Below are 52,641 nucleotides of genomic sequence, written 5' to 3'. Positions count from 1 at the left end.
GAATACGCTGAAGACTGGTCCGTTTCCAGAGCATATTTGAATCCCAAATCGATTCAGACACTTCTGCTAAGCGCAGCTTAATTCATTTCGTGGAGTCCCCAAATTGCGAACTTCTCTTGACATAGCCTTAATTTGCGAAACTTATTGTACCTTATCCTGAAGTTGAACAGGCAGTAGCTGAATATGTGCAATTTTACAATTATGAGCGTATTAACATGAAAAACGGCCTCACTCCGTCCGAAATACGGAGCAAGACCGCCTAAATCTGAGCTATTCTGCGACAGGGCTTTTATTTCTTTGTCTGTTCAATCGGGAACAGTCCATCAGTACCGGGGGAGTAACTATTTGTTTTATGTCAGTTAGAATTTTTCAATGATTGGTTCTTCAGTAAAAGATGAAATAGTCGATGTAGCGTCTTTTAAGTACCAGACTTCTGTATTGCCATCTCCCGCCTTGTACATTCCTTGAAGTGACGGATACGCGTCTAACATACTCTTTTGAGCCTCAGTTCGCGGGTCTTCTACCACAGTAGCGGATACCCGAATCCACTTTCTGTCCATAAATGCGCATATTTCAACCTTTGGGTTGATATGCATTTGCTTTGATACGTCTTTTACTTTGCCGGTTTGAATATAGAGTTTTCCATCAAAAAGATGTATCGTGCCGAAAGGACGTACTCTTGGCTGATCACCATCCATGGTTGCCAGATAGTAAGTACCGCTTTTCTTTAAGAATTCGTACGTTTTATCCATGAGAACTTCCTCCTAATAAATAATTTATTTATACGGTTTATGTACCGCACAATCGGCGTTTGTATCCGAATTGGCTAAACTGCCTCGAACTGGAAGTTCAGCCCATTTGAGCTTAGTTGTAATTTATAATTGTACTCTGATGTTTTTTGGATTTTATATGTTGCCTTAACATGAGGAAAGTTGCCACCCACAAAATCACACACGAACCAATAAATACATAGCGTAGCTCGTAAATAAAGAAATCCGGCTGGTCATTCGGGAAACTTTTCATCGGGTAGCCTGCCTTATAAGACATCAAGGCATAAAGGATACAAGTAGAAAGCGTCAGCCCAATTAACACGCCTAGATAACGCAGCGACCCGAGACTTCGGCAGGTTAATCAGGAAGATGACTTGTCAACTGAAATAATTTAAATAACACCACCCACAATCGGCCCGACCAACGTTCCCAGACCACTGCCGAGAAAACGCCGCTGAGCGCTTTTGTTCGATTCTCGGTAGGATAAGTCTCACTAATAATGCCAAGATTGCAACTCGGATAGGTTGCACAGCATGGATCCAACGGTAAAGATGACCGTTTCTGCCTGAAAAATTCTCGTTTTCCGATGATATCAGATATTTTTCCAAAAATAAGTGCAAACGTACACATACTTATCATTTAGGCAGTGCATGTCCAGTCAATCAGGCTGGTCGGCACGTTCAGGGCTTTTGCCAATTTCGGCAGGGCGACATTAAAAATGCTGCTGTCTACCGTCATCATAAAAGTCATAATCAATCCAGAAATCAAGATCATCCTTAATCTTGTGCTGCTCATCGTAATATTCTCTGTATTTTCCAGTTCCTTAATTTCTGCATATTTTGTTTTACTGTTCATATTGTATCCCAAGCTTTCAATTTTTGCAATTTAATACTAAATTTGTATTTTTTTCACACTATTTAACACCAAAATAAAAATGCAGCAGAGTTTGAGAATGAAGTTGAGCAATTTCTATTTTCAAAAAACTCCAGTATTTCTCGGACTGTAAAGCTATTTGCGATGGAGGCCAGCTCGGTTCAACGGGAACATTGTCGATTGGAACTCGCTCCGGGGTCAGCATACACAGATGGGCATTTCCAATGAAATATTTGCAAAGGGTTTCGGAAGCGGATCGCCAAGGGAAACAGCGAAAGCCGCCCATGATTTCGGCCGGTCTGCCAATTCATGAATTTGTGACAAAAATATACGCCAACCCTGACGGAAGCTTTTCCGTAGAAGTTGGCGTACATATTGATGGTGCCGGTGGTGGGACTCGAACCCACACACCCTTGCGGATAACAGATTTTGAGTCTGTCTCGTCTGCCAATTCCGACACACCGGCGTGAACAACGAATAATATTATATAATAAATCGACGGAAAAATCAATACATACTTTTAATTTAATCGAAAACAAGCGGAGCACCCCGAAGGGGAGGCTCCGTCTGCTTTATATACTTATCAATCTGCATTAAAGAGGGTAATGCAATGCCTTGGGCAAGCGCCCACACATTCGCCGCATCCCGTGCATTTTTGCGGGTCAACTTCCGCAATGGAATTTTTTACATGGATAGCGTCATGCGGACATGTTTTTTCACACTTCTTACAACCGATGCAACCGATTTTACAAACTTTGTTCGTCTGGGTGCCTTTGTCACAGTTCTTGCAGCGGACAACCGCCTGCTTTTTGGCGGGAATAAAGGAAATCAGATGCCTCGGGCAGGCTTTTATGCACATGGAACAGGCCTTGCAGCGTGTTGGATCGATTCTGGCCACGCCATTGCAGACGCTGATGGCATTATATTGACAGGCCCTTACACAGTCTCCGAAACCTAAACATCCGAATTGGCAGCTTGTGGGGCCGCCGGCAACACTTAACGCACCCGCACAGGTTTCAATTCCTTCGTATTCAACCCTGTTACTGGTATTATCGTAACTGCCAAGGCAATGAACGGTTGCGACTTTTTCCTCCATCTCGTCGGATTCGCAGCCAAGGTATTCCGAAATGCTTTTTGCAACAGCGGTTCCACCGACCGGACACAACCCCGGCTTCACTTCTCCGGCCGCCAACGCCTGCGCGTAGCCGTCGCAACCAGAAAAACCGCAGGCGCCGCAGTTTGCGCCGGGAAGCAAATCGCGGATGGCTTCCGCTTTTTCATCTTTAGGAACAGCCATCACAATGGAGGCAAACGCCAGAATCAGCCCGCATAGCAGCCCGATTCCCCCAACGATCAAAATTGGAATCAGTATTTCATTCATTTACAGCATCTCCTAACCCAGCATCTTGTCGACAAGTCCCTGAAAGCCAAGGAACGATACGGCTGTCAGCGAAGCGGCGACCAGTGTAATCGGCAGGCCCTGTAGGCATTTGGGAATGTCGTTATTCTCGATTCTCTCGCGGATACCCGCAAAAAGCACCATGGCGACCAAAAAGCCGATGCCGGAACCGAATGCGTTCACTAGTGACTGCACAAATCCAAAGCTGGGGTCGGCCTGTCCTTTTTCAATTACCAGCATGGTTACACCGAGAACCGCACAGTTGGTGGTGATCAGGGGCAGGTAAATGCCAAGCGCGTTGTAAAGGGAGGGGACATATTTTTTCAAAACGGTTTCAATGAACTGGACGAGTGCGGCAATAATCAGAATAAACACTATGGTTTTCAGGTAAGCAAGGTTTAACGGAACCAAAACATAGGTATAGATCGGCCAGGTAACCGCGGTGGAAATTACCATGACAACGGTTACGGCGACGCTCATGCCGGTGGCGGTATCCAGTTTTTTGGAAACGCCAAGGAAGGGGCAGATGCCAAGGAATTTATTAAGAATATAGTTTTCCGTTAAAATAGCGGCCAGAAAGATAGCAAGTAGGCTTTTTATCATTTCTTAGCACCCTCCTTTTCTTTTTCTGCCAGTTTGGAGCAGCTTTCGCAAAGCGGGCAGCTTTGGCAGCCGAGTTCCGCCGGCGCTTCCCCCTTGCCGGCAGCAAGTTTGTTTGCAAGGGCAATCAGCATGCCGAAAACGAAGAATCCGCCCGGAGGGAGCAGGAAGATAATAATCGGGGAAATGAAGCCCCTTGTAATCGGAAATCCGAAGACGGTTCCCGCGCCGAGGAGTTCCCGGATAATACCCATAACCAGCAGGGTCGCGGTAAATCCTACGCCCATGCCAAGAGCGTCGAGAATGGACGGGAGCACATTGTTTTTATTCGCAAACATTTCCGCCCTGCCAAGAATAATGCAGTTTACAACAATCAGGGGGAGGAAAATGCCGAGCGCTGCTTTCAGGCTGGGCGAATAGGCTTCCACCAGCATCTGAACAATGGTAACGAATCCGGCGATCAGCGTGATGTAACAGGGAATGCGCACCTTGTCGGGAATTACCTTGCGAAGCAGGGAAATAACCGTGTTTGAGCAAACCAGCACAAAAGTCGTTGCAAGGCCCATGCCGATCGCGTTGCTTGCGGAGGTGCTCAGCGCAAGCGTTGCGCAGGTACCAAGGACAAGGCGCAGCACCGGGTTTTCTTTAATGATGCCTTTGCTGAATTCCTGCCACGGAGTTTTCGCCATTTTATTTGCCCTCCTTTATCTTTTGATACTGCGCAACGGCTTCGTTTACACATTCTGTAACCGCCTTGCTTGTGATCGTCGCGCCGGTCATAGCGTTAATCTGGCCTTTTCCGGCGTTTCCATTTTTCACAAGCTTGAATCCCTTTTCTGGGGCTTCTTGCAGGTACTGGTTACGGAAGCTTTCATCTTGCGCGTTCAGGCCAAGTCCGGGCGTATCGTTGATGGTCAGCAGCACAACGCCGGTCACTTTTCCGTTTTTATCAATGCCGGTCATCACCTTCAAATCGCCGCCGTAGCTTTTCGTCTTTGTTGTAAACACATAGCCCAAGACGTCATTGCCGTTTTTGCCGACAGCGTAGGTTCCATTTTTGGAATCCACAAACTGCTTCGCCCCGGGAAGGACAAGCGCGCGGGAAGCAGCGGTTGTTTCCTCGTTGATTTGTTTGATTTTATCCTGCGTCATCCAATTGGTGACGGAAAGCAAAGCCGCGATGACAATACAGATTGCGCATAGTACAGCGGCCGGTTTGAGAATCTTTTTTACGTCAACCTTCATTTACCACACGCTCCTTCCCGAAAGCACGCGGGCGTGTTAAACGCTCAATGTGCGGAACCATGATGTTCATTAAAATAATGGAGAAGGATACACCTTCCGGAAGCTGGCCGAATATCCGGATCAGCATAGTGATTATCCCGGCGCCAACCGCGTAAACAATCTTTCCCTTGAAGGTAATAGGGGAGGTGGCATAGTCGGTGGCCATGAAGATCGCACCGAGAAGAAGGCCGCCCGCTAGAATGTCAAACGCAACATTCCGGCCGGAGATTAAGGAGAGAACGGCAACGGTGCCAATGTAGCACATCGGAATCATGGGGCTTATGATTTTGCGGCAGACAAGATAAATGCCGCCTAAAATCAAAGCAACCGCACAGGTTTCGCCCAGGCAGCCTGCACGAACCCCGACGAACATATTCAGCAGGGTCGGCATGGTGCCGTTTGTACCTTCTTTCAGGATACCGAGCGGGGAAGCGGTCGTTATCGCGTCCGCCGTCGTCTGCATATAGTAAAATGGTTTGTTCCATGTGCTCATTTCGGATGGAAACGAGGACATTAGGATAATTCTTGCTGTAAGAGCCGGGTTCACGAAATTCTGTCCGATACCGCCGAACATCTGCTTTACAACGACAATGGCGACCACGCCCCCGAACAGGACGATAAACGGGCTTACGCCCACCGGTACGTTGAAGGCAAGCAGAAGACCGGTCACGACTGCACTTAAATCATCAATGGTATTTTCCCGTTTCATAACCTTACGGGATATATATTCGCTCAGTACGCAGGACGCTACCGAAACGGCAATCAGAAGGAGCGCCTTCGGTCCGAACAGAATGACGGATGCGATTGCCGCCGGAATTAGCGCAATGATCACGTCAAGCATGATTTTTCGAGTTGTAATACCGCTTTTGATATGGGGAGATGAGGATACGATCATTTTTTCCGCCATTAATGTTTCCCTCCTGCTTTTACCAATGCTTTGCCCAGCCGGATTGCCTGTACAAGCGGTCGATTGGCCGGGCAGTTAAATGCGCAGCAACCGCATTCAATACAATCCATTACGTCGTACTCCTGGAGTTTCTCAATATCCTTTGCATTCGAATACCGTTCAAGCTGGGTAGGAATCAAGCGCATTGGGCAGCCGTTCACACAGCGGCCGCAGCGTATGCAGGAGGTAGGCTTATTCATCCGCGCTTCCCGCTCGTCAAACGCAAGGATTCCGTTATTTTGTTTCAAAATAGGAAACGAGTCATCCGGAAGGGAAAGCCCCATCATGGGGCCGCCCATCAGCAGTTTTTTTGGTTCGGCCCGGTAACCGCCGCAGAATTGGATGACATCCCCAATTTTGGTGCCGATGGGGACAATCACGTTTTGTGGCTTCTGAATTGCGGAACCGTCAATCGTAACGCGCTTTTTGATCAGCGGCATGCCTGTCTTTATGTAATCTGCCAGAAAAGCCACGGATGTGACGTTCATAACCAAGCAGCCAACGTCCGCGGGAAGTTTGCCCATGGGGATTTCCCGGTCCGTACAGGCTTTTACCAGAACCTTTTCCGCTCCCTGCGGGTATCGCGAAGGCAGCGTCAAGATGTGGACGCTGCCTTCCGCATTTTTTTCGCTGTCTGCAAGCTCCTTTAACTTTTGAATGCCATTCGGTTTATTATCTTCGATGGCAAGGATTACCCGGTCGATTTTCAGCATATGCCGCACAACGGAAATCCCGTCAAATATGGATTGGGTGTTCTCAAGAACTTCCCGGTTGTCCGCCGTTATGTAAGGCTCGCACTCGGCGGCGTTAATAATCAAGGTGTCCAGCTTTTTATCCTTAGGGACGTTCAGCTTCACATGCGTAGGAAACCCGGCGCCGCCAAGCCCCACCAATCCGGACTCCCGCGCTGCTTTTACAAGATCTTCCGGCGATTTAATAACCGGAGGCTGTACCTCCGGAGAAACCTTCATCTCGCCGTCGGAATCGATGACCACCGCTTCGGAATATTGTCCGCCGGGTAACATGAGCTTTTTAATCGCCGATACCTTTCCGGAAATGCTTGCGTGGATCGGCGCACCGATAAAGGCATCGCTGTCCGCAATTTTTTGCCCGACCAGAACTTCGTCGCCGATTTTCACCAAGGGTTTGCAGGGGGCGCCTGCATGCTGCTGCATTGGAAGAATAACCTGTCCCGGTGGCGGAAGGATGGATGACTCCATCTGCGCGGTACTTTTCCGATGAGGAACATCTGCACCGCGATGTTTCGAAGAAAATTCCATGTTTCTTACCTCCAAACAAAATCAATCTATCGTAAATTTATTTAGTAACGGCATCATCACGCGAAGGACAAGCCCGGTTACAATTCCGGACAATACGCCGAAAAGAATCAGCCAGGGTAAGTAATAAAGAACGGCTGGTGTGGTTAAAAGAAAAGCGACGAAAAGCTGCGCGGCATTGTGGGAAAGCGCACCGGCTACCCCCAGCCCGATCAGCCCGAAGGGGCTGCCATTCACACGGAGCAACAGCCACATAACAAGCGTGCTGAGCAAGCCTCCGGAAAGGCTCATGAGCATAGCGGTGAACCCGCGGGTTACACCGGCAAACAGCCCTTTTATCAGGGCAATACAAAGGGCGGGACCCAGTCCAACCGCTCCCGTCGCGTACATGGTTACTATATTGGAAAGCCCCAGCTTTGCACCCGGAGGCAGAAGCGGCAGAGGGGGAAGCGTCAGCTCGATTGCTGATAAAACAAGAGCCAGCGCCGTTAGAAGGCCGTTAAAGGCAATGCTCCGCGTGCGTGGGGATAGATTCAGATTTGTCGTATGATTCATTTTTTATTACCCTGTAAATGCGTCAATTGTTTTTTGACCTTCTGTAATTCGGACGGAAATTTTTGCCGGAAGGCAAACTGCGGCTTGCCCCGGCTTTGAAAGCTTGCCTGTCCGCACACAGATCTGGTCGTGGCAGTCGGAATGCTGGAACGAAATCGCACCGGGTTCCACTAGGAGTTTGACGTGGTATTCGCCGCCCAAGTCGATAACCTGCGTGCCTTTTTGTTTTCCTAAATCAAAGCGGTAAAGTTCCGTACCGTTTCTTTCAACCACAGCAATTCCTGTCCCGGCATTTTTGTTAAAGCAAAGAAGCAGGACAGCTGCAAGGCAAAGAAAGAATGCGATTAAAAACAGATCCTTCTTTTTTAATATCATAATGGTGTGTTATACCCCGCTTTTAACGAGGGAATATTTCCGATCGGATAGGGTGAAGGTATTTTCCATGTTTTTGGTCAAATAAATCTTATCATCCGTGGTAATAAAAATCCCCCCGGCGTTATATTTCTTCAAAAGTTCCGCTCCCTTTTCGCGTCCAAGCACAAAGCAGGCGGTTGAGAGCGCGTCGCTCAGCGCGCCGTTGTCGCATACGACCGTAACGGATACCAGACTGTTGTTTTCCGGGTATCCGGTTTTCGGGTTCAGCAGATGGTGGTAGGTAACGCCATTCTTTGTAAAGTACTTTTCGTATGTGCCGGAGGTTGAGACATAGCCGGAACGAAGATCAATCGCTCCCAGAGAAGCGCTCTGCGTTTCGGAGCTGTGTGGATCACGTACGGCGATATTCCAAGGTGTTCCGTCCTTTTTTGTGCCGAATACGCCTATACTGCCTCCAACCGCAATAATTCCACTATCCGCGCCCGCCTGTTCGTAGGCGGCAACCGCTTCGTCGCATGCTGCGCCTTTTCCAACCGCACCAAGGTCAACGGCCATATAGTGCCTTTTCAGCGAGGCGGTGGATTCCTGCGTATTCACGCGAAGCTCTTTGTAATTTACATATTTTAAATATTTTTGAATTTCTTTTTTGGAGGGGAGATGCTGATTTTCACCGCCGAAATCCCAGAGAGAGGAAACCGGGAGGATGGTGGGGTCAAATGCTCCATACGATTTATCGGCAACATCAAGGCTTTTTTGAAGGATTGCCGCCGTTTTTGGATCGATCGAAACCCAGTCGGAGCCGGATGCCTGGTTCAGCTTCGTGATGTCGGAATCACTACGCCTCCATGAGATCAAATTTTCCAGTTCGCCGATTTTTTGCGCTGCTGCTTTGGCGGCCTGTTGGCTGTTTTTGCCGTAAACGGTTTGCTGCACATAGGTTCCCATCGCGTAATTTGTGCATTCGTAGCTGACCGGTTTTTGATTGGATTTTATGAGGATGCAGGCCAGTACGGCGATAACTACAATCAAGACGGCAAAAAGCAGATAAGCCAGCTTTTTTTCTTTATACATTTTTAACCTCCAGTAGGTAGATTATACCACGAATTTATGGAAAGTCCAGCAATAACAAAGCACTTGTTAGCCTCCGAAAAGTAGTGCCAGATATAACAAAGTCATCTGCCTGCATTATGTTGGCGGATGACTTCGTACCTTTATTATAATTGTAAGGACGCGAGCTGTCTACGGTATATTTTTCTTCCCATGTTCCGGGCAGGTTTCAGAAGAATCCGCTCTGTCGTGAAAAAGAACGAAGCGGTTTCGGCCGCTGCGCTTTGCTTCGTACAGGGCCATATCGGCTTTTTGATAAAGCTCGGCATAACTTTTTCCGTCCTTCGGGAAAAGGGCAACGCCTACGCTTCCGGAAATCGAGTAACAGGTGTTGAATGTTTGTTGCAGGCATTGGGTGATCGCCATTGCTTTTTCTACAATCAGAGCATGGTCATCGACATTTTTCAGAAGCACCATAAATTCGTCCCCGCCGATCCGGCCTAGAATGTCCGTTGTGCGGAACAGCTTTTTCAGTTTGCTGCCGATATCCGCAAGCACGGCATCCCCGAACATATGGCCCAGATTATCATTGACCTCTTTAAAATGGTCCACATCAATCATGTAAAGGGCGCAGGGTTCATTGTCATTGAGCGCCTGCTCAATCAGATTCTGCGTTGCGATTTTATTGAGCAGTTCCGTCAATCCGTCCCGCTGCGCTTTGAACAAAAGCTTTTGCGTCGCTTCTTTTTGGCAGGTGATGTCACTGATTCTGCCGATTGCCCGTATGGCTTTGCCTTCCTTGCTGAAAATTGTAGTGATTTTAATATTGTACCATAGATAATCGCCGTTTTCCGATTTCATCCGGCATTCGCTTTCGGCGCTGGGTTCGCCGTTTTTCACGCTTTCAAACATTTGGCGGAAAGCTTCGGCATCGTCCGGATGGACTACGTCGGTATTCAGAAAGCTTTCGGGAAAATTTTTAATGGCGTAGCCGCCGCCCGAAATTTGCCGCCCGCCCGTACTGTTCAGAACGGTCTTGTTTAGAATGTCGTAATCAAAAATCATGCTGTCGGACTGGTCCATAACAATCTGATAGCGTTCATTGCTGATTTCCAGCTCCTGCATGATTACCCTTTGCTCGGTAATATCAATTAAAAGGCTGTACAGCTCGGGTTCTTTCCCGCTTTCCACCATGAGCTGGCCCCGCTCCAAAATCCATACCAAAGTCCCGTCTTTTTTCTGGATGCGGTACTGTATGTCGATTACGCTGCCGGCATGAAGCTGTTCGTCGATGCTGTGCTTTACCGCTTCCCGATCACGCGGGTAAATCATTTTCAAAAATTGTTGATTGAAAAGCCTGGTGACCTCCTCACGGCTATATCCCGTTAAGTAATAAAATCCGTCGCTGCAATAGATGATGGTTAAGTTCCCGTCGTATTTACAGCGCTGCACGCAGCCTGGAATATTGGATGTTAAAACACTCAGTTCCCGGATGCTTTTCTCAATAGCGTTGTTCTTTTTCCGAAGGAGAAGGACTGCGTAAAAACCAAGAAGGATAAAAGCGAACGCGGTGCTGAACGCCAGCAGGGCCGAAATGCGGATCATATAATTTGACTGCGGTAGAATTACATTGGACGGAACAATGGTGATCAGGTACCAGTTCCCCGCGCCAAGCGGTTGATAATATATAAAGCTGTCCAAACCGTCGACGTTGAATTCTGCCGTTCCGCTGCTGTTCCGGCCGATCTGCTCCTTCAACGCCTCAACGCTCATTTTATCCGGTTCTACACACTTGAGAGAAGAATAAAAATTTTGCACGGCGCTGTCGGCTGCCTTTTTGGAATACAGCACGACGGTGCCGTCATGGCGAATCAGAAGGCGCGTGCCCTTTCCTTCATACAGGGGGTTATCCAGTTGCTCTGCAATGGGGTCGGCGGATGCTGTTCCGTTTAATACGCCGATTATTTTTTGCTTTGAATAGATCGGAACGGAATAAAGGAACGCTTTTTTCGCATTCGGGAAGGATTCAGAGCCGGTTATGGTGGCCTTTCCCTTTACCGCCTGTTGAAACGATTCGCTTGCGGCGATATTCCGTTTCAAGCCGTCGTTTGTTATACTGTCTCCGTGCAGGTCGGCAACAGATATCTGAAGGAACGGATGGCTGTTTAATACCGCTTGCGTGGCGTCCGCAGCCGCTTTGTCATATAGATTCCCGTGTTCGCCGAGATATGTGGCCAGGGTACGTAAAACAGATGAACTTTCGTCCATCTTTGCCGTTATAGCTGCAGCGCTTTGCGCAGCGTTTTCAATCATATTTCTCGAAACGGAGGACTGTAGGTCACGGTTCATCTTGCTTACGAAAGCTGTAAATGACAACGGCAGAAAGGATAAAGAGACAAGAAGAACGCACGCAGCCGCTAGTTTTGGCTTTAACGTCACAAGCTCGCATCCTTTCCATTATGTGTTTTAATTTAAGGAAAATTGTTCAATATAGATAAAATATACACTATTTTTTTCCTTAACGCAATTCCTTTTTCCTTAAAAAACAGGATATTTTTCCCAATTGCGACAGAATAAAGCTATACGGGAAATTAACAGAAATTTCCTGAAAAATTGGAAAGGGAAAATGGAAGCGGCGTACGGAGAGGGTAATAATTTTTATTCAAATCCTGGATGCTTTATGCTTTTTGTCGGCCCAAATACAACCGGAAAAAAACCAAAGTTTTTTATTTTTTGCGTATGCATTTGATGGAGCCACTTCGGAATCCATACAAATCTGTTACAGAAAACCAAAATAAAGGTTTCTTGGATTTGTATTTTATTACAAAAATTAAGGAAAGTACTTTTCACCAACAACCAGTATGCTATACTAAAGTTTAAGAATCATTTCGGAGGATGACATGTCGGTACAAAAAGTACGAGAATATCTTAAAAAATACGGAATGGAAAACCGTTTAAGGGAATTTCCGGTTTCTAGTGCAACCGTTGCGCTTGCGGCACAGGCGCTGCAAGTGGAAGAGGCGCGCATTGCAAAAACGATTTCTTTTTACGCCGAAGGCGGATGCATTTTAATCGTTACCGCGGGGGATGCAAAAATTGATAATGCAAAGTTTAAGGCGGAATTCGGGATAAAAGCAAAAATGCTCGCTTCCGAGGATGTGGAGCGGCTGACCGGTTACCGGATCGGCGGAGTATGCCCGTTTGGGAACCCGTCGGAAGCAAAGGTTTACTGCGACCTGTCCCTGAAGCGCTTTACCACGGTCTACCCCGCTGGGGGCAGCTCCAATTCCTGTGTAGAATTGGATTGTGAGGAGCTTTTCCGGGCGTCGGGAAGCAGAAAGTGGCTGGACGTCTGTAAAAATTGGCAGGAAACCGGGGGACAGAGTAAGTAGTATGAGAATGCGTAATAAACCATGGGCTGCGCCGGAACTGGACGCCTGCGAATTTTTTGTCCGTAGCCCGTCGGAACAGATTGGGAAATGGCATTCATTTTTCCCGCGCAGACAGCCGATCCATCTGGAGCTTGGCTGCGGGAAAGGATTTTTTATCGCGGGAATGGCTCCAAAGCATCCGGAAATTAATTATATCGGGATCGATTTGAAAGATGCGGTTCTAGGCCCTGCAAAGCGCAATATCGAAAAGGCGTTTCAGGAGCAAAACAAAAAGCCGGACAATGTTGTATTGATGGCGCAGGATATTGAGCGGCTTTTAACGGTTATGAATGAAAACGATACCGTCGAGAGAATTTATATTCTTTTCTGCAATCCATGGCCAAAGGCGAAGCACAATAAACGGCGTCTTACTTATCCGCGAATGTTGGAAAGCTACAAACAGATTTTAGCAAAGGGCGGCGAAATCCATTTTAAAACGGACGACGACCCGCTTTTCAGTAATTCGGTGGCTTATTTTAAACAAAGCGGGTTTGAAATTACCAGAATAACCTATGATCTGCACGCGGATAACTGGCCGGAGGAAAATGTGCTTACGGAGCATGAGAAAATGTTCCTAGAAAAGGGAATCAAAATCAAAGCACTAATTGCAAAACTTCCTGTTCGTTAATTTATAAATATTCATTGACAAACGCATGAGGATACATTATAAGTCCTATTAATTTAGTAATATATTTGGAGGGTGCTGGGCATGGGCGAGGCCATTATTGAAATACGGGCGCTTAGCAAATCTTTCCGCACAAAAGATGGGGAAGTAACCGTCCTGAGGGATATTAATCTGACGATTGAAAAGGATGAAATCTTCGGAATTATCGGCATGAGCGGCGCCGGTAAGAGCACGCTTGTGCGCTGTATCAATATGCTTGAAAAGCCAACGCATGGTACGGTTCTGTTTGACGGCCGTGACATGGCGAAGCTGTCTGAACGGGAGTTGCGGGAAGTGCGTCGTTCCATGGGAATGATCTTTCAGCAGTTCAATCTTTTAATGCAGCGCACGGCGGAGGGCAACGTCTGTTTCCCGTTGGAGCTTGCCGGTATGGATGAGGCTTCCGCAAGGAAGCGGGCGAAAGATCTTCTGGAGCTTGTCGGGCTTGCGGATAAAGCCAAGGCGTATCCCGCTCAGCTTTCCGGCGGGCAAAAGCAACGTGTTGCAATTGCGCGTGCGCTTGCCACGGATCCGAAAGTGCTTCTTTGCGACGAAGCCACCAGCGCCCTTGACCCTACGACAACGACTTCCATTTTGGCCCTTTTAAAGGATATCAATCAACGGCTGGGCATTACGATTGTCATGATTACGCATCAAATGAGTGTTATTGAGGAAATCTGCAACCGCGTTGCGATTATTGACGAAAGCCACATCGCGGAGTCCGGTAAGGTGGAAGATATTTTTTATAAGCCGAAAACCGAAATTGCGCAAAAGCTGGTTTATCCTTCCGGAAAACCTACGCAGCAATTTATCAGCAAGCGCTGCATGCGAATTGTTTTTGACGGGAATTCTTCGTTTGAGCCGGTTATTGCCAACATGGTGCTGGAATGTAAGGCTCCCGTGAACATTATGTATGCGGATACAAAGAATATAGACGGCAAAGCGTTTGGCCAAATGGTGGTCCAACTGCCGGAGGACGAAGTTCTGGCGCAGAAGATGTTTCATTATGTTCGTGCAAGAGGATTATCTGCGGAGGAGGTGAATGGTTATGTGGGATGAGACAACGCTGAATCTGCTGATACAGGGTGTTGGTGAATCCCTGTATATGACGCTTGTTTCCACTTTCTTTGCTTATATCATCGGGTTGCCGCTTGGCATCCTGCTTGTTACAAGCGCAAAGGAAGGGATCCGCCCCCGTCCATGGCTATTTAAAACCTTGGACGTCATTGTGAACCTGACCCGTTCCATTCCGTTCCTGATCCTCCTTGTAGCCATTATCCCTTTTACGCGGCTTGTTACCGGGACGATGATCGGTCCCACTGCGACGATTGTTCCGCTGACTTTGTCGGCGGCGCCGTTTGTTGCCCGTCTGGTCGAGTCTTCCATCAAGGAAGTGGATGTCGGCGTTATTGAGGCCGCTCAGTCCATGGGCGCCTCCAATATGCAGATCATCTGGAAAGTCATGCTGCCGGAAGCGAAACCGTCCCTGATTGTCGGGTGCGCTATCGCAACCACAACGATCCTTGGCTATTCGGCAATGGCCGGATTTACAGGCGGCGGCGGGCTTGGCACGATCGCAACGAATTTCGGTTTCTACCGTTATCAGTACGACGTTATGCTTGTGACGGTGGTTCTGTTGGTTCTCATTGTACAGGTGCTTCAGGGGATCTTGATGAAATTGGCGGGGCTCAGCAATAAGAAATAACGATTTTCAAATATTGGAGGGGAATTTATGAAAAAAATCATATCGATTATATTGATCGCAGCTCTATCCCTGGCAGCGCTTGCCGGCTGCGCAAAATCCGGCACAGCGGCTTCCGCGGGAAGCAAAAAGATTGTGGTGGGCGCTTCTCCCACACCCCATGCGATTATTTTAAAGGAAGCTGCAAAATTACTGAAGCAAAAGGGCTATGACCTTGAAGTAAAGGAATTTAACGATTACGTTTTGCCCAATACCGCGCTGGTAAGCAAGGAACTGGACGCAAACTACTTCCAGCATGTGACTTATCTGGATGATTACAATAAGAAAAACGGTACGGATATTGTTTCCGCCGGATCTATCCACTATGAGCCGTTTGGAATTTATGCGGGAAAAACCAAAAGCCTGGCGGATTTAAAAGACGGTGCGACGATTTCCGTTCCGAACGATACCTCCAACGAAGCGAGAGCGCTCCTTCTCTTGCAGGCGCAGGGCTTGATTAAACTGAAGGACGATGCGGGGATTACTGCCACGCAGAAGGATATCGTGGAGAACAAAAAGAACCTGAAGTTTACGGAAATTGAAGCCGCCCAGCTTGTCCGTTCCCTTCCGGATGTCGATCTGGCTGTTATCAACGGAAATTACGCCTTGCAGGGTAGCCTGAAGGTTTCGGACGCGATTGCTGTGGAAAAAGACGATTCCATAGCCGCGGAAAAATATGCAAATGTTCTTGCCATACGAAAAGGCGATGAAAACCGCGAGGAGATTAAGGCACTAGTCGAAGTGCTGAAAAGCGATGAAATGAAAACGTTTATAAAAAATACTTTTAACGGTGCGGTTGTACCTGTAAAATAAGTAACATAAGCGACACCCGTGCGGGAGAATATCCGCACGGGTGTTTTCTGCGCAACCGAACAAGAAAATACTGGAACTAGGTACTGCAATAAAAAGATGGTTCTTGGGCAAAAAAATAAATAAAATTAAGCAGGAGGATGTGGCGATTTTGCACAATTAATTTTTACATTTATAAAATCTCTTGACAATTTTGCAGCATGGATGTAAAATGAGAACGCTTTGAAACCGGTTTCAAAGTTAAAGCGCATATTTTATCAGGAAGGCTATGGTGATAAGTTTGGCACAGATCAGCGATGTGGCAAAATTGGCGGGAGTATCTCCGGCAACCGTGTCGCGTGTGATTAATGGCTCCGCCAAAGTGAGCGAAGAGAAGGCCAAACGGGTATTGGAAGCGATTAAAGCAACTGGTTTCAAGCCGAATGAGATTGCACGTTCTCTGTATAAAAAGTCCTCGCGGATTATCGGATATATTGTACCCAGTATTTTGAATATTTTTTTGAACGAAATCGGCCGCGCGATTGAGGAAGAGGCTTTCCAGCACGGCTATAAAATGATTTTATGCAACTCGGATGAAAACCCGAAAAAAGAAGCGGCATATATTCAAATGCTGACGGCGATGAATGCCGACGGGATTATTATTACCGCGAACAATGAAAATTTGGATGAGGAGATTCGGAACTGCCCGCTTCCGATTGTTGTACTGGATAAAGAAGCCAGCGGCCGCTATACCGCCGTCGTACAGTCCGACAATTACGCCGGCGGGCGCCTCGCGACCGAGTATCTTCTGAAGTGCGGCTGCAAACATCCGGTTTTGATGCGCCCCCCGCAAAAGTATTCGAGCGGCCGGCAGCGTTTTCTCGGCTATATGGATGTATGCAAGGAACACGGCATTGAGCCGCTGTTTATCGACAGCCCGTTCAATTCTAATGACGGGCTTCGGTGTTCGCAGGAGCTTTTGGAGCGGTTCCCGTATGTGGACGGCATTCTGGCAGTAAATGACATGATGGTTCTGTCGCTCTATAAGGTGCTGCTTATGCAGAGGCGCAGGGTTCCCGATGATATTATGATCGTCGGGTATGACGGTATAGAGCTCGGAGGGCTGATGACCCCTGAGCTGACAACGATTTTGCAGCCGATTGAGGAGATCGGAAGGCTTTCGGCGAAAATTATTATTGATCAGGTGGCGGATAAAACCCCTGACCGACAGGAATACATTCTTCCGGTCAAGCTGAAAGTAAGGCAGACAACCAGACCGCCGGCAGAGAGTAATGGATGAAACTGCCGGAACGAGAGAAACTATTTAAAAAAGGATGGCGTGTAGTGTGAACAAACGCATTTTTTTAATTGTACTGGACAGTATGGGGATCGGTGAAGAGCCGGACGCTGCGGAATATGGAGACGAAGGCAGCAATACGCTTGCCGCCGCCGCTACGAGCAGTTCTTTTGCGATGCCCAATATGCAGAAACTGGGGCTGTTTAATATTGACGGCGTTAACTGCCGCCCGAAGGTGGAAAATCCGGCCGGGGCGTTTGCACGTATGCAGGAAGCCTCAAAGGGAAAGGATACGACTATCGGCCATTGGGAAATTGCGGGAATTTATTCCCCAAAACCGCTACCGACCTATCCGAACGGTTTTCCGGAGGAAGTGATCCGCGCCTTTGAGGAAAAAACTGGAAGAAAAGCCATCTGCAACAAGCCGTATTCCGGAACGCAGGTCATTATGGATTATGGCAGGGAGCATGAAGAAACGGGCGCGCTGATTGTTTATACTTCGGCAGACAGCGTTTTCCAGATTGCCGCGAACGAAGCTGTGGTTCCGGTTGAAGAACTTTACCGCTACTGCCAGATCGCGCGGGACCTTCTGACCGGCGAGCATGGCGTAGGCAGGGTAATCGCAAGGCCGTATGTAGGAACTTACCCGAATTATACCCGCACGGCAAACCGTCATGATTTTTCCCTTCTGCCCCCGAAAGCCAGCATGCTCGATCAGCTTTTGGAAGAAAAGTATGATGTTATTGCTGTTGGAAAAATTAATGATATTTTTGCCGGCAAGGGAATCAGCCGCTTTATGCGCACGAAGGGAAACGCCGAGGGCATTGAGCGCACCATCGAATTGACAAAAGAGGACTTTAACGGACTCTGCTTTGTGAATCTGGTTGATTTCGATATGCTGTACGGTCACCGTAACGATGTGGAAGGCTATGCGAAAGCGCTGACGTATTTTGATCAGAAGCTTCCGGAGATTATGAACGGCCTGCGCGACGATGATTTGCTGATGATTACGGCGGATCACGGCTGCGACCCGATTACGCCGTCTACCGATCATTCCAGGGAGTACACGCCGTGGGTTATTTACGGAAAGAATGTGAAGCCCGGCGTAAACCTTGGCACCCGTCCGACCTTCGCCGATATTGCGGCGACCATTCTGGACTATTTCAACGTGGAGCAAAAGATAACGGGGACTTCGCTGTTGAAGCACATTTTAAAATAAAAGCAGTTCAAAAAGAAACAGGAGGAATTGAATATGGCGAATATACCTACACCACATAACGCGGCAAAAGAAGGGGAAATTGCCAAAACGGTTTTAATGCCGGGCGATCCGTTACGGGCAAAATTTATTGCAGATACGTTTCTCACCGATGTTTCGTGTTTTAATACGGTTCGCAATATGCTGGGCTTTACCGGGACGTATCAGGGCAAACGGGTGTCCGTAATGGGCGGCGGAATGGGCATGCCATCCGTTGGGATTTATACTTATGAGCTCTTTCATTTTTACGATGTTGACAATATTATCCGTATCGGTTCAGCCGGAGGAATCGCAGATAATGTGCAAGTGCGTGACATTGTTATCGGCATGGGAGCCTGTACCGATTCAAATTATGCTTCCCAGTACTGTCTTCCGGGCACATTTGCGCCGATTGCAAGCTATGGCCTCCTCAGCCGGGCGGTAAAGGAAGCAGAAAGGCTGAAATACCCGGTAAAGGTCGGCAATATCCTGTCTTCTGATGTATTTTACGGCGACGACGGGGACGCATTGGCAAAGTGGAAAAAGATGGGCGTTCTCGCGGTGGAAATGGAAGCTGCCGCATTGTATATGAACGCGGCCCGTGCCGGCAAAAATGCTCTTTGCATGCTGACAATTTCCGATTGTCCGTTTACCGGCGAATCGCTTTCGGCCGAAGACCGCCAGACCAGCTTTACGCAGATGATGGAAATCGCGTTGTCCCTTGCCTGATGATGTGGGTAATATCACGTTTGTGATATTCTATATATCCCCGGGTCTTATTTTCTGGTAAGGCCTGCAAAAAAAACAGGAGGAAAGAATTATGAAGAAGATTGTAGCATTTTTTCTTGCAGTAATGATGACGGCGTCTGTGACTGCATGCGGCTCTGGTTCCACAACATCCAGCACAGCCCCTGCCGCCAGCGCTGCGGAAAGCCAGGAAACTTCCGCTGGAAAATCCGATTTTAAGATTACGATGGTTACGGATACCGGCGGTGTAAACGACCAGTCCTTTAACCAGTCGTCATGGGAAGGACTTCAGAAGGTGTCCCAAGATACGGGCGCTACGGTAAAGTACACCGAATCTAAGCAGGAATCGGATTACACCACGAACCTTGATAAGGCTGCTGACGACGGCAGCAACCTGATCTGGGGTATCGGTTTCGCTATGGCCGACGCAGTAGCCAATGCGGCGAAACAGAATCCGGATATCAGCTATGCAATCGTAGACAATTCCTATGGCGACAAAACTCCTGCCAATGTAACAGGGGTTATGTTCCGCGCGCAGGAGCCCTCCTTCCTTGTAGGCTACATTGCGGCGAAAACCACAAAGACCGGTAAAGTCGGTTTTGTGGGCGGCATGACCAGCGCTATCATCGACCAGTTCGAATACGGCTATAAGGCCGGCGTTGCTTATGCGGCCAAAGAACTGAAAAAGAACATTACGGTTGACGCCCAGTACGCGGAAAGCTTCAGCGATGCCGCAAAGGGCAAGGCAATTGCAACAAGCATGTTCAACAATGGCTGCGATGTCGTGTTCCATGCGGCCGGCGGTGCTGGCACAGGCGTTATTGAAGCGGCAAAAGAAGCCAACAAATTTGCGATCGGCGTTGACCGCGACCAGGCTTATCTTGCTCCGAAGAACGTTCTTACCTCTGCATTGAAGCTCGTCAACAAAGCGGTTGAGCTCGTTTCCAAGGAAGCAATCAACGGCCAGAAGATCGGCGGTAAGACATACACCTATGGCTTGACGGAAGACGCTGTTGGCATTCCGGAAGAACATTCGCTCATGGGCGACGACACCTACAATGCGGCGATTGCGCTCGAAAGCAAAATTAAAGACAAGACAATCACTCCTCCGGCAACCAAAGACGACTATAATAAATTCGTAGCCGCTCTTAAATAATTTGGCATCAATCCATTTCTTTCATAAGCGGGGCGCGTTTTCAGGCGCCCCGCTGTGTCTAAAGAACCATTAACAGGCAGGGGGTCTATTTTAATGGAAGTCAGCAGCGATTATGCGGTGCAGATGCACGGTATTACAAAAATGTTTGGCTCTTTTTGCGCCCTGAACAATGTCCATCTTGACGTTAAGAAGGGAACAATCCACGCGATCTTAGGCGAAAACGGCGCGGGGAAAAGCACGCTGATGAATGTGCTTTACGGCCTATATCAGGCGGATGCGGGGGAAATCTTTTTAAATGGGGAAAAAGTAAATATTAAAAATCCGAATATTGCGATTGAACATGGCATTGGCATGGTTCACCAACACTTTATGCTGGTTGAAAATTTTACGGTTACACAGAACATTATTCTGGGGAATGAAGTAACAAATCGGTTTGGCCTATTAAATATGAAAAAAGCACGTGAGGAAATCCTTGAAATCGTCCGGAAATATGGACTGGAAGTAGATCCGGATGCAAAGATAGAGGATATTTCTGTTGGCATGCAGCAGCGTGTTGAAATATTAAAGGCGCTTTATCGCGGGGTTGATCTGCTGATTTTGGATGAGCCTACCGCGGTGCTGACTCCGCAGGAAATAGACGACCTGATCCAGATTATGCACAACCTGATTTCTGACGGCAAAACCATTATCATTATTACCCACAAGCTGAAGGAAATTAAGGCGTCGGCCGATGTCTGCACCATTATCCGCCGCGGCGAATATGTTGATACAGTTCCTGTTGCGGATGTGGACGAGGAAGAACTGGCGACAAAGATGGTGGGGCATGCTGTTCAGCTTGTTGTTGAAAAGACGCCCGCCAAGCCGGGCGACGTCGTTTTCGAAATTGATAACCTGACGGTCAAGGATGAGCGGAAGCTGGACGCCGTGAAAAACCTGTCGCTGAAAGTCCGAAAGGGAGAAATTGTCGGCATAGCTGGAATCGACGGAAACGGACAGAAAGAGCTTGTCGAGGCGATTACAAACCTTACGAAAGCGGAGAGCGGTACCATTAAAATAAATGGGGTCGAAATCCAGAACACGACGCCGCACAATGTGATCGACCATAAGATTTCGACCATTCATGAGGACCGCCAGAAACGCGGCCTGGTTCTGCCGTTTACCGTTGCGGAAAACATGGTTATTGAAAAATACCGTGAACGGCCGTACAGCAAGGGTGGCATGCTCAATAGCAGCGAAATCCTTGCGTTTACAAAGGGCCTGATCAAGGAGTACGATATCCGTCCGGAGAACTGTGAAAATCAGGCGGCAAGGGGTCTTTCCGGCGGAAATCAGCAAAAAGTGATTATTGCGAGGGAAATCTCGAATGAGCCGGATTTGCTGATTGCCGTTCAGCCTACCCGCGGCCTGGATGTGGGCGCGATTGAATACGTGCATAAAACGCTGATCCGGGAACGCGATAAGGGCAGGGCGATTCTTTTAATTTCTTTGGAACTTGACGAAGTTATGAATGTGGCGGATACAATTGCGGTTATCTATGCGGGAAGCATCGTCTCCACCTTTAAGCAGGGTGAAGTGGACGAAAATACAGTCGGACTGTTAATGGCGGGAGGTAAAATAAATGAAAACGTTGGTTAAAGTTCTAAAAAAGCCGATTACCTCCACGCTGATTGCGATTCTTTGCGGATTTCTGGTAGCCGCCATTGTTTTGGTGCTGGCGGGTTACAATCCGGTAAGCTCTTTTGCGGCGTTATTCAAAGGTATTTTTGCAAAGCCAAAGTATATTTCCAATGTCATTATCAAGGCAACCCCGATTATATTGACGGGACTAAGCGTGGCATTTGCATTTAAAACCGGTCTGTTCAATATTGGTGCCGAGGGCCAGTACATAGTTGGGACAGTTGCCGCGGTTTGTGTTGGCGTTAAGCTGGATTTGCCGCCGGTTTTCCAAATCCTGATTGTTGTGCTGTCAGGCGTTCTTGCCGGAGCGATTTTCGGCGGGATCGTCGGCCTTTTGAAAGCCCGTTTCGGCATCCATGAAGTTATTACCAGTATTATGCTGAACTGGATTGCGTTCTATCTTTCAAATTACATTGTTGCCTTGCCCGCATACCATCAGCCGAACTCCACAAGCTCCCTGCCGGTTAACGAGTCGAGCTTTACCATGCTTCTTCCGAAATGGAAAGTCTCAGAAGAAGGTATGGCCGCGCTGAAGCCGAATAAATGGCTTTATGAGGTAATGGTCAAAACGGATGTGAACTTCGGAATTCTGGTTGCTGCTGTTATGGCGGTAATCATATGGATACTCCTTTACCGTTCCACAAAGGGCTATGAGCTTCGTGCGGTGGGATTCAATAGTGACGCGGCGGAATTTGCGGGGATCAGCGTCAGCCGCAATCTTGTCCAGGCGATGCTGATTGCTGGGGCGCTTTCCGGACTTGCCGGCGCGCTTGCCATAACCGGCACCGCACCGCACCGCATTTCGCAGATGGCTGCTTTTGAAAACAACGGCTTTAATGGCTTATCGGTCGCGCTGATTGCGGGTTCCTCACCGATCGGCTGCATTTTCGCGGGGCTTCTGTTTGGCGGCCTGCTCTATGGCGGGCAGAGCGTTCAGCAGGAAGTCGGAGCGCCCACGGAAATTATCAATATTATGATCGGCACGATTGTATTTTTTGTAGCCCTTACAAGGGTTGTGCCCGTGCTGGCTGATAAGCTTGAGAAGAGAGGTGCTCGCCATGCTAAGTAAAATTCTGCTGTTGATCGGTATTACGATGATGTATTCCACCCCGCTGGTGTTCGGTGCGCTCGGCGGCGTTATTTCCGAACGTTCCGGTGTGGTAAACATAGGTATTGAGGGTATGATGACGGTTGGCGCTTTTGCGGCCGCTGCGGTCAGCTATTTTACGGGCAACCCCTGGCTGGGACTGCTTGCGGCGGGAGCGGCCGGCGGAGCAATCGCCCTTTTGCACGCGATTGCTTCGGTAACCTTTAAAGCGGATCAGACGATCTCCGGTATTGCCATCAACTTTATCGGACCCGGACTTGCGCTGTTTTTCTGCCGTTTGATGTTTTCCAAGGCTACCATGACGCCGCCTGCCAAGACGCTTCCGAAGATTTTCGGAGAAGATTTCTTTCAAGGCAGCCCGGCAGGAAATTTGAATGTGGATGTCACCGTTGTGCTTGCGCTCGTTTGTGCCGCTGTTATGTGGTATTTCCTGTATAAGACGAAATGGGGCCTCCGTGTGCTTTCCGTTGGCGAACATCCTGCCGCAGCCGATACGTTGGGAATCAACGTCAGCCGTACCCGCTACCTCTGCGTGCTGGTGTCAGGCGTTTTAGCGGGATTTGGCGGCGCTTCCATGACCTTGGCAATTATTTCGCAGTTTACGCCCACGGCGATCAGCGGGCAGGGCTTTATTGCGCTTGCCGCTGTTATTTTCGGGAAATGGACACCGTTCGGCGCGTACGGCGCTTGTCTACTCTTTGGTTTTGCGCAGGCTTTGACGATTGTGCTGGGTGGCGGCGACTATGCCGTACCCTCCCAGATTCTTGCGATGCTTCCGTACGTTCTGACAATTATCGTGCTGATTTTCTTTGTTGGACGCTCGGTTGCACCGAAAGCGGACGGTGTGCCGTATGAAAAGGGCCAAAGATAAGACAATCGGAATTTTTGAACAAGGGAGCAATTGAAATGAACCAAAAAGAAATACTTGAGAAGGTTGACCATACTCTTCTGACGCAGACGGCAACATGGGCGGAGATCAAGCAAATCTGCGACGACGCCGTTCACTACGGTACCGCTTCGGTATGTATTCCCGCCGCCTATGTGAAGCGGGCAAAGGAGTATGTCGGCGAAAAAATGGCAGTATGCACCGTGATTGGTTTCCCAAACGGATACACTACTACGGCCGCGAAGGTGTTCGAGGCGAAGGACGCTATTCAAAACGGAGCGGATGAAATAGATATGGTTATTAACCTAGGCTATGTAAAAGACGGCCTTTACAACCTTCAGCTTGAGGAAATTAAACAGGTGAAAGCTGCGTGTGGGAACCATATCCTAAAGGTAATCATCGAAACCTGTTTGCTGACGGAAGAAGAGAAAATAAAGATGTGCGAGGTCGTAACCGCGTCCGGAGCCGACTACATTAAGACCTCCACAGGATTTTCTACGGCAGGAGCTACCTTTGAGGACGTTGCCCTGTTCAAAGAGCATGTCGGACCGAATGTAAAGATCAAGGCGGCCGGCGGCATTAAGACAATGGAAGATGCGGAAAAATTCATTTCGCTCGGTGCTTCCCGCCTTGGCACAAGCCGGATTATCAAACTGATTAAGAATGAGGAAGCCCACGGATATTAACCAAAAGGAGCGGTTCGCCGCTCCTTAAATCTTCCTTGAAAGAGGTGTTATCATGGAAAACGCTCGGGAATTGATTTCTGCGGCCGTTTCCGCCCGGGAAATGGCCTATACGCCTTACTCCAATTTTAAAGTGGGGGCCGCGCTGCTTTCAAAAAGCGGCAGGATTTATAAGGGCTGCAATATTGAAAATGCGGCGTTTACTCCTACAAACTGCGCGGAGCGGACTGCTTTTTTCAAGGCGGTCAGCGAAGGTGAGCTTGCGTTTGAATGTATCGCGATTGTGGGCGGCAAAGGGGATGAACTGGAAGAATTCTGTGCTCCATGCGGGGTTTGCAGACAGGTTATGATGGAGTTCTGTGATCCGGACGAATTCAAAATAATTTTAGGCACGCCGGAAAAATGGCATGTCTATACCCTTCGCGAACTGCTGCCGTTCGGATTTGGCAAACAAGATTTGGAGAAGAGCCATGATTAAAAATATTGTCTTCGATATGGGCCAGGTGTTCGTAGATTTTAATCCGGATTACTTTATTGGGCACTATGTCACGGATCGGGAGGACGCCCTTCTTCTGCGAACCGAGCTTTTCGGTAAAAGCGAATGGGTGGAAATGGATCTCGGAACAATGACCGAGGAAGACCTTGTTCAACCGGTTTGCGCCCGTCTGCCGGAACGTTTGCATTTTGCGGTCAAGGAGCTTCTTCTGCACTGGCAGGATTATATGAAGGTCTTCCATAATCTTGACCCATTGGTTGCGGAATTAAAACAAAACGGCTATTCCCTTTACCTGCTGTCCAACGCTTCTGTCAGCATTCATAAATTCACGAAGAAAATTATGGCCCTGCAATACTTTGACGGCACATTTTTTTCAGCGGATGTACATTATATAAAGCCGGATCCGAACATTTATCGGCTGTTTTTTGAAAAGTTTTCCCTGCGCCCGGAAGAATGTTTTTTTACGGATGACCGCGCGGACAATGTGGAAGCGGGCCGCAGGCTTGGAATGGAAGGCTTTGTCTATAAGGGAGAGGAGCAGCCCTTGCGCGACACACTACGCAGGGCCGGCGTTTCTCTGAAACCATAAAATTACGTATGAGGTGATTCAAATGAGGATGTATGATATTATTGCAAAGAAAAGGGATGGGGGAGAGCTTTCCGACGAGGAAATCCAGTTTTTCATCAACGGATATGTAAGCGGCGAAATTCCGGATTATCAGGTTTCCTCGCTTCTCATGGCAATATATTTTCAGGGTATGACGGACAGGGAAACGGCTTCTTTGACGATGTGTATGGCAAAATCCGGTGAAATGGTGGACTTGTCTTCCATCGACGGGATTAAGGTTGATAAGCACAGCACCGGCGGCGTTGGCGATAAAACAACATTGATTATTTCCCCGATTGTCGCTTCCCTTGGCGTTCGCGTGGCGAAAATGAGCGGGCGAGGACTGGGGCATACCGGCGGAACGGTCGATAAAATGGAATCGATTCCCGGTATGCAGACCTCCATTGACCGTGAAAAATTCTTTGATATCGTCCGCAAGGTCGGCGTGAGTGTCATCGGCCAGTCCGGCAATCTGGTTCCGGCGGATAAAAAGCTCTACGCCCTGCGCGATGTAACCGCCACGATTGAAAGCATCCCGCTGATTGCTTCCAGCATCATGAGTAAAAAGATTGCCGCGGGTTCCGACTGTATTCTGTTGGATGTTAAGACCGGAAGCGGCGCGTTTATGAAAACCGTGGATGATTCCATTAAACTTGCGCAGGCAATGGTTGCGATCGGCGAACATGTTGGGCGTAAGACCATCGCCTTGATTACCGATATGGACCGCCCGCTGGGAAACGCGATCGGCAATTCGCTAGAAATTATGGAAGTGTGCGATACGCTGAAAGGCCACGGCCCGGAGGATCTGACGGAAATCTGCATCGAGCTTGCCGCCAATATGCTGTATCTGGCGGGGAAAGGCGATCTTGCGGAATGCAAAAAACTGGCAAGAAGGCAGATCGACAACGGCGAGGCTTTTGCGAAATTAAAGGAAATGGTCGCGGCGCAGGGCGGCGACACTCGTGTGCTGGACGACAGCGCAAACTTCCCTCAGGCAAAAATTGCGTATGAGGTTTTGGCGCAGAGCGAAGGATACCTGTACGCAATGAATACGGAGCGGTGCGGAATCTCTTCGGTAGAACTGGGCGCGGGCCGCGAAAAGAAAGAAGATTCCATCGATTACAGCGCCGGAATCATGCTTCGCAAAAAAATCGGGGATTATGTGAAGAAGGGCGACGTAATTGCCGTGTTCTATACGTCCGAAGAAGGAAAATGCAAAGAAGCGGAAAAGATCTTCCAAAGCGCGGTTTCCATCCGTCCGGAAGCACCGAAATCGGTTCCGGTTATTCACGCCAGAGTAACAGTAAACGGCGTGGAAAAGCTTTGATGTTGAAAAGGGAATGCAAGAAAAACGTTTTCTAAATAATATAAAAAAGACACGCCTTGGATGCGATTGAGCTGCTTCCGGGCGTGTTTTTGCATTTTGGGCTGTTGATTTTTAACAATTCGCAATTGAGTAAAGCTTGCTTTGCAACAGCCCTTTATTTCCGTTTACTGCATGGCCGTATCCAGTCCTTCGAACTGCATGTTATAGTACTTTGCATAGATTCCGTTTTTTTCAATCAATTCCTGATGAGTGCCGCTTTCCTCAATTCCGTCGTCGCCGATGACAATAATCTCGTCCGCATTGCGGATTGTGCTCAGCCGGTGGGCGATGACCAAAGTAGTGCGGCCTTTGGACAGGGTCACCAGCGATTTCTGAATATGCCGCTCGCTTTCATTGTCCAGCGCGCTCGTGGCTTCATCCAGAATCAAGATCCGCGGGTTTTTCAAAAATACCCGGGCAATGGCAATCCGCTGCTTCTGCCCGCCGGAAAGGCGCGCTCCGCGCTCACCCACATAGGTGTCGTAGCCTTTGTCAAGGCTTACAATAAAGTCGTGGATATTGGCGTTTTTTGCGGCCTCCATAATTTCTTCATCGGTTGCGTCGGGCTTTCCATAGGCAATATTCTCTTTAATAGTGCCCGCGAACATGTAGACGTCCTGCTGTACAATGCCGATTGCTTTGCGCAGGGATTTCAGCGTAACATCACGAATGTCGTGACCGTCGATGGTTACGCTGCCGCCGGTAACGTCGTAAAAACGGGGGAGCAGGGAGCAGAGGGTGGTTTTTCCACCGCCGGATGGCCCCACAAGCGCAACGGTTTTTCCCGCGTCGATTTTGATATTGATATTCTCCAGTACGTTGTTAGCGGTATCGTAGCTGAAAGAAACATTGCGGTATTCGATGCTGCCTTTTACGTCCTTCAGATCGACGGCGCCGGGCCGGTCAACAATTTCCGACTGTGTTTCCACGACTTCAACAAAGCGCCTAAAACCGGAGTACCCCTTTTGAAACTGCTCGGTAAATTCAATCAGAATATCGATGGGATTGATAATGATATTGATGTATAAGGCATAGACCGCCAAATCGGTTGGGGCAAGCGTACCCCGCGCGATAAAGAGCCCCCCGCTGACCAGCACGGTCAGAAACAATAATCCTTCAAAGAACGAGGCTCCTGCGCGGTAGCTGCCCATAATGAGATAGCTACTCTCTTTGGAATCCAGAAATTGCAGGTTGCTTTCGCTGAATTTTTCTTGCTCCAGTTCTTCGTTCCCGAAGCTTTTTACCACGCGGATACCCACAAGGCTGTCCTGCACACGGGAATTCACGCCCGCGATTTTCTTACGGTTATCCATAAAAACTGCCCGCATTTTCTTGTTCTTTTCAATGCTGAACACAATCATAACCAGGGTGACAGACAGCAAAATGAGCGTCATGGGAACATTAATCAGCATCATGAGCGCAAAGCTGCCGAAGATTTTTAAAAGCGAAATCAGAATGTTTTCCGGGCCATGATGCGCCAGTTCGCTAATGTCAAATAAATCGGAAACCAGCTTGCTCATCATTTCCCCGGTGTTGTTTTTGTCGTAATAGGAAAAGGAAAGCCGCTGCAAGTGATCGAATAAATCCTGCCGCATGTCGCTTTCCATTTTTGCGCCCATAATGTGTCCCCAGCTTGTGATATAGTACTGGCAGCCGTAACGCACAAGCTCCATTCCCAATAGAGCCGCCGCAATCCAAGGAAGGCTTTTCAGGATGATTTGCGTTCCCTGTGGAAACAGGCCTTTCACCAGAAAATTTAAAATCTGCGGGAAAGCCACATCGATTGCCGAAACAATCAAAGCGCAGAACATATCAAAATAAAATAAGGCGCGATAAGGTTTGTAATATTTTATAAATTTGCGAAAAATGGACATTTTGTGCTCCTGTTACATTTTAAGTTTGACTGGTTCTTCATAATCCTCTCCGAAAGTATCGACGGTAACGCTCTTCATTACCTCATCGGTTTTGGGTCTGTCCCTGCGGTCGCGGCGAACGGATACAATGCGATCCGCTTCTTCGATTCCTTCGATCACTTTCCCGAAAGCGGCATATTGGCCGTCAAGGTGCGGCGCGTCCGCAACCATAATAAAGAACTGGGATCCGGCGCTGTCCGGATCCATGGAACGGGCCATGGATATTACGCCGCGGGTATGCTTAAGATCATTTTTGACTCCATTGCCGCTGAATTCTCCTTTGATGCTATAGCCGGGACCGCCCATTCCGGTTCCTTCCGGATCGCCGCCCTGGATCATGAAGCCGGGTATTACGCGGTGGAAAATCGTGCCGTTATAAAATCCCTTTTTCACAAGGGAGATAAAGTTGTTTACTGTATTTTGGGCGATATTCGGATACAACTCTATTTTCATAGAACCTTCATTGGTGGTAATTGTCACAATCGGATTTTTCATATTAATTCCTCCGTATTTTTTCAGTATTTTTATTATAGCGGGAAAAGGAGTTTCATTCAAGGGATAAATTTTCGCTTGTGAATAGTTTGTTAACAGTTTATTAACAAAAAAGTGCTATAATTTGGCAAACCAAACTAAATATTACAGTATCACGGTTAATTGTAGGGTTCGACCGGAGGAGGTGATAAAATGCTCCAGGCAATCAACACTGATTTCGAAATGTCGCTTCGTACGGCTCCCCTTTCCTCAAGCAGCGTGCGGAAAACGCCGGAAACGGAAATTCAGAAAAAGGCGCAGGGAAGCCAAAATATCAGGGCGGACTCTGTAGAAATCAGCGAACAGGCACGGGCCGCGATACAGCGGGCCGGTACCGTAGCTTCAACCGGAGAGAAAGCTGCCGCCGGACATGATTCAAAGCGGAGGGAATCGCAGGCACCTTCCGGTCGGGCAGAGAAGTTGTTAGAGGCTCAGAAAAAGCAGCAAACGGAAGAAAAGCCGAAGTCAAAGCATTATGCAGATCTTTCCCTGTATACGGAAGCGGAGCTGAAAAAACTTGTTTCTGACGGGATTATCACGGAATTTCAGCAGCGGGCTGAACTTGCGAAAAGGGCTGCAAGGAAACAGGAAGTAAAAGAAAGCGAAGCAAAGAAATTACAGAAAAAAAGTACTTATCAGCAGGCAATTTATTCGTACAAAGCCCAGCAGAGAAGAAAAATTTCCTATGCGGCTATCGGCAAATACTTAAACCGTGTTGCGTAAAGATGTATAGGCAGGAGATCCTTCATTCGGCATCTCCTGCTATTTTTGTATTTCGGGATTCCCGGTCGTGGGGGAAGCTTAAAGGGCTTTTGCTTAATGCCCTTGGAAACGTAGCCGGGAAGCGGGCTTTGCCCGGTCAGGAACCCCTCGGATCCGCTGGAAATAGAATTGCAAAATATTCTTGCGAACTGTTTCGTGTTTTCCCTGCGGTTATGGTATAATGAAGAAAAAATAAAGGGGACGAAATCGTGAAATTTTACTCGTGGAATGTCAACGGGCTTCGGGCCTGTATGAATAAAGGTTTTTTGGATTTTTTCCGCTCGGCGGATGCGGATGCCGTATGTTTGCAGGAAACAAAAATGCAGCCGGATCAGGCGGAAATTCCGCTTCCGGGGTACCGGCAGTACTGGAATTCCGCGGTAAAGAAAGGGTATTCCGGAACAGCGATTTTCACCCGCCTGGAGCCGTTGTCCGTAAGCTATGATATTCAGGCGGAAGAGCATGTCGGGGAAGGCCGCTCTATCACCTTGGAATTTGAAGAGTATTATCTTGTAACGGTTTATACTCCCAACGCGCAGCGGGATTTAGCACGCCTTGATTACCGGATGCGCTGGGAGGACGCGTTCCGTTCTTATTTACAGCAGCTTAATGCCAAAAAGCCGGTCATTGTGTGCGGCGACATGAATGTGGCGCACAATGAAATAGATTTGAAAAATCCGAAAAGCAACAGGGGGAATGCCGGATTTACCGATCAGGAGCGCGCGAAGATGACCGAGCTTTTGGCTTCCGGGTTTACGGACAGCTTCCGTTATCTGCATCCGGATGAAAAGGACGCTTATACGTGGTGGTCTTATATGTTTAAGGCGCGCGAAAAGAATATAGGCTGGCGCATTGACTATTTTCTTGTATCCAACGGCATTCAAAACCGAATTTGCGAAAGCAACATTCATCCGGAGGTAATGGGGAGCGACCATTGCCCGATCGAACTGGTATTATCCTAAAATAATCTATGGAGGAAACAGAATGCAACTGATTTTTTACGGAGCCGCCCACGAAGTAACTGGGAGCTGTTACTGCCTGATGGTGAACGGCAAGAAAATTCTGATTGACTGTGGTTTGCAGCAGGGAGCGGATGAAGACGACAATCACAAGCTTCCGTTCTACGCTTCGCAGATTGATTATGTCATTGTTACCCACGCCCATATCGACCACAGCGGCCGGTTGCCGCTCCTTGTTAAAAACGGATATCAAGGGAAAATCTACGCCTCCGGGATAACCTGCAAGCTGCTGTCCATTATGCTGCGCGACAGCGCCCATATACAGGAAATGGACGTAGTGAATGAAAACCGCAAGGGGAAGCGCGCGGGCAGGGAACCAGAGGAACCGATTTATACCCTTGAAGATGCGCAGGACACGCTGGAACGCCTGGTTCCTTATTCTTACGGAGAAATGGTTGAACTTTGCGAGGGTGTGCGGTTCCGCTTTATCGACGCAGGGCACCTCCTCGGCTCCGCTTCGGTGGAAATGTGGATGACAGAAAACGGCCGGACGAAAAAAATTGTTTTTTCCGGTGATATCGGGAATGTCGACCAGCCGATTATCCGCGACCCACAGTATATTGAGCAGGCCGATTATGTTGTGATGGAATCTACATACGGCGACCGGGACCATGAAAAGGCGCAGGATTATGTCGCGTTGCTGGCGGATATATTTGAAAAGACCCTGTCCGCGGGTGGCAACGTGGTCATTCCGAGCTTTGCGGTCGGCCGTACGCAGGAGCTGCTTTATTATATCCGCGAAATGAAGGAAAGAGGGCTGGTGAAATGCAATCCGGATTTTCCGGTGTATGTAGACAGCCCGCTGGCTGCGGAAGCGACAAAAATTTACAGCGGGGATCTTACGGGGTACGCAGATGACGAAACGGTGGAAGTGATTCAATCCGGATTCCATCCGATTTCGTTTTCCAACTTGAATATTTGCGTTAGTGTGGAGGAATCCAAGGCGCTGAATATGGACGGTGTCCCGAAGGTGATCCTTTCCTCCAGCGGTATGTGTGAAGCGGGAAGAATTCGGCATCATTTAAAGCATAATCTGTGGCGGCCCGAATGTGCCGTCGTGTTTGTCGGATATCAGGCAAACGGTACGCTCGGCCGATTATTACTCGACGGAGCAAAACGGGTAAAGCTGTTCGGCGAGGAAATTGCGGTACAATCGCATATTTATAATTTTAGGGGCCTTTCCGCGCATGCCGACCGGACCGGTTTGCTGAATTGGATTCAGGCTTTTCAGAAAAAGCCGAAACGTGTGTTTGTCGTGCATGGTGAAGCCGGGGTCTGCGACCTGTTTTGTTCTTCGCTGCGGCAGCTTGGTTATGATGCTTTGGTACCGAATTTTCAAACCGTCTTTGATTTGGCGGAAAATCAAATTTTGGAAGATGGAATTGCGCCCGAAACCCGCCGCACACAGAAAGCCGGGAAGGGCAAAAAATATTCCGCGGCGTTTGCGCGCCTTGTGGAAGCAGGGCAGCGGCTTTTGCAAGTTATCCAGAAAAACGAGGGCAGCGCGAACAAGGATATCGCAAAATTTGCCGATCAGGTACTTTCCCTTTGCAACAAGTGGGACAGATAATTTGCGATGCGCTGCATAATGAGATAAATTTACGGTATGAAAATGCGTCTTGAAACGGATTTGAGCCGGATCAAGACGCATTTTGGTATCATGTTTACGAGACTGCTTTGCAGCTTCATTTTTTATTCAGCTTTTCCCGCGCTACGGCAAGCATCAGTTTAATGCGGTTTTCCTGATTAACGCGCGTGGCGCTCGGGTCGTAGTCAATGGGGACGATGTTTGCCCGCTCATCCACAGCCTTGATACGATGGATCATGCCTTTGCCGCAAATATGGTTCGGCAGGCAGCCGAACGGCTGCGCGCACACAATGTTTTCGTATCCCTGCTCAACCAGTTCCAGCATTTCAGCGGTTAACAGCCATCCCTCACCCATTTTGTTGCCGTAACCGATAACGCCCTTTACAAGGCTTTTGGTATGGGCATAGGGAACGGGTGCCAAAAACTTTTGCCCGCTTTCAACGGCGCGGATCAGGATGTTCTGCATTTTCAGCAGATAATCCATCAATGCCTTTACCACAACAAATTTCGCCTTACTTCCGCCGTAGAGCTTAATGTCCTCCAGCCGGTTGTCCACTTTAAATAAAGCGAAATTCAGGATTCCGGGTACGTTGACCTCGCAGCCCTGTTCCGCCAGAAAGTCTTCTAGGTTGTTGTTTCCCAGCGCGGAGTATTTCACGTAAATTTCGCCGACAATGCCAACTTTGATTTTCGGACGCTTATTGATTTTGATTTGTGCGAAATCCTTTACAATCAGGTTCAGGTTTTCCTTTAGCTGTTTTAAGGAAAGCCCCTGTCCCCTGTTAAACTGTTCGGAAAGCGCGTCAACCCATTTCTCCACCGTCCGGCGGCTCTCGCCGGGGATTTCTTCATATGCCTTGGTCTGGTTGTCCAGAAGCATCAGCGCGTCGCCGTAAACCACAGCAGCGATGAATTTCCGGAGCATGGATAAAGTGAGATGAAATCCCGGGTTGTGTTCCAGTCCGGACATATTGAGCGAAACAACCGGGATTTTTTCCAGCCCGGCTTTTTTTAGTGCTTTTCGCAGAAGGTGGATGTAATTGGAAGCGCGGCAGCCGCCGCCCGTTTGCGTAATCATCAGCGCGGTGCGCTCAAGGTCGTATTTTCCGGAATGCAGAGCGTCGATGAACTGGCCGATTACCAGCAGGGCGGGATAACAGGTGTCGTTATGAACATATTTCAAACCTTCCTGCACGACGTTTGGCCCGTCATTGGTCAGAAGCTCCACGTTATAACCGCAGTTTTTTAACACGTTTACAAACAGTTGAAAGTGAATGGGAGCCATCATCGGGCAGAGAATGGTATATTCTTTTTTCATTTCCTTGGTAAAAAGCAAACGCCCGTCTTTGCTGAATTTAAGGTCTGCCAAATGCTCCACCTCAGCTTTCCAGCGCGGCGAATAGGCTACGCAGCCTGATCTTGACCGTGCCGAGATTTGTGATTTCATCTATTTTAATTTGTGTATAAATTTTACCGTTTTCCTCCAAAATACGCCGGACTTCGTCGGTCGTTATGGCGTCAACGCCGCAACCGAAGGAAACAAGCTGCACCAGATTCATGTCGGGCTTGTCGCCTATGTATTTTGCCGCCGCGTACAGCCTGGAGTGATACGTCCACTGGTTGAGTACTGCGGTGGGGAAGCGGTGTACCTTACAGCTTAGGACGTCTTCAGAGATGACCGCAGCACCCAGACTGATGATCAGCTTGTCGATTCCGTGGTTGATTTCCGGATCCAGATGGTACGGCCTTCCGCTCAGAACAATAATCTGTCTATGTTCCTTTTGCGCCTGTGCAATCATCCGGTCTCCTTTTTCATGAATTCTGGCCAAGTAATTATCATACTCATTATAAGCGGCTTTCGCGGCTTTTTTAATTTCAGAAAGGGAGATTCCGTCAAAGTACTTTGCAAGTACGCCATGCATTTTAATCGGGAAATCATGCTTCCGGTGGATGCCGACATAATCGTGGATAAAGTGCAGTCCATCCGGCGCGCTCATATTGGCGGAGATAACCTCCGGGTAATACGCCACAACCGGGCAGTTATAATGGTTGTCTCCAAGCCCTTCGTCAAAGTTGTAGCTCATGCAGGGATAGAAAATATTTTCAATCCCCTGATCGATCAGCGCCTGTACATGCCCGTGCATCAACTTTGCAGGGAAGCATACGGTGTCGGAAGGAATCGTGTGCTGCCCTTCGATGTACAGCTCCCGGCTGGAGAGGGGGGACAAAACAACCTCAAAGCCGAGCTGCGTAAAGAAGGTGTGCCAGAACGGCAGAAGCTCATACATGTTCAAACCCATCGGCAGCCCGATTTGGCCTCTTTTGCCTTTTACCGGCTGATAGGAACGCAGTGTCTGCAGTTTAAAGGCGTACATGTTCAGCTCATCGCTGGAGGAACGCTTTGTCACGGGCTTTTCACAGCGGTTGCCGCCGATAAAGCGGCGGGCTCCTCCGCCGAATACGTTGATCGTCAGACGGCAGTTGTTGCTGCATCTTCCGCAGGAGGTTACTTTGACTTCGTGCTGGAAATTCTCCAGCTCGTCTTTTTTGATAATTGTGCTCTCACCGGTTGACCGGTTTTTCGCGTAAATTCCGGCACCGTAAGCACCCATCAGTCCGGAAATATCCGGGCGGGAGACGTGAACGCCCAGTTCGTTTTCAAAAATCCGCAAAACCGCATCGTTCAAGAAAGTGCCGCCCTGAACCACAATGTTCCGGCCGAGTTCTTCGGCGGAGGCGGCGCGGATAACTTTGTAGATTGCGTTTTTCACAACGCTGACAGATAGCCCGGCAGAAATATCTTCGGTTGTCGCTCCGTCCTTCTGCGCCTGTTTTACCTGTGAATTCATAAACACAGTACAGCGGGAACCCAGGTCAACCGGATGTTTCGCGAACAACCCGAGCTTTGCGAAGTCTTCGATATCATAGCCGAGCGTATTTGCAAAGGTCTGCAAAAACGAGCCGCAACCGGAGGAACAGGCTTCATTTAAAAAGATATTGTCGATGGCTCCGTTGTGTATTTTAAAGCACTTCATATCCTGCCCTCCGATATCGATGACGAAATCCACGTTCGGCAGAAAGCATTTAGCGGCTGTAAAATGCGCGACCGTTTCGACGATACCGAAGTCTATGTTAAATGCATTTTTCAATAGCTCCTCGCCGTAGCCGGTAACGGCTCCCGCCGCAATCTGTATTTTCGGATATTTGTTGTAAAGGCTGAGGAGATACTCGCGGATAATGGGAACGGGGTTTCCGGAGTTGCCCTTATAAATCGAATCGAGAACCTCGCCGTCTTTTCCAAGCAGCACGGCCTTCACCGTAGTAGATCCCGCGTCGATTCCAAGATAAGCGTCGCCCTCGTAGGTTTCCGCGTTTCCCCGGGGCACCCTGCATTCGGCGTGGCGGCGTTTGAATTCGTCGTATTCCTCCTGATTTTCAAACAGCGGGGGAATGGAAAGAAAATTCGCCGTCGTACCGTAGGCTTTAATGCTCTCAAGCGCAGTATCCAGATCCGTTTCGATTCCGCTGCTCAGCGCGGCGCCGATCGCCACGTAATAAAGGGAGTTTTCCGGGCAGATTCCCTTGGTTTGCAGCGCATGGTCAAAACTTTCCCGGAGCTGGGAAAGAAAGGTCAGCGGCCCCCCAAGGTAGATGACCTTTCCGTCAATTTTCCGCCCCTGCGCCAGACCCGCGATGGTCTGGTTGGCAACGGCGGCAAAAATGCTGGCGGAAATATCACTTTTGCGTGCCCCCTGATTCAGGAGAGGTTGCACGTCGGATTTTGCGAACACGCCGCAACGGGACGCGATCGTATAGATTTTTTCGTATTGTTTGGCAAGACGGTTCATTTCGTCGAGCGGAATGTTAAGCAGGGTTGCCATCTGGTCGATAAATGCGCCGGTCCCGCCCGCGCAGGTGCCGTTCATGCGGACTTCGGTTCCTCCGGAAAGGAACAGAATCTTGGCGTCTTCTCCGCCAAGTTCAATGATAACGTCGGCGTCGGGGATCAGCTTGCCGACTGCAACGCGGGTAGCGTAAACCTCCTGAATAAACGGCAGCTTGCAAGTTTGTGAAATGCCCATACCCGCCGAACCGGAAACAGTAAGAAGGGTCTGTTTTCCCTTCACGATTTCTTTTTGAATCTTTGTTAAGAGTTCCGCCATTTTCTCCGTGATCTGGGAGTAGTGCCTTTCGTAGGATTGATACAATATTTGATTGTTGTCATCGAGAACCACGCACTTAATCGTTGTGGAGCCGACGTCTAAGCCGATTTTCATAAAGCGCCACCGTTTCTACATTCTTTGTTCTATAAACGTTAATAACATATTTTAGTTCAAAAGGCCTTCTATTGTCAAGTGAAGCAATTTCCAAAAACATTGCGGAAATACCTTTTATCCGGGGCAGTCTCGTTTTTTGCATGCATGCTCCTGATTAGGAAACTTTTGAGAACCGCTCTGTTTTTTTTTCACAAAAAGCGCAAGCAAATAAATGACGAAATTGTTAAATAATTTGTAATGATATTGTTATTCTTTGATTGAAATGTTAAAATGAAGCTAAGCAGTAAAAATTAAATATTGGGGTGATTTGATGCAGTTGAAAAATCTGATTGATTTGGATCGGTTGACCCTCGGCGAAATCCATGAACTCATCAAACTTTCAAACAACATCCGGAACAATCCGTGGGTATACCGGGAATCCTGTCGCGGTAAAATCATGGCTTCTTTGTTTACCGTACCGGCGGTTGCAGCCCAAATGGCGTTTCAGGCCGCAATGTATCGTCTTGGCGGCGAAGTGATTCGCTTTGATTCTCCGGACAGCACCTCATTTTTACGGCAAGGCAGTTTGAAAGCTGTCGTCTCCGCCGTCGGCGGTTGCGCCGATCTGCTTGTGTTGCGCAGCACGGCGGAGGGTACAGCGGCGGCCGCGGCGCTGTATTCCTCAAAGCCTGTTATCAACGCGGGGGACGGGGAGCATCTGCGCCCTTGCGAAACCCTATCTGCTCTGGCAGCGATCAGCGATAAAAAAGGCAGGCTCGATCATTTATGCGTCGGCCTGTGTGGAAACTTAAAAAACAGCCCCGAGGCGCTTTCGCTTATCCAGACCTTCATGCGTTATAAGGGGAACAGTTTTGTGTTGGTTTCCTCCCCGGAAGATACGCTGCCGCAGTACATAAAAGACAGTCTGGATGCCGCCGGCTGCAAATATACCGAAGCATCCGGTTTAGATGAAATGATTTCAGCACTTGACGTGCTTTACATAACTTGTACACAAAAGGAAAATATCGGGAAAGACGAACATACCGAAAGGGAAAAAATCCTCAGCGAGAAGGTTATTGAACGCGCCAAAAAAGACCTCATGGTCATTCCCTCTGAACTTTGCGGTGTGGAAATGGAAGATGTTGCCGCGGACGACGAGCGCGTTGTTGATCTGACAGAATACGGCCTGTATACCCGCATGGCGCTGGTTCTGACGCTTCTGCAAAACGCCGGATCGTGTGGGAAACGAAAGGTTCCACATTCCACGCATCCCAGCCGATGTACGAATCCGAAATGCATCACACGTACGGAGCCTTATCTGCCAAATTTATTCTCAGAGGCCGGTGATATGCTTGAATGCAAATACTGTGAAGGAAGAATGCTCATCTGACCGAAAGCTTCTTCTGGTTTTCTTCGGGTCGCCGCATAAAAACGGGACTTCCGCAAAGCTTCTTACGGCGTTTTTAGAGCCTTTTTATGGCAATGCGGAAATTCGGATCATAAACGCGTATGAACAAAATATTGCGCCCTGTTTAGGCTGCAATCTGTGCGCTTCGGAACAGACTTGCTCCCAGCGAGATTTCGACGAGTTGGATTTACTCATCCGCCGCGCAGATGCAATTGTTGTGGCAACGCCGGTGTATAATTTAGGTTTTCCCGCTCCGCTGAAGGCGATTATCGACCGTACCCAAAGGTACTATGCCGCACGCTTTTCGCTTGGCATATCAAAACCGATTGAAAAGCATAAGACGGCCGTACTGCTGGTGACCTGCGGCTCGCCTGCTTCGGAAGACGCGGATGTTTTGTACCGCCAGTTGAAAAGAGTTTTTTCGGTTACGAATACGGCGTTAAAGGGAATGGCCGTCTGGGCAGATACGGATGCCCTAGGCGGTCATTCCACCTTTGCAAATGCCCGGAAAGCCGCTCAAGACCTCGCGCTTGCCATACTATGTGAAATGTGTTATCATAAAATGTAGCCTAATTATTTGGGAGGATAAAAAATATGTCAGGCCATTCAAAATGGAACAATATTAAGCGCAAAAAAGAAAAGGCAGATGGCGCAAAGGCAAAGATATTTACGAAAATCGGTCGTGAGCTCGCCGTAGCGGTAAAACAGGGCGGCGGCCCGGACCCGAACTCCAATTCAAAATTGAGGGACTGCATTGCCAAGGCAAAAGCGGCAAATGTACCGAATGATAATATTGAACGAATCATCAAAAAAGCAGCCGGTGACGGCGACGATACAAAATATGAAAATATTACTTATGAAGGATATGGCCCTAACGGGATTGCGGTGATCGTGGAAACGCTGACCGACAACCGGAACCGCACCGCCGCTGATGTACGCCATTATTTCGACAAATTCGGCGGCAACCTCGGTACGACCGGCTGCGTTTCCTTTATGTTTGCTCAGAAAGGCGTTATCGTGATTGAACGGGAAGGACTCGATGAAGATAAGGTCATGGAGGACTGCCTTGAAGCGGGTGCTTCCGATTTTCAAGCCAACGAGGATGTTTTTGAAATTTATACGGAGCCGGAAGATTTCAGCGGTGTACGCGACGACTTGGAGAAAAAGGGTTACGAATTCGTTTCTGCCGAGGTGGAAATGGTTCCGAACACCTATACAGCGTTGACGGACGAAGAATCCAGAACAAAAATGCAGCGCCTGCTCGATGCCCTTGAGGACAATGACGATGTTCAAAATGTTTGGCATAACTGGGATAATCCGGATTTGGATGACCAAGAATAGTAAGTAAGTTTTTCCATATTGCGTAAAACATGGAGGAAACAAGATGACAGGCTTTGACAATCTATGCATGAACTGTATGTCCGATACGGGCGGCAAAAGGGAATGCCCGAACTGCGGCTTCAGTGCTGTCGAGCCTCAGATGCGCCATGCACTTCCATACGGGACGATGCTGCAGAAGCGGTACATCGTTGGGCGCGCGAAGGCAAGCAACGGGGAAGGCATCACTTATATCGGCTACGATACGGTTTTAAACATACCGATTGAACTGCGCGAATTTTTTCCGCAAACCCTGTGTGAACGGGCGGACGGAAAAGGGGATATCCGCGTAATGGGCGGAAGCGAAATCATCTTTGACGAATGCCTTGCCGCGTTTTTGAATTTTTCAAGGGAAGTTGCTCATTTGCGGGAGCTTTCCGCAATTGTGCATATTTATGATATATTTGAAGAAAACCACACGGCATATACCGTTTCCGAATGGAATGAGAGCATTACCCTTCGCTACTTTATTGAACGCAGCGGCGGGAATCTAAACTGGAACGCCGCGCGCCAGCTGTTCATGCCTGTTTTGTCCGCACTCAGCGCCATACACGCTGCGGGAATCTGCCATCTTGGAATTTCCCCTGATACGCTTGAGATTATGCAGGACGGGAAAATGAAGCTGGGGAGCTTCTGTATCAGCGCCATCCGCAAAATGGATACCGATTTGCCGCCGGATCTGGTGCCCGGCTGTGCGGCAATTGAACAATATGTGATGGATTATGTACCGAACGAATCGACGGATGTTTACGGATTTGCCGCTTCGCTCTTTTTTGCTTTAACCGGTACCCTTCCGCAGGACGCTTTGAAGCGCCGTGCGGACACGCGTCTTTTAATTCCAACAAGCATTATGCGAAGCCTGCCGCCCCATGTGGTGTCCGCGCTGGCAAACGCATTGCAGGTTTCACCGGATAAACGCACCCCAACCTTTGAACGGCTGCGCGCCGAACTGTCCGCTGCGCCGACGGTTACGGCGACGATCGAAGAAACACAGCGGATTCCAAGCTTGGGAGAGAATGGCGATCGTGAAAAAAAGGGTGTGCCGAATTTTGTATGGGTTATCCTGACTTGTGTTGCGGCACTCATCGTTTTTACAATTGTCGGGATTATCTGGATATCAAATTCTGATCGGAGCGGGGCGGAAACGCTTGCTTCGAGTACCTCGCAGGTAGAATCCTCTGAATCGGAAATGCCGGACAGTACGCTGAACGCAGAGGAATCCGAGGATCCGAACCTGATTGCCGCGCCGAGTTTAATCGGCCAAAACTTTAAGGAGCTGACTTCCTCCGGGTCATCCTCCGCAGATCAGGATTATCAGGTTCTGCTTTCTACCAAGCAGTTCAGCGATACCATTCCGGAAGGCTGCATTATTTCCCAGTCGCCCGCGCCGGGGACAAAAATGGCAAAGGGTACGGCAATTGTTGTGGTTGTCAGCGAAGGTGCTGCTGTGCGCACGCTACCCTCAATCACCGGAAAAACACTAGCGGAGGCTTCCGAGGCGGTCACTTCAGCCGGATTCACACCCACGAAAACAGAGGAATACAGTTCCACCGTACCGGAGGGATTGGCAATCGGCTATAAGGACGTAAAGGAAGGCAGCCAGATGGCTTACGGTTCGGAGGTTGTTATTGTAATCAGCAAAGGGCCGGCAAGCGGCGACGACGATAACTAATCTTGAATATTATGCGGCAGAGGATCTGAAACGGCAGCTTCAGGTCCTTTTTTCTTGCCGTTTAAACGGATAATTCCAATAGACTCGAAAATGCTTTTTAACATAAGGCATAAGAAATTTTTCTGTTTCCTTTTGAGTTAAAAAACATTATTATAACCGATCATTACAAATTTTTAACTATCATTTTTCGAATATCGTCATATAATAGAAATGTAAGAAATTTTACAATATTTGACAAAGAATGTGTGAAAATGATTCATTTAGCAAGTCGTTTCTTTCAAAGAAAATTACGCTCCCTTACAATTGTTTCAGCAGCTTTTGTGTTGATTCTTGTCATTGGTGCAGTTACTTTCCAATTTAGAAAAAATATGGCGCCGTGCCATTTGGCTAAGCCGGTCATGGCCGCGGCAGAAATGCGGCCGATTGGAAACGCCCAAATGAATACGCAGTCAACGGGAAGCAGGGAAGAATCCACCGCTTCTTCCAGCGGGGTTTCATCGGGAAAAGAAGCGCCCCCCGCTTATCAGACGATGTATCCGGACTTATATGCCGGAGAGCTTGTGCCTGCCGCAGCGCCGAAGGAAAAGACGGTGTATCTGACGTTTGACGACGGCCCGTCCAACCTGACAATACCGCTCCTCAATGTGCTGGATACCTACCATGTAAAGGCTACCTTCTTTGTGGTCGGCCATACGGACCGCCAGAGTCTGAAAGCAATGAAGGAAATTGTGAACCGCGGGCATGCGATCGGCGTTCATTCCTATACCCACCAGTTCGAGCAAATTTATGCGTCGCCCGCCTCGTTTTTGGAAGACTATGCGAAAATGCATGACTTGATCAAATCCACAACAGGAGTCGATACAAAAATTTACCGCTATGCCGGCGGAAGCGTAAACGACTATAACAAAAATACGGCAAGGGATATCATAGCAGAAATGAACCGTCGCGGCTATGTGTATTACGACTGGAACGTGGATTCCGGCGACGCCGAGAAGGGTGCCACCGCAAAATCCATTTACCGGAACGTAATCAGCGGGGTTCACCGGTACAGCAATTCGGTTGTTCTGCTTCATAATACAAAGTTTAAAGGGAACACGCTGAAGGTTATGGCGAAAATTATTAAGACGCTGAAAAACGAGAGCTATTCTTTTGATGTGCTCGGCCCATCCGTCGACAGTTCGCCCTACCTTTTTTGCAAAATCCCGTAAAAAAGCCCACGTCAGCGGGCTTTTTCATTTGCGCGATATTCAGCAAGCAGCAGGTCAACCATCCGCCCGTAGCTTTTTACGCCGTCCTCCTGTTTGTTGGCTTTCAGGTAACTGTCGTTTACGGCGCTTGCCGCAACGGCAGCCGGACCTTTAAACTGTTCCCAATAAGCGTTATTGTCCGCCAGGTCGCGTTTTACGCCTTCGCTGAGCTTGGCATAGATCGTATTCGCCGCGCCGCTGTCGGCGTCGTAGAGCGCATTGTATGTATAAAGAAAGGCCAGCATATTTCCGGAATATTGAAAATCGAGGTCGTCGCTGTATTCACAAGCGAGATAACCTATAAAATTAGCTTCGTCCTCGCGCATGTATCCACGAAGGTGCGACAGCTCGTGGCACATGGTTGCCGGTATAGAGTACTGCGGGACATCTACATTGACGTTGGCTTCAAAAGTAAACGGGAAAAATATACCCGTAATATTACACCAGGACATCAGCCGGGAGGCAATTACCGGTTTTGGCTGCCCGTATCCCGCCGGAAGCAGCGGGTATTGCCGGTGAAGTTTTTCAAAGGCCGCCTGTGCTTTTTTGGCGGTTTCATAGATATTCCCGCTAGTCCACTTCGTTCCGGATTTCCCGTCGGCTTTTTCTTCCTTACGTAGGGTGCTGACCTTTTCGGCCAGAGCATTGCACAACGCAGTAAGCTCGGCTTTTGACGACGGCCGGATCTCTAGCCCGGACGTCTGGGCGAAGGTATACCGGCTGTAGTTGATTCCGCAGTTGAGCATAAAGACAAAATACAGGACGCTGGCAAGGCATACAGGGGTAATCAGGGAAAGAAGAAGAACCTTCCCGCAGCGCCCCTTCGCTTTTCTGATTTTTATGACGCAGACGATCAGATAAGCTGCAGCACCTATCACAAGCAGCACAATCAACAGTTCCGCTATGGAAAACGGAGCAAGCGAGGTTATAAAATTCACACTTTTCGACAACACCGGGTAGATGGTTACGGCATACCATTCCGCAAAAGCAGGGGCATTCGAAGCGATGAACGAAAGCAAAAACGCGGCCGGCGCAAAAAGGGAAAGCCATAACCGCTTATAACAAACTATCTTTTTCATTTTGACACCTCCGCTTTCGTTTATTGTAGTATATCGTCGAAGAAGCGTCAATGGAATCAAGTCCCAAGGGGATCATTTCGATAAAAGAAATAGAAGGAGGGAGCATGAGCCATATTTATACAGAATATGAGTTGCCTATATATCTTAAAAATGGTATGATTAAAAGGAATCTTTACTTGTAAAGGGGAGGCTGGCGCATGAAGTTTTTCATTAAGCAGAGCACCGGTACAGATGCTCTTTTTACGATTCTCGATACGCTGGGTCAACCTGTTTATCGTGTTACCGGTGATTCGCTTGCCATTGGCAGCAAGTTTTATTTGATTGACGGCAATACGAATGAAGTAGCTAAAATTGTAAGCTTGGGCCTTACGCCGAAGTCGAAATATACGATATACATTCATGATAAGGAATGTGCCCGTGTAAACTGGAGCTTTACGTCGGAACACCATCCGGTCAAAATCAAGGGTGTGAACTGGCATTTCCGTGGTGATTTGGTGGAACGCTCCTATGACCTGATTGATGCAAATTCGGCGGTGGTAATGTCCCATGGGCGTTGCTGGAATGAAAATGGCGACTGCTTTGCCGTTGATATTGCCAACGAATCGGACGTCCTGCTTTGTTTATGCATTGCAGTAATTCTGGACAGCACGGTGATAGCGGGTTCTGCGAAGGCCGTGCCGGCACACTAACGCAATTTGACAAACCGATATTGTAATGCCATAATATAGTATTATGATGTTTTTTCGATCAGGGCGGCCGGACAAGCCTGTCTTGAAAATGGATATTGGCGCGGCGATTTTGGCGACACATTATATTATTTTGAATATAGGGGAAAACCCAGGAGGGAAATCTATGAGCAGGGAACTGGCGAAGACTTATAACCCGCAGGAGGTCGAGGACAGAATCTATGACTTTTGGCTTTCCGGTGGATATTTCCACGCACAGGTGGATCCGGAGAAAAAACCGTATACAATCGTAATCCCGCCCCCGAACATTACCGGGCAGCTTCATATGGGACATGCCCTGGATGAAACTTTGCAGGATATCCTGATTCGCTGGAGAAGAATGCAGGGGTATTCGGCGCTTTGGGTGCCGGGAACCGACCATGCTTCTATTGCGACGGAAGCCAAAATTGTTGAAGCAATGCGCAAGGAAGGTCTGACAAAGGAAGATATCGGGCGCGAGGCGTTTTTAAAGCGCGCATGGGATTGGAAAGAAAAATACGGCGGACGCATTGTTGAGCAGTTGAAGAAGCTGGGTTCCTCCTGCGATTGGGGCCGTGAACGCTTTACGCTTGACGAGGGCTGCTCCAAGGCGGTTCGTGAGGTTTTCGTCCGCCTTTATGATAAAGGGCTGATTTACCGCGGCGAGCGGATTATCAACTGGTGCCCGCACTGCCGCACTTCCATTTCCGATGCGGAAGTGGAGTTCAGCGAGCATGACGGTTTCTTCTGGCATCTGCGCTACCCGTTCAAAGATGGCAGCGGTTATATCCAGCTTGCCACAACCCGTCCGGAAACCATGCTTGGCGATACTGCGGTGGCGGTGCATCCGGAAGATGAACGCTATGCGGACCTTGTCGGCAAAACGCTGATCCTTCCCATTGTTGGGCGTGAAATCCCGGTAATTGCCGACACGTATGTTGAGTGTGATTTCGGAACCGGCGTGGTAAAGATTACCCCGGCGCATGACCCGAACGACTTTGAGGTCGGTCTGCGCCATAATCTGCCGGTCGTCAACGTGATGGACGAAAGCGGCAATATGAATGAAAATGCCGGGAAATACGCGGGAATGTCTTCGCTGGAAGCGCGTGAAAAGATCGTGGAAGAGCTGAAGGAAAAAGGTTTTTTGGTCGCGGTAGAACCGATTAAGCACAACGTCGGTTCCTGTTACCGCTGCGGAACCGTGGTGGAGCCGCGGGTTTCCAAGCAATGGTTTGTAAAAATGAAGCCGCTGGCGGAGCCTGCGATTCAGCAGGTGAAGGACGGCAAGACCAAATTTGTTCCGGAACGCTTTGAAAAAATCTATTACCATTGGATGGAAAATATTAAGGATTGGTGCATATCGCGCCAGCTTTGGTGGGGGCACCGTATTCCGGCGTGGTACTGCCAGGACTGCGGCGAAATGGTTGTTGCGCGTGAAGAGCCCCACGTGTGCCCGAAGTGCGGTTCCAAAAATCTGAAGCAGGACGAGGATACGCTCGATACCTGGTTCAGCTCCGCGCTTTGGCCGTTTTCCACACTTGGCTGGCCGGATCAGACCGAGGATTTGAAATATTTCTATCCGACCGACACGCTGGTTACCGGCTATGATATTATCTTTTTCTGGGTTGCACGCATGATTTTCTCGGCAATCGAACAGACAGGCGAAGTGCCGTTCAACACGGTGTTGATTCACGGTCTTGTGCGTGATGCGCAAGGGAGAAAAATGAGCAAATCGCTCGGCAACGGGGTTGACCCGCTTGAAATTATTGACAAGTACGGCGCGGACGCGCTCCGCTTCACGCTTGCCACCGGTAACAGCCCCGGAAACGATATGCGTTTCTCTGACGAAAAGGTGCAGTCCAGCCGCAATTTTGCCAATAAGATCTGGAATGCGTCCCGCTTTATCCTGATGAATATTGACGGCCATGATGTAAAGAATAAACTTCCGGATGATCTCGCCACGGAAGATCAGTGGATTATTGATTCCTTTAGCCGCATTACCAAGGAAATTACGGATAACCTTGAACATTTTGAGCTGGGGATTGCCGTACAGAAGCTGTACGACTTCTTATGGGATGAATTCTGCGACTGGTATATTGAAATCGCAAAGATACGTTTGTATTCGGAGGACGAAAAGGCAGCGCAGAATGTGCGGCAGGTGCTTGTTTGGGTCATGAGCGGCACATTGAAACTGCTGCACCCGTTCATGCCGTACATTACGGAGGAAATTTGGCAGTCGCTTCCGCACGACGGGGAAGCAATCATGGTTTCCAGTTGGCCCGAATTTGAGGAGGCGTACTGCTTCCCGCAGGCTGCGGACAATATGCACAGCATTATGGATGCAATCCGCGCCGTGCGCAACCGCCGTGCTGAGATGAACGTGCCGCCGTCGCGCAGAACCCGCCTGTTCATTGCAACCGGCTCCAAAAAGGTTTTTGAAGACGGCGTTGAAATCATGAAAAAGCTCGCTTATGCAAACGAAGTGGAAATTGGGGAAGAATTTGAAATCGACGGTGCGGTGACAATTGTTACTGCGGATGCCAAACTCTATATTCCTATGTCGGAACTGGTGGACAAAAAGGCGGAACTGGAACGCCTTACAAAGGAACTGGAATCTGCGCAGAAGCAGTATGCCAACGCACAGGCGAAACTTGCCAATGAGAAGTTTATTTCGAAAGCACCGGCAAACGTTGTGGAAGGCGTGAAGCAGAATGCGGAGAAGCTTAGCGAACATATTGCGCTGATTCAGTCCAGCATCGAAGCTTTGAAAGAATAGGAACAGGAAGGCGGACATTGCGTCCGCCTTTCATTTTAAAAATGCAGGTGAATATCAATGACTTATACGGAAGCATTAAAGAAAATATCGTCGCTGGAGCGTTTCGGCTCGAAACCTGGTCTGGAACGGATTCAAAAACTGCTTCAAATGATGTGGAACCCGCAGGACAGCCTGAAATATGTGCATGTTGCCGGCACGAACGGGAAGGGCTCCACCTGTGCGCTGATCGCCTCGGTTTTAGAGAAAGCCCGCTATAAAACCGGACTGTTCATTTCACCCTATGTCACGGATTTCTGTGAACGGATGCAGATCAATGGGGAAAAGATATCCCATGAGGAATTAGCCGAAATGGTGGGAAAGGTTTTTCCTCTGGTAGAGAGGATGAATCAAAACGGGGAAATCATTACCGAATTCGAACTGGTTACTGCATTGGCGTTTGCGTGGTTTGCCCAAAAGGGATGCGATATTGTCGTGCTGGAAGTTGGCCTTGGGGGTCGCCTTGATTCAACCAACGTGATTCAAACGCCGCTTGTGTCGGTTATTACTTCAATTTCTTCGGATCATACAAAGGTGCTGGGTAACACGCTTGCGCAGATAGCTTACGAAAAAAGCGGGATTATCAAGGACGGGGGCGTAACGGTCTGTTACCCCGAGCAAAAGCCGGAGGTACTTGAGATCCTGCAAAAAACGGCGGATAAACGAAACAATCGGTTTGTTCTTGCCGATATGAAAAGTGTCGTGCCGCTTTCCATGAACCTGAACGGTACGGGGCTGCTGTACGGGGAGCTTTTGGTGCATCTTCCGTTTTTGGGAGAGCATCAGATTAAAAATGCCGTTACGGCGCTTGCCGCGCTGGAAGTTCTGAAGGAGAAGGGATACCATATATCAGGGCATAGCTTTGAATCGGGTTTTGCCTCCGCAAGCTTTCCGGCAAGGATGGAAGTCCTGTCTATGAACCCGACGGTCATCCTTGACGGGGCGCATAACCCGGACGGGATGGCGGCTTTGGCCGCGACGGTTCGCAAGTACCTTCCCGATAAAAAAATCACAGCAATTGTCGGCATGCTTTCCGATAAGGATGTAAAAGCGTCGGTAGAAAATTTGGCAGGGCTGTTTTCAAACGTAATCACGCTGGTGCCGAAGAATCCGCGCGCTATGAGCGCGGAAGACCTTGCGGAGCACTTCCGGTTGGTAGGAACGCCCGCTGAGTCAATGGAAAACAGCAGGGAAGCTCTTAAAAAGGCTTTGTCTGTAGTGGGAAAAGAGGGAACTCTGTTTGTCTGCGGTTCTCTTTATCTTGCGGGGGAACTCCGTCCGCTTGCATTGGATCTGCTCTCCAGAAAATAAAGAATTTTTATGCAAAGAAAATACAGGTTGTTAGCGGAAATGAAATACAACAATAGGCCGTATCAGGAAGGAATCCGGTGCGGCTTTTTGTTAATAATTGCCATTGCATATTGAGAACTAAATATTTCCGGTTTTATGATAGAATTTGCAAAAACACTCTGAAAGAATGTTTGATAAATGGAAGCCAGAATTATTAGAAGAATAGACAAATTAGGACGCATCGTAATGCCGAAAGAGCTTAGAAACAGTTTGGATATCAAAGCAGATGATGAGCTTGAATTCTTCTTAGGTGATGATCAATTTATGATTAAAAAAAGGATAACGGCATGCGAATTTTGTAAGCAGACGCATTATGTAATGAATTTCAAAGGACATAGAATTTGCCGGGAATGCATCGAAAAGATGGTTGAAATGTTAAAAGAAGACGGATATATGCTATAAGCCCGCCGAGTGATCGGCGGGCTTTTTCGTCGTTTCGGGATTTTGGCGGAGCGGCGACATTTTTCATGGTAATTTTCCCATGCGGTTTGATAAAATTTATACATTATTATTAGCGGACAAGCTGCTTCTGCATAAATGCCGGAAAAGGCACGGCGGATAGGACTTTTTTATTTTTTTTTATTGCATTGCGCATAAATTGAAAAGATTTGCAGATAATAAAAGATTACATAAAAGCATGGAGGTTTCGCGATGGGTGTCAGGTTACTGTTAAAAGACGGAGAGATGACCGCGCTTCTGAGCGGGGAAATTGATCATCACTCCGCGAGGGAAATCCGCACGGAGGTCGACGAAGCGGCGTCAAAGGTAAAACCCAAGCGGTTAACGCTGGACTTTTCGGGGGTACAGTTCATGGACAGCTCCGGTATCGGCCTTGTTATGGGGCGCTGCAAGCTATTGCAGATGTGGGGCGGTAGTGTACGGGTGGCCAATCTAAACCCGAAAATTGAGAAAATTGTATCTTTGGCAGGCTTAAACCAGCTCTGCACGATCGTAAAGGATGTGAATTATGATGAAGCCTACGAATGAAATGGCGGTTTCCTTTTTAAGCTGTTCAGCAAACGAATCCTTTGGAAGGGCTGCGGTGGCGGCGTTTGCGGCGCAGCTGGATCCAACCATTGATGAACTTAGTGATATTAAAACGGCGGTCTCCGAAGCCGTTACAAACTGTATCGTTCATGCCTATCGTGATACCCTCGGTGTTATTTACATAACCTGTAAATTATATGAAGACGGCCGGCTCAGCATCCGGATTCGCGACAAGGGCTGTGGAATTGAAGATGTGGAAAAGGCGATGCAGCCGCTGTTTACCACATCGGAGAATGAGGAGCGCGCCGGGCTGGGTTTTGCTGTGATGGAAAGCTTTATGGACAAATTAAGGGTGACTTCAAAACCCGGCAAAGGTACGACCGTCACCATGTATAAGACAATTAAACGCCGTCAGGCGGAAAAGAACACTTAAAATGGACAGAGAACAGACCATAAACGAGAATATCGGACTAGTGCACGCCTGCGTAAAGCATTTTAAAGGACGCGGGGTAGAATACGACGACCTTTTTCAGGCCGGTTGCCTGGGCCTTGTAAAAGCGGTGGACAATTTTGACAGCAGCCGCGGAGTGAAATTCTCAACGTATGCCGTCCCGGTTATCCTCGGCGAAATCCGGCGCCTTTTCCGGGACGGCGGAGCGGTGAAAGTAGGCCGGGGCTTAAAAGAACTTGCCATGCGTGCCGCGCGTGAATCCGCCGCTTTTAGTGAAAAGGAAGGGCGTTCTCCCACGATCGGAGAGTTGGCAGAAATCCTGAATGTCGAACCAGCGGAAGCCGCACAGGCCCTGGGCGCATCCCAATTGCCGCTTTCGCTTACTTCTTCTCCGGAAGAGGGCGGAGGTCAGATCGATATCAGCGTAGACGCCGGCGATGATAAAATCGCGGAGCTTTTGTCTCTTAAACAGGTTGTTACGGAGCTGGAACCAAAGGACAGGAGCATTATTATTTTTCGATATTTTAAAAGCAAGACACAGACGCAAACAGCCGCCGCACTTGGCATGACGCAGGTTCAGGTATCCCGGCGGGAAAAGAAAATACTCAATGAATTGCGCTTGAAACTTTCATAAAGCTGTCATATTTGAAAAAGCGGCTCTCCGATCCTTGTCTGGACGGAGAACCGCTTTTGTGCTATGATTTTGATAAAATTATAAAGACTCTATTAAGGAAAGGAAGTACGACTCTTTTATGAAATCTTTTCGAAAGGAACTGCACTTTCATCTGCCGACACGGAGAGGAATCGTGAATATTACTCCGCAAGTGGAGGAAGCTCTCAGAGGAAGCGGAATCCGGGAGGGGCTGGTATTGGTGAATGCCATGAACATCACAGCCAGCGTGTTTATTAATGACGACGAAAGCGGGTTGCACCATGATTACGAGGCTTGGCTCGAAAAGCTTGCGCCGGAAAAGCCGTACAGCCAGTACCGCCACAATGGTTTTGAGGACAACGCCGACGCGCATTTAAAGCGTACGGTTATGGGACGCGAAGTGGTTGTGGCGGTTACGGAAGGCAAGCTGGACTTCGGCACATGGGAACAGATCTTTTATTTTGAATTTGACGGCAAACGCGACAAGCGGGTTCTGATTAAAATCATCGGCGAATAAAAAAACAGCCGGGTAACTGTCCCGGCTGTTTTATTCGGAAATCTCCTTTATATTGTACGGCGTGTTCTGATAGACGAAATAGTTCAGCCAATTGGCAAACAGAAGATGTGCATGGCTGCGCCACACAAACGGAGGCTCTTTGGTTATGTCGTCGTTCGGAAAGTAATGCAAAGGAATGGAAGGATTCATTCCTTTTTTTAAATCGCGAAAATATTCTTTTGCAAGCGTATCGTAGTCATATTCAAGATGACCGGTGATAAAAAACTGCCTGCCGTTCTTTTTGGCAACAATATGAACGCCGGCTTCGTCAGAGGCTGTCAGTATGACAAGATCGCTGCATTTGTTGATATCTTCAGCATGTACTTCGGTATTACGCGAATGCGGCGCATAAAAATTGTCATCGAACCCCCGGATCAAAGGATGGCGATAGTCAAGCACATGATGGCGGAATACGCCGGACAGCTTTTGGGGAAGCTGGTATTTTGTAATTCCGAAGTGATAGTACAGCGCAGCTTGCGCACCCCAGCAGATGTGCAAGGTGGAATAAACGTTTTTCCGGCTCCATGCCATAATTTTACAAAGTTCATCCCAGTAATCGACTTTCTCAAACGGCATATTTTCAACCGGAGCGCCGGTGATAATCATTCCGTCGAATTTTTCCTCTTTTATATCGTCAAACGTTTTATAAAATGTATTCAGATGGGAGGAAGAAGTATTCTTCGAAATATGCGTGGCCATTTGCAGCAGCTCCACATCGACCTGCAAAGGGGAGTTGCTCAATAAGCGTAAAAGCTGCGTTTCTGTTTCAATTTTTGTCGGCATCAGATTCAGTATCACAATTTTGAGGGGGCGAATATCCTGGGTAATGGCACGCTGATGCGTCATCACGAAGATATTTTCTGATTCCAGTACTTCAATAGCCGGCAGATTTTCCTGAATTTTTATTGGCATCGTTTATCCTCCTGACACAGAGACAATGGATTCATTATAGCAAACATCCATAAATACTGCAATATTGCATAAAATATTGAACGTATGATAAAAATATAAAAAAAACGTTGACATTGTATGCCCCACGTGGTATTATAGTGAAGCCGTCGAAAACGGGGAGAAAATGCTTGACAAGTTTACTGAATCGTGATAATATATTAAGCGTTCTCCTGTTAGGTTTGACGGAGAACCAGGACCTTGAAAATTAAACAACGTAACGAATTAAGGAACCCGTAAACCAGAGAGTAGAAAGTACTTTCGGACAAAGTTGGTTGTCACTTAAAAAGGCAACAAAAATACACGTTAGTGTATCGTGAA

At 48.5% G+C, this 52,641-nt stretch carries 51 protein-coding genes and 1 tRNA gene; 33 read left to right on the top strand and 19 right to left on the bottom strand.

All coding sequences use genetic code 11. The annotated features are described in order from the left end of the window. Positions 1-143: 143 nt before the first annotated feature. The gene (locus CAGA_RS13010; RefSeq protein WP_135660841.1) at positions 144-263 is read left to right on the top strand and encodes an IS3 family transposase; all 120 of its coding nucleotides are present in this window, start codon (positions 144-146) and stop codon (positions 261-263) included. 96 nt (positions 264-359) lie between these two features. Here the strand turns inward: CAGA_RS13010 and CAGA_RS11200 are convergent, their stop codons facing one another. The 13 genes from CAGA_RS11200 to CAGA_RS11140 form a co-directional block, all read right to left on the bottom strand. Beyond that, complete coding sequence (locus CAGA_RS11200; RefSeq protein WP_135660828.1) at positions 360-752, bottom strand: pyridoxamine 5'-phosphate oxidase family protein; 393 nt, start codon at positions 750-752, stop codon at positions 360-362. Between the two features lie 657 nt (positions 753-1,409). Further along, positions 1,410-1,625, bottom strand: a complete 216-nt coding sequence (locus CAGA_RS11195; RefSeq protein ID WP_135660826.1) for a hypothetical protein — start codon at positions 1,623-1,625, stop codon at positions 1,410-1,412. Positions 1,626-2,022: 397 nt separating this feature from the next. Further along, positions 2,023-2,109, bottom strand: a tRNA-Leu gene (locus CAGA_RS11190). A gap of 117 nt (positions 2,110-2,226) precedes the next feature. Next, entirely contained in the window at positions 2,227-3,024 is a 798-nt protein-coding gene (locus CAGA_RS11185) for an RnfABCDGE type electron transport complex subunit B (protein ID WP_135660824.1), read from the bottom strand. A 12-nt stretch (positions 3,025-3,036) separates the two neighbouring features. Next, the gene (locus tag CAGA_RS11180; protein WP_207669579.1) at positions 3,037-3,645 is read right to left on the bottom strand and encodes an electron transport complex protein RnfA; all 609 of its coding nucleotides are present in this window, start codon (positions 3,643-3,645) and stop codon (positions 3,037-3,039) included. Next, positions 3,642-4,331: an RnfABCDGE type electron transport complex subunit E gene (locus CAGA_RS11175; protein ID WP_135660821.1), complete on the bottom strand. Its 690-nt coding sequence runs from the start codon at positions 4,329-4,331 to the stop codon at positions 3,642-3,644. Before CAGA_RS11175 ends, CAGA_RS11180 begins: the two co-directional genes overlap by 4 nt. 1 nt (position 4,332) lies before the next feature. Continuing rightward, positions 4,333-4,887: an FMN-binding protein gene (locus tag CAGA_RS11170; protein WP_135660819.1), complete on the bottom strand. Its 555-nt coding sequence runs from the start codon at positions 4,885-4,887 to the stop codon at positions 4,333-4,335. Next, entirely contained in the window at positions 4,877-5,833 is a 957-nt protein-coding gene (locus CAGA_RS11165) for an RnfABCDGE type electron transport complex subunit D (RefSeq protein ID WP_135660817.1), read from the bottom strand. The genes CAGA_RS11170 and CAGA_RS11165 overlap by 11 nt, the downstream gene beginning before the upstream one ends. Continuing rightward, positions 5,833-7,152, bottom strand: coding sequence for an electron transport complex subunit RsxC (gene rsxC, locus CAGA_RS11160; protein WP_135660815.1), 1,320 nt, complete (start codon positions 7,150-7,152; stop codon positions 5,833-5,835). The genes CAGA_RS11165 and rsxC overlap by 1 nt, the downstream gene beginning before the upstream one ends. A 21-nt stretch (positions 7,153-7,173) precedes the next feature. After that, positions 7,174-7,704 carry a Gx transporter family protein gene (locus CAGA_RS11155; RefSeq protein WP_135660813.1) on the bottom strand — a complete coding sequence of 177 codons (531 nt, stop codon included), beginning with the start codon at positions 7,702-7,704 and terminating at the stop codon, positions 7,174-7,176. 6 nt (positions 7,705-7,710) lie between these two features. Next, positions 7,711-8,079: a NusG domain II-containing protein gene (locus CAGA_RS11150; protein WP_135660811.1), complete on the bottom strand. Its 369-nt coding sequence runs from the start codon at positions 8,077-8,079 to the stop codon at positions 7,711-7,713. A 9-nt stretch (positions 8,080-8,088) separates the two neighbouring features. After that, entirely contained in the window at positions 8,089-9,150 is a 1,062-nt protein-coding gene (locus tag CAGA_RS11145) for an FAD:protein FMN transferase (RefSeq protein WP_135660809.1), read from the bottom strand. 168 nt (positions 9,151-9,318) lie between these two features. Further along, positions 9,319-11,565, bottom strand: a complete 2,247-nt coding sequence (locus CAGA_RS11140; RefSeq protein ID WP_135660807.1) for a sensor domain-containing diguanylate cyclase — start codon at positions 11,563-11,565, stop codon at positions 9,319-9,321. A 461-nt stretch (positions 11,566-12,026) separates the two neighbouring features. Here CAGA_RS11140 and CAGA_RS11135 point away from each other — a divergent pair, with 461 nt between their 5' ends. The 16 genes from CAGA_RS11135 (at position 12,027) to CAGA_RS11060 (ending at position 26,969) form a co-directional block, all read left to right on the top strand. Next, positions 12,027-12,518 (top strand): YbaK/EbsC family protein, encoded by a 492-nt coding sequence (locus CAGA_RS11135; protein WP_135660806.1) that lies wholly within the window; start codon positions 12,027-12,029, stop codon positions 12,516-12,518. Position 12,519: 1 nt separating this feature from the next. Next, the gene (gene trmB / locus CAGA_RS11130; RefSeq protein WP_135660804.1) at positions 12,520-13,185 is read left to right on the top strand and encodes a tRNA (guanosine(46)-N7)-methyltransferase TrmB; all 666 of its coding nucleotides are present in this window, start codon (positions 12,520-12,522) and stop codon (positions 13,183-13,185) included. An 81-nt stretch (positions 13,186-13,266) separates the two neighbouring features. After that, the gene (locus tag CAGA_RS11125) at positions 13,267-14,280 is read left to right on the top strand and encodes a methionine ABC transporter ATP-binding protein (RefSeq protein ID WP_135660802.1); all 1,014 of its coding nucleotides are present in this window, start codon (positions 13,267-13,269) and stop codon (positions 14,278-14,280) included. Then, positions 14,270-14,926, top strand: a complete 657-nt coding sequence (locus CAGA_RS11120) for a methionine ABC transporter permease (RefSeq protein WP_135660800.1) — start codon at positions 14,270-14,272, stop codon at positions 14,924-14,926. The genes CAGA_RS11125 and CAGA_RS11120 overlap by 11 nt, the downstream gene beginning before the upstream one ends. A gap of 27 nt (positions 14,927-14,953) precedes the next feature. Then, on the top strand, positions 14,954-15,775 hold the full coding sequence (locus tag CAGA_RS11115) for a MetQ/NlpA family ABC transporter substrate-binding protein (RefSeq protein ID WP_135660798.1): 822 nt from the start codon (positions 14,954-14,956) through the stop codon (positions 15,773-15,775). Between the two features lie 268 nt (positions 15,776-16,043). Continuing rightward, positions 16,044-17,051, top strand: coding sequence for a LacI family DNA-binding transcriptional regulator (locus CAGA_RS11110; protein WP_243113025.1), 1,008 nt, complete (start codon positions 16,044-16,046; stop codon positions 17,049-17,051). Between the two features lie 46 nt (positions 17,052-17,097). Beyond that, positions 17,098-18,267 (top strand): phosphopentomutase, encoded by a 1,170-nt coding sequence (locus tag CAGA_RS11105; protein WP_279222008.1) that lies wholly within the window; start codon positions 17,098-17,100, stop codon positions 18,265-18,267. 33 nt (positions 18,268-18,300) lie between these two features. Further along, positions 18,301-19,011, top strand: a complete 711-nt coding sequence (gene deoD, locus CAGA_RS11100; RefSeq protein ID WP_135660792.1) for a purine-nucleoside phosphorylase — start codon at positions 18,301-18,303, stop codon at positions 19,009-19,011. A gap of 91 nt (positions 19,012-19,102) precedes the next feature. Then, complete coding sequence (locus tag CAGA_RS11095; protein ID WP_135660790.1) at positions 19,103-20,185, top strand: BMP family ABC transporter substrate-binding protein; 1,083 nt, start codon at positions 19,103-19,105, stop codon at positions 20,183-20,185. Positions 20,186-20,278: 93 nt separating this feature from the next. Further along, a complete protein-coding gene (locus CAGA_RS11090) occupies positions 20,279-21,820 on the top strand; it encodes an ABC transporter ATP-binding protein (RefSeq protein WP_135660788.1) in 1,542 nt (513 codons plus the stop codon). After that, a complete protein-coding gene (locus CAGA_RS11085; RefSeq protein WP_135660786.1) occupies positions 21,804-22,931 on the top strand; it encodes an ABC transporter permease in 1,128 nt (375 codons plus the stop codon). Before CAGA_RS11090 ends, CAGA_RS11085 begins: the two co-directional genes overlap by 17 nt. Further along, positions 22,921-23,841: an ABC transporter permease gene (locus CAGA_RS11080; protein WP_135660784.1), complete on the top strand. Its 921-nt coding sequence runs from the start codon at positions 22,921-22,923 to the stop codon at positions 23,839-23,841. The genes CAGA_RS11085 and CAGA_RS11080 overlap by 11 nt, the downstream gene beginning before the upstream one ends. A 35-nt stretch (positions 23,842-23,876) precedes the next feature. Then, a complete protein-coding gene (gene deoC / locus CAGA_RS11075) occupies positions 23,877-24,542 on the top strand; it encodes a deoxyribose-phosphate aldolase (RefSeq protein ID WP_135660782.1) in 666 nt (221 codons plus the stop codon). Positions 24,543-24,594: 52 nt separating this feature from the next. Next, positions 24,595-25,017 (top strand): cytidine deaminase, encoded by a 423-nt coding sequence (locus tag CAGA_RS11070; protein WP_135660780.1) that lies wholly within the window; start codon positions 24,595-24,597, stop codon positions 25,015-25,017. Then, positions 25,010-25,624, top strand: coding sequence for an HAD family hydrolase (locus CAGA_RS11065; protein WP_167875226.1), 615 nt, complete (start codon positions 25,010-25,012; stop codon positions 25,622-25,624). Before CAGA_RS11070 ends, CAGA_RS11065 begins: the two co-directional genes overlap by 8 nt. A 22-nt stretch (positions 25,625-25,646) precedes the next feature. After that, the gene (locus CAGA_RS11060) at positions 25,647-26,969 is read left to right on the top strand and encodes a pyrimidine-nucleoside phosphorylase (protein WP_207669578.1); all 1,323 of its coding nucleotides are present in this window, start codon (positions 25,647-25,649) and stop codon (positions 26,967-26,969) included. Positions 26,970-27,133: 164 nt separating this feature from the next. Here CAGA_RS11060 and CAGA_RS11055 read toward each other — a convergent pair whose 3' ends face one another. After that, positions 27,134-28,882, bottom strand: coding sequence for an ABC transporter ATP-binding protein (locus CAGA_RS11055; RefSeq protein ID WP_135660776.1), 1,749 nt, complete (start codon positions 28,880-28,882; stop codon positions 27,134-27,136). Between the two features lie 12 nt (positions 28,883-28,894). Beyond that, a complete protein-coding gene (locus CAGA_RS11050; protein ID WP_135660774.1) occupies positions 28,895-29,416 on the bottom strand; it encodes a peptidylprolyl isomerase in 522 nt (173 codons plus the stop codon). Between the two features lie 189 nt (positions 29,417-29,605). Here CAGA_RS11050 and CAGA_RS11045 point away from each other — a divergent pair, with 189 nt between their 5' ends. The 3 genes from CAGA_RS11045 to CAGA_RS11035 all read left to right on the top strand — a co-directional run bounded on the left by CAGA_RS11045 (position 29,606) and on the right by CAGA_RS11035 (position 32,803). Beyond that, positions 29,606-30,175, top strand: coding sequence for a hypothetical protein (locus CAGA_RS11045; protein ID WP_135660772.1), 570 nt, complete (start codon positions 29,606-29,608; stop codon positions 30,173-30,175). Positions 30,176-30,423: 248 nt separating this feature from the next. Next, positions 30,424-31,176: an exodeoxyribonuclease III gene (locus CAGA_RS11040; RefSeq protein ID WP_135660770.1), complete on the top strand. Its 753-nt coding sequence runs from the start codon at positions 30,424-30,426 to the stop codon at positions 31,174-31,176. Between the two features lie 22 nt (positions 31,177-31,198). Beyond that, the gene (locus CAGA_RS11035; RefSeq protein ID WP_135660768.1) at positions 31,199-32,803 is read left to right on the top strand and encodes an MBL fold metallo-hydrolase RNA specificity domain-containing protein; all 1,605 of its coding nucleotides are present in this window, start codon (positions 31,199-31,201) and stop codon (positions 32,801-32,803) included. 115 nt (positions 32,804-32,918) lie between these two features. On the opposite strand, the gene CAGA_RS11030 is transcribed toward CAGA_RS11035, so the two are convergent. Beyond that, the gene (locus CAGA_RS11030) at positions 32,919-34,190 is read right to left on the bottom strand and encodes a 2-hydroxyacyl-CoA dehydratase (protein ID WP_135660766.1); all 1,272 of its coding nucleotides are present in this window, start codon (positions 34,188-34,190) and stop codon (positions 32,919-32,921) included. 10 nt (positions 34,191-34,200) lie between these two features. Next, positions 34,201-37,098: an acyl-CoA dehydratase activase-related protein gene (locus tag CAGA_RS11025; protein ID WP_135660764.1), complete on the bottom strand. Its 2,898-nt coding sequence runs from the start codon at positions 37,096-37,098 to the stop codon at positions 34,201-34,203. Positions 37,099-37,408: 310 nt separating this feature from the next. On the opposite strand from CAGA_RS11025, the gene CAGA_RS11020 reads away from it, so the two are divergent. From CAGA_RS11020 to CAGA_RS11000, 5 genes are all read left to right on the top strand, one after another. After that, the gene (locus tag CAGA_RS11020) at positions 37,409-38,467 is read left to right on the top strand and encodes an aspartate carbamoyltransferase (RefSeq protein WP_135660834.1); all 1,059 of its coding nucleotides are present in this window, start codon (positions 37,409-37,411) and stop codon (positions 38,465-38,467) included. Continuing rightward, positions 38,430-39,053: a flavodoxin family protein gene (locus CAGA_RS11015; RefSeq protein WP_167875225.1), complete on the top strand. Its 624-nt coding sequence runs from the start codon at positions 38,430-38,432 to the stop codon at positions 39,051-39,053. Before CAGA_RS11020 ends, CAGA_RS11015 begins: the two co-directional genes overlap by 38 nt. Before the next feature lie 26 nt (positions 39,054-39,079). Beyond that, positions 39,080-39,826, top strand: coding sequence for a YebC/PmpR family DNA-binding transcriptional regulator (locus tag CAGA_RS11010; RefSeq protein ID WP_135660760.1), 747 nt, complete (start codon positions 39,080-39,082; stop codon positions 39,824-39,826). Positions 39,827-39,869: 43 nt separating this feature from the next. Then, complete coding sequence (locus CAGA_RS11005; RefSeq protein ID WP_135660758.1) at positions 39,870-41,534, top strand: PASTA domain-containing protein; 1,665 nt, start codon at positions 39,870-39,872, stop codon at positions 41,532-41,534. 383 nt (positions 41,535-41,917) lie between these two features. Continuing rightward, positions 41,918-42,742, top strand: a complete 825-nt coding sequence (locus CAGA_RS11000; RefSeq protein ID WP_243113024.1) for a polysaccharide deacetylase family protein — start codon at positions 41,918-41,920, stop codon at positions 42,740-42,742. Positions 42,743-42,753: 11 nt separating this feature from the next. On the opposite strand, the gene CAGA_RS10995 is transcribed toward CAGA_RS11000, so the two are convergent. Beyond that, on the bottom strand, positions 42,754-43,860 hold the full coding sequence (locus CAGA_RS10995; protein ID WP_135660756.1) for a DUF3810 domain-containing protein: 1,107 nt from the start codon (positions 43,858-43,860) through the stop codon (positions 42,754-42,756). A gap of 197 nt (positions 43,861-44,057) precedes the next feature. Here CAGA_RS10995 and CAGA_RS10990 point away from each other — a divergent pair, with 197 nt between their 5' ends. The 8 genes from CAGA_RS10990 (at position 44,058) to CAGA_RS10955 (ending at position 51,333) form a co-directional block, all read left to right on the top strand. Further along, positions 44,058-44,549 (top strand): LURP-one-related/scramblase family protein, encoded by a 492-nt coding sequence (locus CAGA_RS10990; RefSeq protein WP_135660754.1) that lies wholly within the window; start codon positions 44,058-44,060, stop codon positions 44,547-44,549. Between the two features lie 163 nt (positions 44,550-44,712). After that, positions 44,713-47,340, top strand: coding sequence for a valine--tRNA ligase (locus CAGA_RS10985; RefSeq protein WP_135660752.1), 2,628 nt, complete (start codon positions 44,713-44,715; stop codon positions 47,338-47,340). Between the two features lie 57 nt (positions 47,341-47,397). Beyond that, complete coding sequence (locus tag CAGA_RS10980) at positions 47,398-48,687, top strand: bifunctional folylpolyglutamate synthase/dihydrofolate synthase (protein ID WP_135660750.1); 1,290 nt, start codon at positions 47,398-47,400, stop codon at positions 48,685-48,687. A gap of 177 nt (positions 48,688-48,864) precedes the next feature. Further along, the gene (locus tag CAGA_RS10975) at positions 48,865-49,128 is read left to right on the top strand and encodes an AbrB/MazE/SpoVT family DNA-binding domain-containing protein (RefSeq protein WP_135660748.1); all 264 of its coding nucleotides are present in this window, start codon (positions 48,865-48,867) and stop codon (positions 49,126-49,128) included. 249 nt (positions 49,129-49,377) lie between these two features. Next, positions 49,378-49,713 carry an anti-sigma factor antagonist gene (locus CAGA_RS10970; protein ID WP_135660745.1) on the top strand — a complete coding sequence of 112 codons (336 nt, stop codon included), beginning with the start codon at positions 49,378-49,380 and terminating at the stop codon, positions 49,711-49,713. Continuing rightward, positions 49,697-50,146 carry an anti-sigma F factor gene (spoIIAB, locus tag CAGA_RS10965; protein ID WP_135660830.1) on the top strand — a complete coding sequence of 150 codons (450 nt, stop codon included), beginning with the start codon at positions 49,697-49,699 and terminating at the stop codon, positions 50,144-50,146. Before CAGA_RS10970 ends, spoIIAB begins: the two co-directional genes overlap by 17 nt. A gap of 1 nt (position 50,147) precedes the next feature. Next, positions 50,148-50,798 (top strand): sigma-70 family RNA polymerase sigma factor, encoded by a 651-nt coding sequence (locus tag CAGA_RS10960; RefSeq protein ID WP_135660743.1) that lies wholly within the window; start codon positions 50,148-50,150, stop codon positions 50,796-50,798. A 118-nt stretch (positions 50,799-50,916) separates the two neighbouring features. Beyond that, positions 50,917-51,333: a secondary thiamine-phosphate synthase enzyme YjbQ gene (locus tag CAGA_RS10955; RefSeq protein ID WP_135660741.1), complete on the top strand. Its 417-nt coding sequence runs from the start codon at positions 50,917-50,919 to the stop codon at positions 51,331-51,333. Between the two features lie 30 nt (positions 51,334-51,363). Here the strand turns inward: CAGA_RS10955 and metA are convergent, their stop codons facing one another. Then, the gene (gene metA, locus CAGA_RS10950; protein WP_135660739.1) at positions 51,364-52,284 is read right to left on the bottom strand and encodes a homoserine O-acetyltransferase MetA; all 921 of its coding nucleotides are present in this window, start codon (positions 52,282-52,284) and stop codon (positions 51,364-51,366) included. Between the last annotated feature and the right edge of the window lie 357 nt (positions 52,285-52,641).

It is taken from the genome of Caproiciproducens galactitolivorans (genome assembly GCF_004768785.1).
In the GTDB taxonomy this organism is placed as follows: domain Bacteria; phylum Bacillota; class Clostridia; order Oscillospirales; family Acutalibacteraceae; genus Caproiciproducens; species Caproiciproducens galactitolivorans.
This window is presented reverse-complemented; position numbering and strand designations above follow the sequence as displayed.

Bases quoted from the DNA above. Each gene is read 5' to 3' on its own strand.
- CAGA_RS11175 (WP_135660821.1), bottom strand. From the start codon at position 4,331: ATGGCGAAAACTCCGTGGCAGGAATTCAGCAAAGGCATCATTAAAGAA.
- CAGA_RS11170 (WP_135660819.1), bottom strand. From the start codon at position 4,887: ATGAAGGTTGACGTAAAAAAGATTCTCAAACCGGCCGCTGTACTATGC.
- CAGA_RS10995 (WP_135660756.1), bottom strand. From the start codon at position 43,860: ATGAAAAAGATAGTTTGTTATAAGCGGTTATGGCTTTCCCTTTTTGCG.
- CAGA_RS10960 (WP_135660743.1), top strand. From the start codon at position 50,148: ATGGACAGAGAACAGACCATAAACGAGAATATCGGACTAGTGCACGCC.
- CAGA_RS11145 (WP_135660809.1), bottom strand. From the start codon at position 9,150: ATGTATAAAGAAAAAAAGCTGGCTTATCTGCTTTTTGCCGTCTTGATT.
- CAGA_RS11135 (WP_135660806.1), top strand. From the start codon at position 12,027: ATGTCGGTACAAAAAGTACGAGAATATCTTAAAAAATACGGAATGGAA.
- CAGA_RS11155 (WP_135660813.1), bottom strand. From the start codon at position 7,704: ATGAATCATACGACAAATCTGAATCTATCCCCACGCACGCGGAGCATT.
- CAGA_RS11085 (WP_135660786.1), top strand. From the start codon at position 21,804: ATGAAAACGTTGGTTAAAGTTCTAAAAAAGCCGATTACCTCCACGCTG.
- CAGA_RS11065 (WP_167875226.1), top strand. From the start codon at position 25,010: ATGATTAAAAATATTGTCTTCGATATGGGCCAGGTGTTCGTAGATTTT.
- CAGA_RS10955 (WP_135660741.1), top strand. From the start codon at position 50,917: ATGAAATCTTTTCGAAAGGAACTGCACTTTCATCTGCCGACACGGAGA.
- deoC (WP_135660782.1), top strand. From the start codon at position 23,877: ATGAACCAAAAAGAAATACTTGAGAAGGTTGACCATACTCTTCTGACG.
- CAGA_RS11090 (WP_135660788.1), top strand. From the start codon at position 20,279: ATGGAAGTCAGCAGCGATTATGCGGTGCAGATGCACGGTATTACAAAA.
- CAGA_RS11165 (WP_135660817.1), bottom strand. From the start codon at position 5,833: ATGGCGGAAAAAATGATCGTATCCTCATCTCCCCATATCAAAAGCGGT.
- CAGA_RS10975 (WP_135660748.1), top strand. From the start codon at position 48,865: ATGGAAGCCAGAATTATTAGAAGAATAGACAAATTAGGACGCATCGTA.
- CAGA_RS11150 (WP_135660811.1), bottom strand. From the start codon at position 8,079: ATGATATTAAAAAAGAAGGATCTGTTTTTAATCGCATTCTTTCTTTGC.
- trmB (WP_135660804.1), top strand. From the start codon at position 12,520: ATGAGAATGCGTAATAAACCATGGGCTGCGCCGGAACTGGACGCCTGC.
- CAGA_RS11055 (WP_135660776.1), bottom strand. From the start codon at position 28,882: ATGTCCATTTTTCGCAAATTTATAAAATATTACAAACCTTATCGCGCC.
- rsxC (WP_135660815.1), bottom strand. From the start codon at position 7,152: ATGGAATTTTCTTCGAAACATCGCGGTGCAGATGTTCCTCATCGGAAA.
- CAGA_RS11045 (WP_135660772.1), top strand. From the start codon at position 29,606: ATGCTCCAGGCAATCAACACTGATTTCGAAATGTCGCTTCGTACGGCT.
- CAGA_RS10985 (WP_135660752.1), top strand. From the start codon at position 44,713: ATGAGCAGGGAACTGGCGAAGACTTATAACCCGCAGGAGGTCGAGGAC.
- CAGA_RS11005 (WP_135660758.1), top strand. From the start codon at position 39,870: ATGACAGGCTTTGACAATCTATGCATGAACTGTATGTCCGATACGGGC.
- CAGA_RS10980 (WP_135660750.1), top strand. From the start codon at position 47,398: ATGACTTATACGGAAGCATTAAAGAAAATATCGTCGCTGGAGCGTTTC.
- CAGA_RS11185 (WP_135660824.1), bottom strand. From the start codon at position 3,024: ATGAATGAAATACTGATTCCAATTTTGATCGTTGGGGGAATCGGGCTG.
- CAGA_RS11010 (WP_135660760.1), top strand. From the start codon at position 39,080: ATGTCAGGCCATTCAAAATGGAACAATATTAAGCGCAAAAAAGAAAAG.
- CAGA_RS11035 (WP_135660768.1), top strand. From the start codon at position 31,199: ATGCAACTGATTTTTTACGGAGCCGCCCACGAAGTAACTGGGAGCTGT.
- CAGA_RS11125 (WP_135660802.1), top strand. From the start codon at position 13,267: ATGGGCGAGGCCATTATTGAAATACGGGCGCTTAGCAAATCTTTCCGC.
- CAGA_RS11120 (WP_135660800.1), top strand. From the start codon at position 14,270: ATGTGGGATGAGACAACGCTGAATCTGCTGATACAGGGTGTTGGTGAA.
- CAGA_RS11080 (WP_135660784.1), top strand. From the start codon at position 22,921: ATGCTAAGTAAAATTCTGCTGTTGATCGGTATTACGATGATGTATTCC.
- CAGA_RS11025 (WP_135660764.1), bottom strand. From the start codon at position 37,098: ATGAAAATCGGCTTAGACGTCGGCTCCACAACGATTAAGTGCGTGGTT.
- CAGA_RS11060 (WP_207669578.1), top strand. From the start codon at position 25,647: ATGAGGATGTATGATATTATTGCAAAGAAAAGGGATGGGGGAGAGCTT.
- deoD (WP_135660792.1), top strand. From the start codon at position 18,301: ATGGCGAATATACCTACACCACATAACGCGGCAAAAGAAGGGGAAATT.
- CAGA_RS11050 (WP_135660774.1), bottom strand. From the start codon at position 29,416: ATGAAAAATCCGATTGTGACAATTACCACCAATGAAGGTTCTATGAAA.
- CAGA_RS10970 (WP_135660745.1), top strand. From the start codon at position 49,378: ATGGGTGTCAGGTTACTGTTAAAAGACGGAGAGATGACCGCGCTTCTG.
- CAGA_RS11180 (WP_207669579.1), bottom strand. From the start codon at position 3,645: ATGATAAAAAGCCTACTTGCTATCTTTCTGGCCGCTATTTTAACGGAA.
- spoIIAB (WP_135660830.1), top strand. From the start codon at position 49,697: ATGAAGCCTACGAATGAAATGGCGGTTTCCTTTTTAAGCTGTTCAGCA.
- CAGA_RS11095 (WP_135660790.1), top strand. From the start codon at position 19,103: ATGAAGAAGATTGTAGCATTTTTTCTTGCAGTAATGATGACGGCGTCT.
- metA (WP_135660739.1), bottom strand. From the start codon at position 52,284: ATGCCAATAAAAATTCAGGAAAATCTGCCGGCTATTGAAGTACTGGAA.
- CAGA_RS11200 (WP_135660828.1), bottom strand. From the start codon at position 752: ATGGATAAAACGTACGAATTCTTAAAGAAAAGCGGTACTTACTATCTG.
- CAGA_RS11020 (WP_135660834.1), top strand. From the start codon at position 37,409: ATGCAGTTGAAAAATCTGATTGATTTGGATCGGTTGACCCTCGGCGAA.
- CAGA_RS11195 (WP_135660826.1), bottom strand. From the start codon at position 1,625: ATGAACAGTAAAACAAAATATGCAGAAATTAAGGAACTGGAAAATACA.
- CAGA_RS10990 (WP_135660754.1), top strand. From the start codon at position 44,058: ATGAAGTTTTTCATTAAGCAGAGCACCGGTACAGATGCTCTTTTTACG.
- CAGA_RS11070 (WP_135660780.1), top strand. From the start codon at position 24,595: ATGGAAAACGCTCGGGAATTGATTTCTGCGGCCGTTTCCGCCCGGGAA.
- CAGA_RS11115 (WP_135660798.1), top strand. From the start codon at position 14,954: ATGAAAAAAATCATATCGATTATATTGATCGCAGCTCTATCCCTGGCA.